At 63.1% G+C, this 56,311-nt stretch carries 57 protein-coding genes and 1 pseudogene; 44 read left to right on the top strand and 14 right to left on the bottom strand.

The window, feature by feature from the left end:
• Positions 1–127: 127 nt before the first annotated feature.
• From rpsK to MRY80_RS13070, 9 genes are all read left to right on the top strand, one after another.
• Entirely contained in the window at positions 128–517 is a 390-nt protein-coding gene (rpsK, locus tag MRY80_RS13110) for a 30S ribosomal protein S11 (RefSeq protein WP_193178157.1), read from the top strand.
• A gap of 92 nt (positions 518–609) precedes the next feature.
• The gene (locus tag MRY80_RS13105) at positions 610–1,620 is read left to right on the top strand and encodes a DNA-directed RNA polymerase subunit alpha (protein ID WP_293291469.1); all 1,011 of its coding nucleotides are present in this window, start codon (positions 610–612) and stop codon (positions 1,618–1,620) included.
• Positions 1,621–1,658: 38 nt separating this feature from the next.
• Entirely contained in the window at positions 1,659–2,087 is a 429-nt protein-coding gene (rplQ, locus tag MRY80_RS13100; protein ID WP_293291468.1) for a 50S ribosomal protein L17, read from the top strand.
• A gap of 94 nt (positions 2,088–2,181) precedes the next feature.
• The gene (locus MRY80_RS13095) at positions 2,182–3,675 is read left to right on the top strand and encodes a DegQ family serine endoprotease (RefSeq protein ID WP_293291467.1); all 1,494 of its coding nucleotides are present in this window, start codon (positions 2,182–2,184) and stop codon (positions 3,673–3,675) included.
• Between the two features lie 6 nt (positions 3,676–3,681).
• Complete coding sequence (locus MRY80_RS13090) at positions 3,682–5,004, top strand: replication-associated recombination protein A (protein WP_293291466.1); 1,323 nt, start codon at positions 3,682–3,684, stop codon at positions 5,002–5,004.
• A gap of 59 nt (positions 5,005–5,063) precedes the next feature.
• Positions 5,064–5,618: a flavodoxin domain-containing protein gene (locus MRY80_RS13085; protein WP_293291465.1), complete on the top strand. Its 555-nt coding sequence runs from the start codon at positions 5,064–5,066 to the stop codon at positions 5,616–5,618.
• A gap of 73 nt (positions 5,619–5,691) precedes the next feature.
• A complete protein-coding gene (gene crcB / locus MRY80_RS13080; RefSeq protein WP_293291494.1) occupies positions 5,692–6,069 on the top strand; it encodes a fluoride efflux transporter CrcB in 378 nt (125 codons plus the stop codon).
• A gap of 13 nt (positions 6,070–6,082) precedes the next feature.
• Positions 6,083–7,078 carry an RluA family pseudouridine synthase gene (locus MRY80_RS13075; protein WP_293291464.1) on the top strand — a complete coding sequence of 332 codons (996 nt, stop codon included), beginning with the start codon at positions 6,083–6,085 and terminating at the stop codon, positions 7,076–7,078.
• A 4-nt stretch (positions 7,079–7,082) separates the two neighbouring features.
• Positions 7,083–7,460 (top strand): GFA family protein, encoded by a 378-nt coding sequence (locus tag MRY80_RS13070; RefSeq protein WP_293291463.1) that lies wholly within the window; start codon positions 7,083–7,085, stop codon positions 7,458–7,460.
• Here the strand turns inward: MRY80_RS13070 and MRY80_RS13065 are convergent.
• The 4 genes from MRY80_RS13065 to MRY80_RS13050 all read right to left on the bottom strand — a co-directional run bounded on the left by MRY80_RS13065 (position 7,455) and on the right by MRY80_RS13050 (position 11,574).
• Positions 7,455–9,032 carry an MBL fold metallo-hydrolase gene (locus tag MRY80_RS13065; protein WP_293291462.1) on the bottom strand — a complete coding sequence of 526 codons (1,578 nt, stop codon included), beginning with the start codon at positions 9,030–9,032 and terminating at the stop codon, positions 7,455–7,457. The genes MRY80_RS13070 and MRY80_RS13065 overlap by 6 nt on opposite strands.
• A 109-nt stretch (positions 9,033–9,141) precedes the next feature.
• Positions 9,142–9,570, bottom strand: coding sequence for a peptidylprolyl isomerase (locus tag MRY80_RS13060; protein WP_293291461.1), 429 nt, complete (start codon positions 9,568–9,570; stop codon positions 9,142–9,144).
• A gap of 194 nt (positions 9,571–9,764) precedes the next feature.
• Entirely contained in the window at positions 9,765–11,171 is a 1,407-nt protein-coding gene (glnA, locus tag MRY80_RS13055; protein WP_293291460.1) for a type I glutamate--ammonia ligase, read from the bottom strand.
• Positions 11,172–11,235: 64 nt separating this feature from the next.
• Positions 11,236–11,574 carry a P-II family nitrogen regulator gene (locus tag MRY80_RS13050; RefSeq protein WP_293291459.1) on the bottom strand — a complete coding sequence of 113 codons (339 nt, stop codon included), beginning with the start codon at positions 11,572–11,574 and terminating at the stop codon, positions 11,236–11,238.
• 215 nt (positions 11,575–11,789) lie between these two features.
• Between MRY80_RS13050 and MRY80_RS13045 the strand changes: the two genes are divergently transcribed.
• Complete coding sequence (locus MRY80_RS13045; RefSeq protein WP_293291458.1) at positions 11,790–13,313, top strand: NAD(P)H-hydrate dehydratase; 1,524 nt, start codon at positions 11,790–11,792, stop codon at positions 13,311–13,313.
• On the opposite strand, the gene MRY80_RS13040 is transcribed toward MRY80_RS13045, so the two are convergent.
• The 4 genes from MRY80_RS13040 to uvrA form a co-directional block, all read right to left on the bottom strand.
• Positions 13,314–14,123: a DUF72 domain-containing protein gene (locus MRY80_RS13040; protein ID WP_293291457.1), complete on the bottom strand. Its 810-nt coding sequence runs from the start codon at positions 14,121–14,123 to the stop codon at positions 13,314–13,316.
• A gap of 85 nt (positions 14,124–14,208) precedes the next feature.
• Positions 14,209–14,343: a hypothetical protein gene (locus MRY80_RS13035; protein ID WP_293291456.1), complete on the bottom strand. Its 135-nt coding sequence runs from the start codon at positions 14,341–14,343 to the stop codon at positions 14,209–14,211.
• Between the two features lie 15 nt (positions 14,344–14,358).
• On the bottom strand, positions 14,359–14,487 hold the full coding sequence (locus MRY80_RS13030; RefSeq protein WP_293291455.1) for a hypothetical protein: 129 nt from the start codon (positions 14,485–14,487) through the stop codon (positions 14,359–14,361).
• Between the two features lie 24 nt (positions 14,488–14,511).
• Positions 14,512–17,430, bottom strand: coding sequence for an excinuclease ABC subunit UvrA (uvrA, locus tag MRY80_RS13025; RefSeq protein WP_293291454.1), 2,919 nt, complete (start codon positions 17,428–17,430; stop codon positions 14,512–14,514).
• Between the two features lie 253 nt (positions 17,431–17,683).
• On the opposite strand from uvrA, the gene ssb reads away from it, so the two are divergent.
• Entirely contained in the window at positions 17,684–18,187 is a 504-nt protein-coding gene (gene ssb / locus MRY80_RS13020; protein ID WP_293291453.1) for a single-stranded DNA-binding protein, read from the top strand.
• Between the two features lie 8 nt (positions 18,188–18,195).
• Positions 18,196–18,603, top strand: coding sequence for a hypothetical protein (locus MRY80_RS13015; RefSeq protein WP_293291452.1), 408 nt, complete (start codon positions 18,196–18,198; stop codon positions 18,601–18,603).
• A gap of 3 nt (positions 18,604–18,606) precedes the next feature.
• Here MRY80_RS13015 and MRY80_RS13010 read toward each other — a convergent pair whose 3' ends face one another.
• A complete protein-coding gene (locus MRY80_RS13010; RefSeq protein WP_293291451.1) occupies positions 18,607–19,233 on the bottom strand; it encodes a MarC family protein in 627 nt (208 codons plus the stop codon).
• Positions 19,234–19,399: 166 nt separating this feature from the next.
• Here MRY80_RS13010 and gyrA point away from each other — a divergent pair, with 166 nt between their 5' ends.
• The 7 genes from gyrA to tgt all read left to right on the top strand — a co-directional run bounded on the left by gyrA (position 19,400) and on the right by tgt (position 27,005).
• Positions 19,400–22,168, top strand: coding sequence for a DNA gyrase subunit A (gene gyrA / locus MRY80_RS13005; protein ID WP_293291450.1), 2,769 nt, complete (start codon positions 19,400–19,402; stop codon positions 22,166–22,168).
• Positions 22,169–22,225: 57 nt separating this feature from the next.
• Positions 22,226–22,852: a LysE family translocator gene (locus tag MRY80_RS13000; protein ID WP_293291449.1), complete on the top strand. Its 627-nt coding sequence runs from the start codon at positions 22,226–22,228 to the stop codon at positions 22,850–22,852.
• A gap of 265 nt (positions 22,853–23,117) precedes the next feature.
• Entirely contained in the window at positions 23,118–23,612 is a 495-nt protein-coding gene (gene coaD / locus MRY80_RS12995; protein WP_293291448.1) for a pantetheine-phosphate adenylyltransferase, read from the top strand.
• An 84-nt stretch (positions 23,613–23,696) separates the two neighbouring features.
• Entirely contained in the window at positions 23,697–24,239 is a 543-nt protein-coding gene (locus MRY80_RS12990; RefSeq protein ID WP_293291447.1) for a peptidylprolyl isomerase, read from the top strand.
• 35 nt (positions 24,240–24,274) lie between these two features.
• Entirely contained in the window at positions 24,275–24,781 is a 507-nt protein-coding gene (locus MRY80_RS12985; RefSeq protein ID WP_293291446.1) for a peptidylprolyl isomerase, read from the top strand.
• A gap of 26 nt (positions 24,782–24,807) precedes the next feature.
• Complete coding sequence (gene queA, locus MRY80_RS12980; RefSeq protein WP_293291445.1) at positions 24,808–25,878, top strand: tRNA preQ1(34) S-adenosylmethionine ribosyltransferase-isomerase QueA; 1,071 nt, start codon at positions 24,808–24,810, stop codon at positions 25,876–25,878.
• Positions 25,875–27,005: a tRNA guanosine(34) transglycosylase Tgt gene (tgt, locus tag MRY80_RS12975; RefSeq protein ID WP_293291444.1), complete on the top strand. Its 1,131-nt coding sequence runs from the start codon at positions 25,875–25,877 to the stop codon at positions 27,003–27,005. Before queA ends, tgt begins: the two co-directional genes overlap by 4 nt.
• On the opposite strand, the gene MRY80_RS12970 is transcribed toward tgt, so the two are convergent.
• Positions 27,002–27,430, bottom strand: a complete 429-nt coding sequence (locus tag MRY80_RS12970) for a DUF4864 domain-containing protein (protein WP_293291443.1) — start codon at positions 27,428–27,430, stop codon at positions 27,002–27,004. The genes tgt and MRY80_RS12970 overlap by 4 nt on opposite strands.
• A gap of 107 nt (positions 27,431–27,537) precedes the next feature.
• Between MRY80_RS12970 and MRY80_RS12965 the strand changes: the two genes are divergently transcribed.
• The 15 genes from MRY80_RS12965 (at position 27,538) to MRY80_RS12895 (ending at position 40,592) form a co-directional block, all read left to right on the top strand.
• Positions 27,538–28,440, top strand: a complete 903-nt coding sequence (locus tag MRY80_RS12965; protein ID WP_293291442.1) for a VOC family protein — start codon at positions 27,538–27,540, stop codon at positions 28,438–28,440.
• A complete protein-coding gene (gene kdsA, locus MRY80_RS12960) occupies positions 28,440–29,273 on the top strand; it encodes a 3-deoxy-8-phosphooctulonate synthase (RefSeq protein WP_293291493.1) in 834 nt (277 codons plus the stop codon). The genes MRY80_RS12965 and kdsA overlap by 1 nt, the downstream gene beginning before the upstream one ends.
• 309 nt (positions 29,274–29,582) lie before the next feature.
• On the top strand, positions 29,583–30,857 hold the full coding sequence (gene eno / locus MRY80_RS12955) for a phosphopyruvate hydratase (protein ID WP_293291441.1): 1,275 nt from the start codon (positions 29,583–29,585) through the stop codon (positions 30,855–30,857).
• A 159-nt stretch (positions 30,858–31,016) separates the two neighbouring features.
• Positions 31,017–31,325 carry a septum formation initiator family protein gene (locus MRY80_RS12950; protein ID WP_293291440.1) on the top strand — a complete coding sequence of 103 codons (309 nt, stop codon included), beginning with the start codon at positions 31,017–31,019 and terminating at the stop codon, positions 31,323–31,325.
• A gap of 145 nt (positions 31,326–31,470) precedes the next feature.
• Positions 31,471–32,511: a pyruvate dehydrogenase (acetyl-transferring) E1 component subunit alpha gene (pdhA, locus tag MRY80_RS12945; RefSeq protein WP_293291439.1), complete on the top strand. Its 1,041-nt coding sequence runs from the start codon at positions 31,471–31,473 to the stop codon at positions 32,509–32,511.
• Between the two features lie 42 nt (positions 32,512–32,553).
• Complete coding sequence (locus MRY80_RS12940) at positions 32,554–32,802, top strand: hypothetical protein (protein ID WP_293291438.1); 249 nt, start codon at positions 32,554–32,556, stop codon at positions 32,800–32,802.
• Positions 32,803–32,831: 29 nt separating this feature from the next.
• Entirely contained in the window at positions 32,832–34,235 is a 1,404-nt protein-coding gene (locus MRY80_RS12935) for a pyruvate dehydrogenase complex E1 component subunit beta (RefSeq protein WP_293291437.1), read from the top strand.
• A 13-nt stretch (positions 34,236–34,248) separates the two neighbouring features.
• Entirely contained in the window at positions 34,249–35,616 is a 1,368-nt protein-coding gene (locus MRY80_RS12930) for a pyruvate dehydrogenase complex dihydrolipoamide acetyltransferase (RefSeq protein WP_293291436.1), read from the top strand.
• A gap of 36 nt (positions 35,617–35,652) precedes the next feature.
• Positions 35,653–36,192, top strand: a complete 540-nt coding sequence (locus MRY80_RS12925; RefSeq protein ID WP_293291435.1) for a DUF308 domain-containing protein — start codon at positions 35,653–35,655, stop codon at positions 36,190–36,192.
• Between the two features lie 15 nt (positions 36,193–36,207).
• On the top strand, positions 36,208–36,846 hold the full coding sequence (locus MRY80_RS12920; protein WP_293291434.1) for an SGNH/GDSL hydrolase family protein: 639 nt from the start codon (positions 36,208–36,210) through the stop codon (positions 36,844–36,846).
• Between the two features lie 75 nt (positions 36,847–36,921).
• Positions 36,922–37,185: a YdcH family protein gene (locus MRY80_RS12915; RefSeq protein WP_293291433.1), complete on the top strand. Its 264-nt coding sequence runs from the start codon at positions 36,922–36,924 to the stop codon at positions 37,183–37,185.
• A gap of 88 nt (positions 37,186–37,273) precedes the next feature.
• Positions 37,274–38,719: a dihydrolipoyl dehydrogenase gene (lpdA, locus tag MRY80_RS12910; RefSeq protein WP_293291432.1), complete on the top strand. Its 1,446-nt coding sequence runs from the start codon at positions 37,274–37,276 to the stop codon at positions 38,717–38,719.
• A 35-nt stretch (positions 38,720–38,754) separates the two neighbouring features.
• Positions 38,755–39,006 carry a GlsB/YeaQ/YmgE family stress response membrane protein gene (locus MRY80_RS12905; RefSeq protein WP_293291431.1) on the top strand — a complete coding sequence of 84 codons (252 nt, stop codon included), beginning with the start codon at positions 38,755–38,757 and terminating at the stop codon, positions 39,004–39,006.
• 91 nt (positions 39,007–39,097) lie between these two features.
• Positions 39,098–40,069, top strand: a complete 972-nt coding sequence (gene lipA, locus MRY80_RS12900) for a lipoyl synthase (RefSeq protein ID WP_293291430.1) — start codon at positions 39,098–39,100, stop codon at positions 40,067–40,069.
• Positions 40,070–40,118: 49 nt separating this feature from the next.
• On the top strand, positions 40,119–40,592 hold the full coding sequence (locus MRY80_RS12895) for a type II toxin-antitoxin system RatA family toxin (RefSeq protein ID WP_293291429.1): 474 nt from the start codon (positions 40,119–40,121) through the stop codon (positions 40,590–40,592).
• On the opposite strand, the gene MRY80_RS12890 is transcribed toward MRY80_RS12895, so the two are convergent.
• On the bottom strand, positions 40,589–41,131 hold the full coding sequence (locus tag MRY80_RS12890) for a CinA family protein (protein WP_293291428.1): 543 nt from the start codon (positions 41,129–41,131) through the stop codon (positions 40,589–40,591). The genes MRY80_RS12895 and MRY80_RS12890 overlap by 4 nt on opposite strands.
• Entirely contained in the window at positions 41,128–42,351 is a 1,224-nt protein-coding gene (locus MRY80_RS12885) for a bifunctional 2-C-methyl-D-erythritol 4-phosphate cytidylyltransferase/2-C-methyl-D-erythritol 2,4-cyclodiphosphate synthase (RefSeq protein WP_293291427.1), read from the bottom strand. Before MRY80_RS12885 ends, MRY80_RS12890 begins: the two co-directional genes overlap by 4 nt.
• 164 nt (positions 42,352–42,515) lie before the next feature.
• Between MRY80_RS12885 and dusB the strand changes: the two genes are divergently transcribed.
• From dusB to hflX, 10 genes are all read left to right on the top strand, one after another.
• Entirely contained in the window at positions 42,516–43,532 is a 1,017-nt protein-coding gene (gene dusB, locus MRY80_RS12880) for a tRNA dihydrouridine synthase DusB (RefSeq protein ID WP_293291426.1), read from the top strand.
• Positions 43,532–44,683, top strand: a complete 1,152-nt coding sequence (locus MRY80_RS12875; RefSeq protein ID WP_293291425.1) for a nitrogen regulation protein NR(II) — start codon at positions 43,532–43,534, stop codon at positions 44,681–44,683. Before dusB ends, MRY80_RS12875 begins: the two co-directional genes overlap by 1 nt.
• Positions 44,680–46,137 (top strand): nitrogen regulation protein NR(I), encoded by a 1,458-nt coding sequence (gene ntrC / locus MRY80_RS12870; protein WP_293291424.1) that lies wholly within the window; start codon positions 44,680–44,682, stop codon positions 46,135–46,137. Before MRY80_RS12875 ends, ntrC begins: the two co-directional genes overlap by 4 nt.
• 159 nt (positions 46,138–46,296) lie before the next feature.
• Positions 46,297–48,621: a PAS domain-containing sensor histidine kinase gene (locus MRY80_RS12865; protein WP_293291492.1), complete on the top strand. Its 2,325-nt coding sequence runs from the start codon at positions 46,297–46,299 to the stop codon at positions 48,619–48,621.
• A complete protein-coding gene (locus MRY80_RS12860; protein WP_293291423.1) occupies positions 48,618–49,979 on the top strand; it encodes a sigma-54 dependent transcriptional regulator in 1,362 nt (453 codons plus the stop codon). Before MRY80_RS12865 ends, MRY80_RS12860 begins: the two co-directional genes overlap by 4 nt.
• Positions 49,980–50,008: 29 nt before the next feature.
• Positions 50,009–51,385, top strand: coding sequence for a Trk system potassium transporter TrkA (gene trkA, locus MRY80_RS12855; RefSeq protein ID WP_293291422.1), 1,377 nt, complete (start codon positions 50,009–50,011; stop codon positions 51,383–51,385).
• 40 nt (positions 51,386–51,425) lie between these two features.
• Complete coding sequence (locus tag MRY80_RS12850) at positions 51,426–52,910, top strand: potassium transporter TrkG (protein WP_293291421.1); 1,485 nt, start codon at positions 51,426–51,428, stop codon at positions 52,908–52,910.
• Between the two features lie 15 nt (positions 52,911–52,925).
• A complete protein-coding gene (locus tag MRY80_RS12845; RefSeq protein WP_293291420.1) occupies positions 52,926–53,789 on the top strand; it encodes a D-amino-acid transaminase in 864 nt (287 codons plus the stop codon).
• A 134-nt stretch (positions 53,790–53,923) separates the two neighbouring features.
• Complete coding sequence (hfq, locus tag MRY80_RS12840; protein ID WP_293291419.1) at positions 53,924–54,175, top strand: RNA chaperone Hfq; 252 nt, start codon at positions 53,924–53,926, stop codon at positions 54,173–54,175.
• 89 nt (positions 54,176–54,264) lie between these two features.
• Complete coding sequence (hflX, locus tag MRY80_RS12835) at positions 54,265–55,527, top strand: GTPase HflX (protein ID WP_293291491.1); 1,263 nt, start codon at positions 54,265–54,267, stop codon at positions 55,525–55,527.
• On the opposite strand, the gene MRY80_RS12830 is transcribed toward hflX, so the two are convergent.
• Both MRY80_RS12830 and MRY80_RS12825 read right to left on the bottom strand, forming a co-directional pair.
• Complete coding sequence (locus tag MRY80_RS12830) at positions 55,524–55,742, bottom strand: alkylphosphonate utilization protein (protein ID WP_293291418.1); 219 nt, start codon at positions 55,740–55,742, stop codon at positions 55,524–55,526. The two genes, hflX and MRY80_RS12830, sit on opposite strands and share 4 nt — an antisense overlap.
• Before the next feature lie 177 nt (positions 55,743–55,919).
• Positions 55,920–56,311 (bottom strand): annotated as a pseudogene (locus MRY80_RS12825) (hypothetical protein); the annotation flags it as partial.

Raw genomic sequence — 56,311 nt, 5'->3', positions numbered from 1 at the left:
CTGGAGTCGGTAGCGGTTAGCCGGTCGTTGGTTATGTACCAGTCGGCCAACTAAGCACTGATCACTGCCGACTTCCCCCAGGTGTAGCCGCTGGAACTACGGCGGTGCAGAGATCGAGAGGACTAAAATGGCAAAAGATGCCGGTCGCGTTCGTCGTCGCGAACGCAAGAACATTTCGTCGGGCGTGGCGCACGTCAACTCGACGTTCAACAACACGATGATCACCATCACCGACGCGCAGGGTAACACCATCGCCTGGTCGTCCGCCGGAATGCAGGGCTTCAAGGGCTCGCGCAAATCGACCCCGTTCGCGGCTCAGGTCGCTGCCGAAGATTGCGCCAAGAAGGCCCAGGAACACGGCATGCGTTCGCTGGAAGTCGAGGTTTGCGGACCTGGCTCCGGCCGTGAGTCGGCACTGCGCGCGCTGCAGGCCGCGGGCTTCACGATCACCTCGATCCGCGACGTGACCCCGATCCCGCACAATGGTTGCCGCCCGCGCAAGAAGCGCCGCGTCTAAACCGCTTTTCAGGGCGACGCCGATCCTGCGTGGCCCTTTTTCAGGTCTGTTGCCACGACTGGATGGTGGCAAGGAAGCTGAGGGAAACTGCCGTGATACACAAAAACTGGCAAGAACTTATCAAGCCGAAGAAGGTCGAGTTCAAGGGCTCCGGCGCTACGAAGGTGACGCTCGTCGCCGAGCCGCTGGAGCGCGGATTTGGCCTGACGCTCGGCAACGCCCTGCGTCGCGTCCTGCTGTCGTCGCTGCGCGGCGCCGCGGTGACTGCCGTGCAGATCGATGGCGTGCTGCATGAATTTTCCTCGATCGCCGGTGTGCGCGAGGACGTGACCGACATCGTTCTGAACATCAAGGAAATCGCCATCCGCATGGAAGGCGACGGTCCGAAACGCATGGTCGTGCGCAAGCAGGGCCCGGGCGTCGTCACCGCCGGTGACATTCAGACGGTGGGCGATGTCGAGATCCTCAATCCGGATCACGTCATCTGCACGCTCGACGAGGGTGCGGAAATCCGCATGGAGTTCACCGTCGACAACGGCAAGGGCTATGTCCCGGCCGAGCGTAACCGCGCCGAAGACGCACCGATCGGCCTGATCCCGGTCGACAGCCTCTACTCGCCGGTCCGCAAGGTGTCCTACAAGGTCGAGAACACCCGCGAAGGTCAGGTTCTCGACTATGACAAGCTGTCGATGACCATCGAGACCAACGGTGCGGTCACCGGTGAGGACGCCGTGGCATTTGCCGCGCGCATCCTTCAGGACCAGCTTGCCGTCTTCGTCAACTTCGAAGAGCCGCAGAAGGAAGTCCAGGAAGAACAGGTCCAGGAACTGGCCTTCAACCCGGCGCTTCTGAAGAAGGTCGACGAACTGGAGTTGTCCGTCCGTTCGGCGAACTGCCTGAAGAACGACAACATCGTCTATATCGGCGACCTGATCCAGAAGACCGAGGGCGAGATGCTGCGCACGCCGAATTTCGGCCGCAAGTCGCTCAACGAGATCAAGGAAGTTCTGGCGTCCATGGGCCTCCATCTCGGCATGGAAGTCCCGGCATGGCCGCCGGAAAACATCGAAGACCTCGCAAAGCGTTACGAGGATCATTACTGATCGCCGGTGTCGCCGGCTAACTTTCAAGGAGAAGGCTCATGCGCCACGGAAAATCGGGCCGCAAGCTGAACCGCACTGCCAGCCACCGCAAGGCGATGTTTGCCAACATGGCAGCTTCGCTGATCGAGCATGAGCAGATTGTGACGACGCTGCCCAAAGCAAAGGAAATTCGCCCGATCGTCGAGAAGCTTGTCACGCTCGGCAAGCGCGGCGACCTGCATGCACGCCGCCAGGCGATCGCCGCGATCCGCGACGAGAACCAGGTGCGTAAGCTGTTCGACACGATCGCGAGCCGCTATGCGGATCGCAACGGCGGTTACATCCGCATCATGAAGGCGGGTTTCCGCCATGGCGACAGTGCGCCGATGGCCGTGGTCGAATTCGTCGACCGTGACGTCGACGCCAAGGGCGCTGCCGATCGAGCACGGCTCGAGGCTGAGGAGCAAGCTGCCGAAGAAGCAGCTTAATCAGGTCCGCGCGGACGATCTGAAAAGGGGCCTTTTGTGGCCCCTTTTTTTCGTTATGGTGGCGCGAATCCCCCGTCAGTTGGAGAACGGAACCATGCATGCACCGCGGATTGTTCGCCTGATCCTGGCGGCCGTTCTCGTCGGCGCGACGACGGTCGCGCATGTCCACGCACAAAGCGTCGAAGACCGTGTCGGCAACATTCTGGAGGAGCTGTTAGGCGGGAAGAATGGCGGTCGCACGCAAGACGAGGCGGGCCAGCGGAGACCGCCGGCCAGTCGCGCGGAGATGCAATTGTCCTTCGCGCCTCTCGTCCGAAGTAGCGCTCCGGCTGTCGTCAATGTCTATGCCGCACGCATCGTGCGCCAACGGTCGCCGTTTGAGGGTGATCCGTTCTTCGAGCATTTCTTCGGGCCCAATTTCGGCGGATCGACGCGGCCACGGATGGAATCTTCGCTGGGTTCCGGCGTGATCGTGGATCCGTCCGGCCTCATCGTCACCAACAACCACGTCATCGGTGAAGCGGATGAGATCAAGGTCGCCTTGTCGGACGGCGAGGAGTTCGAGAGCACGGTCGTTCTGCGCGACGAGCGCTCCGATCTCGCGGTTCTGCGCATCAATGTCGGCCGTGATCTCGAATATCTGGAGCTGGAGGATTCGGACGCTGTCCAGACAGGGGATCTCGTTCTGGCGATCGGCAATCCATTCGGCGTCGGACAGACCGTGACCTCCGGCATCGTGTCGGCGTTGGCCCGCAGCCGCATCGGGGTTTCCGACTTCGGCTTCTTCATCCAGACGGATGCGGCGATCAATCCCGGCAATTCCGGCGGCGCGCTGATCGGGATGTCGGGCAAGCTGATCGGCATCAATTCGGCCATCTTTTCGCGTTCGGGCGGTTCCAACGGGATCGGTTTCGCGATTCCATCCAACATGGTGCGCGCGGTGATCGATCAGGCGCGCGGTGGTGCGGACGCGTTCGAACGGCCCTATCTAGGTGCGGATTTCGAGACCGTCACGCCGGAGATCGCAGACAGTCTGGGCATGCGGCGGCCGGCGGGTGCCATCGTCACGGGCGTGCATCCGGACAGTCCGGCCGAAAATGCGGGTCTCAGGGCAGGGGATGTGGTGCTCGCCGTGGACGGGCACATGATCGAGCATCCCGACGCTCTCGGCTATCGGCTGGCGACAGCCGGACCGGGCCGCACTGTCGAGCTGACGCTTCTGTCGCGGGGCCGCCGCGTCACGCTCGACATTCGGCTTGAAACCGCACCGGAATCTGTTCCGTCGAACCAGACGCTGATCTCAGGATCAAACCCGCTGGCCGGCGCGACTGTCGCCAATATCTCGCCTCGCATCCTTCAGCGCCTGAACATCCGCTTTCGTGGTGAGGGTGTGATCATTGCAGATATTGAGCGGGCTTCGGCCGCGGCCCGGATCGGTTTTCGGCCTGGTGACATTCTGATGAAGGTCAATGGCGTTGATATCCGCACTGTCGAGGACGTGACGGGGACGGTCGCGAAGGCCGGTCGGAACTGGAGCTTCACCATCAATCGTGGCGGAAGAACCATCCGGCAGTTCTTCCGGGGCTGACGTTCCGTGACAGACCTGTTCGCACAGCCGGAGGCCTCCGAGGCAGAGTCGACACGTCGTCCGCTCGCAGACAGGCTCAGGCCTTCGCAACTGGACGATGTGGTCGGACAAGACCATCTCACCGGACCGGACGGTGCGCTGACGCGGATGATCGCTTCCGGCAGTCTCGGCAACGTCATCTTCTGGGGACCGCCGGGCACTGGCAAGACAACGATCGCGCGGCTCCTCGCCGGCGCGACAGGGCTGCATTTCGAACAGATTTCTGCGATCTTCAGCGGCGTGGCGGAATTGAAGAAGGTCTTCGAAGCGGCACGCATGCGGCTACAAAACGGCCGTCAGACGCTTCTGTTCGTCGATGAGATCCACCGCTTCAACCGTGCGCAACAGGACAGCTTTCTCCCCGTGGTGGAGGATGGCACGATCCTTCTTGTCGGTGCGACGACGGAAAACCCGTCCTTCGAGCTCAACGCGGCGCTTTTGTCGCGGGCGCGTGTGCTGACGTTGAAGCGATTGGAGCCGGAGCATCTGCTCCAGTTGCTTTCGCGCGCTGAGCAACTCCTCGGCGAAGCGCTGCCGGTCACATCTTCCGCGCGTGACCTCATCACGGTCATGGCCGATGGCGACGGGCGGGCCGTTTTGACCCTGGCCGAGGAGGTCTGGCGAGCGGCTAGGCCGGGCGAGCAGCTTGATGAAAATGCTGTGCGCGGGATCTTGCAGCGTCGTGCGCCGATCTACGACAAGGGGCAGGATGGCCACTACAACCTGATTTCGGCCCTGCACAAAGCCGTCCGCGGCTCGGACCCGGACGCCGCGCTCTATTATCTCGCGCGCATGTTCGACGCCGGCGAGGATCCCCTTTTTCTCGGACGTCGGTTGGTGCGCATGGCAAGCGAGGATATTGGCCTCGCGGACCCGCAGGCCTTGACGATCGCCCTCGCGGCGAAGGATGCCTATGACTATCTAGGATCGCCGGAAGGCGAGCTGGCGCTTGCGCAAGCCTGCCTCTACCTCGCGACGGCGCCGAAATCGAACGCGGCCTATGTCGCATTCAAGGCGGCGATGCGTTCGGCCAAGGACAACGGGTCTCTGCTGCCGCCGAAACACATCCTGAACGCACCGACCAAGCTGATGTCGCAGGAGGGCTACGGCACGGGCTATCGTTACGATCACGACGAACCGGATGCTTTCTCGGGTCAGGACTATTTCCCTGAGGCGATGGGACGGCAGGTGTTCTATGATCCGGCCGAACGCGGTTTTGAACGCGAGATCCGCAAGCGGCTCGACTATTGGAGCAAGCTGCGCCGGGAGCGGGCAAAACAGACAGATTGATTGATGTCGGCGGATGGGGCATCGCTCGCCGACGCGAAGGGACTTCGAGAGGAGACAAGATGCGCATTCTGCTCGTATTTGCGACGGTCGAGGGGCAAACCCGCAAGATCGCGACCCACATCGCCGAACGGCTCTCTGGGGCGGGACATGACGTCGATCTGGTCGATGCGGCCGACATCAAGGCCGCGCCCGCGGCGGAGTCCTTCGAGGCCGCCATCATAGCCGCTCCGGTGCATATCAGCACCTATCCGGTTCCGCTGCGCCGCTTCGTCAAGAACAATGCCGAGACGCTGATGGCGCGCCCGGGCGCTTTCGTCTCGGTGTCGCTGACCGCAGCGATGGAGGATGACAGCGAGGTTGCCGAACTGGCGGACATCGTCGAGAAATTCAGCCAGGAGACGGGCTGGTGGCCTGTGTCCGTGCATCACGCGGCCGGCGCGCTGAGATATACCGAGTATGACTTCTTCCGCCGTTGGATGCTGAAGCGCATCGCCGAGAAGGAAGGCGGGCCGACGGACACCAGCCGGGATCACGAGTTCACCGACTGGGCCGCGCTGGACGAGTTCATCGATGGATTCGTGGCGCAGGCGCCCGACGTCGCCGGAAAGATCTGAACCCGACGGTTACGGGGCTCCGGCGGGGCTTTCGCCCTCGTCGGGCTTGGAGTAACACGGCTCCATGTCTCTCCTGTCTCACATCCTCCTCGTCGCGCTCGGAGGCGGCCTCGGTGCGTCGGCCCGCTATCTCACCAATCTGGCGGCTCTGCGCGTCGCGGGGCCACATTTTCCGTGGGGAACGATGATCGTGAACATCCTCGGTTCCTTCGCCATGGGCCTGTTGATCGCGGCGCTTGCCCGGCGCACAGGCGCCAGCATGGAAGTGCGGAGCTTTCTGGCGACCGGCTTCCTCGGCGGCTTCACGACGTTCTCGGCGTTTTCACTCGATTTCGCGCTGATGTGGGAGCGCGGCGACCAGTGGCATGGCCTCATCTACCTCATTGCGAGCGTTGTGGTCTCGATCTGCGCATTGTTCGCCGGTCTGGCCCTTGTCCGGGCCGTAGCGTGAAGCGGTGGCGATGATGGCGAGTGTCGAACAAAAACAGGTGGATGACGACGAGGCGGGCATGCGCGTCGATCGCTGGTTCAAGGCGCACTATCCTGACCTGGCCTTCGGCGCCTTGCAGAAATTGCTGCGAAGCGGGCAGGTGCGGGTGGACGGCGGACGGGTGAAGGCCGAGACACGGCTGGAGCCGGGTCAGACGGTGCGCGTTCCGCCCATGGCGGCGCAGGGCAATTCGGCTTCCAAGGGACCGTTGACCGCAAGGACGATGCGCAACCGGTCAGACGACGATGCGCTCAAGGCGATGATCCTGTTCGAGGACCGCAAGGTGATCGTTCTGAACAAGCCGGCCGGGCTGGCCGTGCAGGGCGGTTCAGGGGTCGTCCGGCACGTCGATGGTATGCTCGAAGCGTTTCGAAACACCAAGGGCGAGAAGCCGAGGCTCGTCCACCGCATCGACCGGGATACGTCGGGGATCCTCGTCATCGCGCGTACGCGCGGCGCTGCGCAGAGGCTGACGGCGTCGTTTCGCGAGCGCGACACCAAGAAAACCTATTGGGCGCTCGTCAAGGGCGTGCCGAAGCAGCGCGAAGGGCGCATCTCGACCTGGCTCGTCAAGGAACAGACGCCGGACGGCGACCGGATGCGCATCGCGAAGCATGGCGAGCCGGATTCTGATCACGCGATCTCCGAATACCGTCTCATCGAGTCGGCCGGTCAGCGGATGTCCTGGCTGGAAATGGAGCCCTATACGGGGCGAACCCATCAGCTTCGCGTGCATGCGGCGCATATGGGCTGTCCGATCATCGGCGATCCGAAATACTTCGACGACGATCCCAACTGGGAATTCCCGGGCGGCATCCAGAAGAAGCTTCATCTTCATGCGCGCCGGATCATCATCCCGCATCCTGACGGCGGTCTCATCAACGTCACGGCGCCGCTGCCGCCCCACATGAAGCAGAGCTGGAACCTGCTCGGTTTCGACGAAGCCGACGCCGACAAGGAAGAGGAATGACGCCATGCCGATGCTGAACGGAAGCTGCCATTGCGGCGCGGTGCAATACACCGTCGAGATCGATGGCGAGCCGGAGAACCTGCGCCGCTGCAATTGCTCCCTGTGCCGGCGCAAGGGCGCGCTCATGGCGAGCGTGCCGGAGGACAAGCTCACGATCACGAAAGGTAAGGATGCGCTGACGCTCTATCAGTGGAACCTGAAGATCGCGAGCCACTATTTTTGTTCGACATGTGGCATCTACACCTTCCACCGCCCGCGCAGCGCCCCCGACACCTGGGGAATCAATATTGGCTGTATCGAGGGTCTGGACCCTTTTGCCTACGAAGACGTTCCGGTCCGCGACGGCGCGTCTCTCAGCCTTGCCTCCGACGAAGGCTCATAACGCGGCGCGAAGCGTCGCGATGATCCGACGGCGCTCCGCGTCGTCCTCGGCTTCGTAGAGGCGCTGGGTGAGGGCGGCGACCAAGGCCGCATAGTCATTGTTCCAGTCGGACAGCAATTCGGCCTGCGGAATGCGTTCGGGCAGGCGGCCCTTGGATTTGGCGTCGCCGGCGACGAGTTCGAAGATCTCGTCCATCCGCGGCATGACGATCTTTTCAGGATCGAAGCCGCGCTCGCTGAGCAGTCTGGCCAGTTCCTCGCGGGCATCGTCGTCACCGTGATTGAGGAACAGGCGGCCGGCGACGGGCGTTCGCTCCATGATCCAGTCGAGCAATTCGCCCTGGTCGGCATGGGCGGAATAGTTGCCGAGGCGGCGGATCTCCGCGCGCACGAGATATTCCTTGCTGTGAATGCGGACCATCGGCTCGCCGCTGGTGATGTAATAGCCCAGCGTGCCCGGCGCCTGATAGCCGACGAAGAGGATCGTGGCGTTGGAGCGCCAGATGTTGTTCTTGATGTGATGCTGGATGCGTCCGGCGTCCGCCATGCCGCTGGCCGAAATGATGATCGCGCCGCCCGTGATGCGGTTGATCGCCTTGCTTTCCTCGACATCCTGGACAAGGCGGAAGCGCGGGTCGCGGAAGAGTTGGCTCTCGTCGAGCTCGACGTCATCAAGGCTGCCCGCGTGCTTGATGAACACTTCCGTGACCGCCTTCGCGAGCGGCGAATCGAGGAACACTGTCGTTTCCGGCAACTCGCCCCGGGCCAGCAGCACGCCGATGTCGTGCAGCAGTTCCTGGCTTCGTTCGACCGCAAAGGCCGGGATGACGACATTACCGCCGGCCGACAACCCTCGGACGAGTTCCTTGCGGAGATTGTCGCGGCGCTTTTCGAGCGTGTAGTCGTCGCGCTCGCGGTCGCCATAGGTGCTTTCGCAGACGATGTAGTCGAAGCCGGTCTCCGCGTCGGGTTCCGGATGAAAGACCTTCTCCTCCGGGCCCAGATCGCCGGAAAACAGGATGCGCATCGTGTTGCCGGAGGGATCGTCGGGAAATTTCACTTCCGCCGAAGCAGAACCGAGCATGTGGCCGGCGTTCCAGTACCGCACTTGGATGTCGGCGCCCGGTTCGAACCAGGTCTCGTATCCATGCGGCGTCAGCAGTTCGAGCGTCCTGCGGGCGTGCTCCTCGGTGTAGACGGGTTCGAGCGGCTCCTCGCCCTTGCGCTGCCGCCGGCGGTTCCACCGCTCCGTGTTGGATTGCTGGATCTTGGCCGAATCGAGCAGCATGAAGCTCAAGAGATCAGCGGTTGCGGCCGTACAGTGGATAGGGCCGGAGAAGCCGTGCTTGACCAGTTTGGGCAGCAGGCCGGAATGGTCGATATGGGCGTGGGTGAGAATGAGAAAATCGATGCCGGCTGCTTCGAAGGGGAAATCCTTCTCGTTCAGGGCACGGATTGTCTTGTTGCCCTGGAACATGCCGCAATCGACCAGAAAGCGCTGTTCACCGACTTCCAACATCGAGCAGGAACCGGTGACGGTCCCCGCGGCGCCGTAAAAGGAAAGTGTCGCCATGCCAGAAGTCTCCCGCGCTTGTTCTGCCTCCCGGTGTTGCAAATCGTGGCGGCGGGGGCAAGGGCGGGGCATCAGACGCGGGCAGTTTCACCCGCGCCTGGCAATCGCGTCAGTTGACGGCGACGAGCTGGACGTCGAACACGAGGTCCTGGCCCGCCAGCGGATGGTTCGCATCGAGCGTGACCGTCTCCGTGTCGGCGGCGACCACGGTCAGTTGAATGACATTGCCGTCCTGTGCGGAGGCCTGGAGCCGTGCGCCGGGCTGCGTGTCGACCTCGGGCGGCAGCGTGGAGCGTTCGACCACGTGCACGCCTTCGGGATGGTGCGGGCCATAGGCCTCGTCGACCGGAATGGTCACGGTCTTGCTGTCGCCGACGGCCATGCCACGCATCGCCTTGTCCAGTCCGGGGATGACCTGGCCGGCGCCGAGCTCGAATTGCAGCGGATCGCGGCCTTGAGATGAATCGAAGACAGTCCCGTCAGTGAGCTTGCCCGTATAGTGGATAAGCACCGTGTTGCCGTGCTGGGCTTCGGTCATTGTATGCCTTTCGGGTGGGGTGTTCTGGTGCGGCGGGTTCGCGATGCACCAATGGTTGTCCGCCGATCGTCGATCGCGGCGGGACGCAGAACGCTAACATAAGGACGAGTTGGGCGCTGTAAAGGCCGCGGCCCAAAAGAAAACCGGCGGCGCTTTCGCGCCGCCGGTCCCTTGCCCGTCCCTGACTTCTGCGATCAGCAGGAGTAGTACATGTCGTATTCGACCGGGTGCGGCGTGTGCTCGTAACGGATGTTTTCTTCTTCCTTGAGTTCGAGATAGGCCTCGATCTGGTCGTCGTCGAAAACGCCGCCGGCTTTCAGGTACTCGTTGTCGGCGCGGCAGGCGGCAATGGCCTCACGCAGCGAGCCGCAGACGGTCGGGATTTCCTTCAGCTCTTCCGGCGGCAGATCGTAAAGGTCCTTGTCCATCGGATCGCCCGGGTGGATCTTGTTCTTCACGCCGTCGAGGCCAGCCATCAGCATGGCAGCGAAGGACAGATACGGGTTGGCGACCGGATCTGGGAAGCGGATCTCGACGCGCTTGCCCTTCGGCGAGCCGGAGTGCGGAATGCGGCAGGACGCCGAGCGGTTGCGTGCCGAATAGGCGAGCAGCACCGGTGCCTCGAAGCCCGGGACGAGACGCTTGTAGGAGTTCGTCGACGGGTTGGTGAAGGCGTTCAGCGACTTGGCGTGCTTGATGATGCCGCCGATGTAGTAGAGGCAGGTCTCCGACAGACCGGCATAGCCGTCGCCAGCCATGAGCGGCTTGCCGTCACCCCAGATCGACTGGTGGACGTGCATGCCCGTGCCGTTGTCGCCATAGACCGGCTTCGGCATGAAGGTGACGGACTTGCCATAGGCATGGGCGACGTTGTGGCAGACATATTTGTAGAGCTGCACTTCGTCGGCCTTGAAGGTCAGCGTGTTGAACAGCATCGACAGTTCGTGCTGCGCAGCCGCCACTTCGTGGTGATGCTTCTCGATCTTCACGCCCATCTCGCCGAGGACGGTCAGCATCTCGGAGCGGATGTCCTGGGCCGAATCGATCGGGTTGACCGGGAAGTAGCCACCCTTGACGCGCGGACGGTGACCGAGGTTACCGGTCTCGTATTCGGCGTCGGTGTTGGTCGGCAGCTCAACCGAATCGACCTGGAAGCCGGTCTTGTACATGTCGGTCGAGAACTTGACGTCGTCGAACAGGAAGAATTCCGGCTCCGGGCCGAAATAGGCCGTGTCGCCGAAACCGCCGGACTTCACATAGGCTTCCGCCTTCTTGGCGGTCATGCGCGGGTCGCGGTTGTAGCCTTCGCCGGTCATCGGGTCGAGGATGTCGCAGAAGATGGCCATGGTCGACTGAGCGTAGAACGGGTCCATGTGGGCCGTCTCGGTGTCGGGCATCAGGACCATGTCGGACTCGTTGATGGCCTTCCAACCGGCGATCGAAGAACCGTCGAACATGACGCCGTCGGCGAACATGTCTTCGTCAACGACGGAGGTCTCCATCGTAACATGCTGCAGCTTACCGCGCGGGTCGGTGAAACGCAGGTCGACGAATTTGACTTCGTTGTCCTTGATGTTCTTCAGAATATCATTTGCACTCATTTGTCTTCCCTTTGGTTGAACTCAATATGGTGGGGAATGGGATTGGAATGGATCGGGTCCGAGGTCAGATCGCGTCGGCGCCGGTCTCGCCGGTCCGGATGCGGATGACTTCCTCGATATTGGACACGAAAATCTTGCCGTCGCCAATACGCCCGGTCTGGGCTGCATTGCGGATCGCCTCCATGGCGGCTTCGACGGTCTCGTCAGCGACGACCACCTCGACCTTCACCTTGGGCAGGAAATCCACCACGTATTCGGCGCCGCGGTAAAGTTCCGTGTGGCCTTTCTGGCGACCGAAGCCCTTGGCTTCCGTGACGGTGATGCCCTGGAGGCCGACTTCCTGCAGCGCCTCCTTCACTTCATCGAGTTTGAACGGTTTGATGATCGCTTCGATCTTTTTCATGTACAGGCAAGCCTCCACGGTGGAATCTGGCCGAACACAAGCAGATGGCGTGCCAGATGCGAACTGGGTCTCTTTGTCGTGGACAAACGCGGGGGTGCCCCGCAATCTGGCAGCCGCCGGAGAGGGGCGGAGAGATCGCGGGGCGCGAGCGCACGTCCATGGCGATTAAACATAAGGCAATCTGCTTAAAAAGCGTGCAAATGCCGAAGGAAGATTTGAAACAACGAGGCGTTTCGAAGTTCGGGGACGCGCTTCTGACCTGCGCCGCGATGGGGCGAGCCGACGCTTGGACGATCGACAATGGCTGCGCCACAGGCATCGAATTGATGGAAAGTGCCGGCGCGGCGGTCATGACTGAAGTGCTCCAGCGGTTCGGTGACGCGAAGCGGGTCGCCGTGCTTTGCGGACCCGGCAACAATGGCGGCGACGGCTATGTCGCAGCGCGCCTGCTGCGCGAACGCGGGGTGCAAACGGTCATCCACTCTTTCGGTCCGCCGCGGGAAGGCTCCGACGCCGCAATCGCCGCTTCGCGATGGACCGGGCCGGTCTCGCTGCCTGACAGTTTCGCGCCTGAGACGAACGACCTCGTGATCGACGCGGTGTTTGGAGCGGGCCTGACGCGCAGTCTGCCGGAAGAGGTGCGGGCGGCCTTCGACAGGGCGCGTCAGACGGGTTGCCGGATTGTCGCCATCGACCTCCCGAGCGGTGTCAATGGCGACAGCGGTGTTGATTTGGGCGGTGCGCTGGCAGCGGATGTCACGGTCACCTTCTTTCGCAAGAAGCCCGGGCATCTTCTCTTTCCGGGTCGGGCGCTTTGCGGCGGGCTTGTTGTCGCCGATATCGGCGTCAGCGCCGGTGTCTTCCGTGATGAACAGCCCTTGTTGTTCGAGAACGGGCCGTCGCTCTGGCGCGGCGCGTTGCCGAAACCCGGCACCAATTGGCATAAATATGCGCGCGGCCACGCTGCGGTGTTCTCGGGCGGCCGGCATGCCACAGGCGCGTCGCGCCTGTCAGCGATGGCGGCCCAGCGTGCCGGAGCCGGCGCGGTGACAATTCTCGGTCCTGCCGACGCACTTGATGCTCATGCAGCACATGTGACGTCGATCATGCTGAAGCCCTGCGCGCCGGATGACGCATACGACCGGCTGATCGAGTTGAAGGGGTGCCGCGCCTGCGTCCTAGGGCCGGGGTTCGGCGATTTGCCGGCGGCGCGCAGGATTGCGGTTCCCATATTGGAGGAGAGGGCTGAGACCGGTTTGCGGCTTGTGCTCGACGCAGACGGGATAAGCGCCTTTGCAACCGACCCTCGACTTCTCTTTGATGCGGCGCGTGCTTCGGGCGAAGTTGCGCTCGTGCTGACGCCGCATGAGGGCGAGTTTGCTCGCCTGTTCCCGGACATCCGCGAGAGCGGCGGCATGTCCAAGCTGGACAAAGCGCGCGCGGCCGCCGAACGCGCACATGCCGTCGTGATCTACAAGGGCCCCGACACGGTTGTCGCTGCCCCGGACGGACGGGCGGCGATCAATTCGAACGCGACACCGGCGCTGGCGACAGCCGGATCCGGCGATGTCGTTGCCGGGATCGCTGCCGGCCTTCTGGCGCAGGGCGTACCGCCATTCGAGGCCGCTGCGGCAGCTGTTTGGCTGCACGGCGAAGCGGGCAGGGCGGCGGGACCGCTCGCGATCGCCGAGGACCTCATTGGCGAGGTCGGCCCAGCACTCGCTCGACTGCTCGATTAGTCAGGATTCCGCCACGCGCCGCAGCAGGTCCTGGGCCGCGTGTGGTGCACGGACTTTGCCCTCGTGGATGAAATAGACGAAGACGTCGCGCGGTTTCCTGTCGGATGAATGCTCCGGCGCGGCGAGCGGCAGGTCGTCGGGCATCCCGCCTTCGGCCCAGGTCAATGCGCGATGTGTCCAGGCCGCCATTGCGTTGTCCGCATAGGCCGTCGGAATGGCGTCATCGCCCTGTTGCAGCCGCGCATAGACGAAATCCGCCGTCACATCGGCGATCGCCGGATAGGTCGCATGGTCCGCGAAGACGATCGCCGCTCCATGTTCGGCCGCCAGCGAAACGAACTCCGGATCGACGAAGCTCTCGTGTCGCACCTCCAGCGCGTGACGTAAGCGGACGCCGTCCTCCTCATGCGGCAGGAGCTTCAGGAAAGCCGCGAAATCGGCGGGATCGAATTTCTTCGTCGGCGCGAATTGCCAGAGGATGGGACCCAGCTTGTCGCCGAGGCCCGACAGGCGCTGGGCGAAAAACTTCTCGAGCGACGGCCCGGCCTCGGCCAGCACCTTGCGGTTGGTGACAAAGCGGTTTCCCTTGATCGAAAACACGAAACCGTCCGGCGCCGTTGCGCCCCAACTCGCGATCGTCGCAGGCTTCTGCCCGCCATAATAGGTGGCGTTCACTTCGATCGTGGTGACGTTGCGGCTCGCATATTCAAGCTGGCGTTTCTTGGGCAAGTCGTCGGGATAGAAGACGCCTTGCCACGGCTCGAAATTCCAGCCGCCCATGCCTGATCGGATAGTGCCATGTTCGCTCATGGCACTATCTTGACCGGCTGCATTGCGACGGCAACCCGTTTCTCGCAAGCCGACGCGGTCTCCCGCCGGTTCCTGCCATCGGCCGCTATTTCTCGGTGTCGATCTTGCGTGACGGGGCGACGGCTTCGGCCTTCTTCGGTATGACCACCTTCAGGACGCCCTCAAGCACAGAGAGATCGACCTCCTCCAAGGCAAGCCCGAGGAGTTCCGCCGTGAGCATGATCGAATCGTCGTCTTAGGTGACGTCGATCGCCGGATTGATGACGCCGACCGGCAGGTTCGTCCGAGGCATCGCGGGCCATCCGCGCTCGTCGCCGAAGATGCCGGAATTCAGAACTTCCTCACCTTGACCGCCGTCAATCATCCGATGGCGAGAGCCTGCGGCGGACTATTCGGCCGCCTCGACCCTCTTCTGCGGCCGCCTTTCCAGCAACTCACGCAAGAACTGGCCGGTATAGGAGCGCGGTGCATCGACGACGTCTTCCGGCGTGCCGGTGGCGACGATTTCGCCGCCGCCGTCGCCGCCTTCAGGACCAAGATCGATGATCCAGTCGGCTGTCTTGATGACTTCCAGATTGTGCTCGATCACGACGACCGTGTTGCCGGTCTCGACCAGTTGGTGCAGCACCTCGAGCAGCTTGGCGACGTCGTGGAAATGCAGGCCGGTGGTCGGCTCGTCGAGGATATAGAGAGTCTTGCCGGTCGCCTTGCGCGACAGCTCCTTGGCCAGCTTGACGCGCTGAGCCTCGCCGCCCGACAGGGTGGTCGCCTGCTGGCCCACCTTGATGTAGCCGAGGCCGACGCGGTGCAGCGTTTCAAGCTTGTCGCGCACCGCCGGAACTGCGGAGAAGAATTCGACGCCTTCCTCGACGGTCATGTCCAGCACGTCGGCGATCGACTTGCCCTTGAACTGAACGTCCAGCGTCTCGCGATTGTAGCGTTGGCCGTGGCACACGTCGCAGGTGACATAGACGTCCGGCAGGAAGTGCATCTCGATCTTGATGACGCCGTCGCCCTGGCAGGCCTCGCAGCGTCCGCCCTTGACGTTGAAGGAGAAGCGTCCGGGCGCATAGCCGCGTGCCTTGGCTTCCGGAAGCTGCGCGAACCAGTCGCGGATCGGCGTGAAAGCGCCCGTATAGGTGGCCGGATTGGAGCGCGGTGTCCGCCCGATCGGGGACTGGTCGATGTCGATGACCTTGTCGAGCTGTTCCAGCCCGTCGATGCGGTCATATTCCGCCGGGTTCTCGCGCGCGCCGTTTATCCGCCGCGCCGCCGCCTTGTAGAGCGTCTCGATCAGGAAGGTCGACTTGCCGCCGCCCGACACGCCGGTCACCGCCGTGAACAGACCAAGCGGGATCTCCGCCGTGACGTCCTTCAGATTGTTCCCGCGCGCGCCGGCGACCTTGATGGCCCGGTTCTTCTTCGGCTTGCGCCGTTCCGCCGGCACCGGAATGGCCTTGTCACCCGACAGATACTGCCCCGTCAGGGAGGCCGGATTGGCCATGATCTCGCCTGGCGTGCCCGAGGCGATGACGCGTCCGCCGTGAATGCCGGCCGCCGGGCCGATATCGACGACATGATCCGCGGCGAGGACGGCATCCTCGTCATGTTCGACGACGATCACCGTGTTCCCGAGATCCCGCAAGTGGCGCAACGTGTCGAGCAGGCGGGCGTTGTCGCGTTGGTGGAGACCGATGGAGGGCTCGTCGAGGACGTAGAGCACGCCAGTCAGACCGGAGCCGATCTGCGAGGCGAGCCGGATGCGCTGGCTTTCGCCGCCCGACAACGTTCCCGAATTGCGTGACAGGGTGAGATAGTCGAGACCGACGTCATTGAGAAAACGCAGTCGTTCGCGGATTTCCTTGAGAATGCGATAGGCGATTTCGGCCTGCTTCTCGGTGAAGGTGCCCTCGACCTCGTCGAACCATTTCACCGCGTTGCGGATCGAGAATTCCGTCACCTGCGAGATGTGCAGTCCGCCGATCTTAACCGCCAGCGCCTCAGGCTTGAGCCTGTGGCCGTTGCATGCCGCGCAGGGCGTAGCCGACATGTAGCGCTCGATCTCCTCGCGCGCCCAGGAGGAATCGGTCTCTTTCCAGCGACGCTCCAGATTCGGGATCACACCCTCGAACGTCTTCGATGTCTTGTAGGAGCGCAGACCGTCGTCATAGACGAAGTCGATCTGGCGTTTCCCCGTGCCCTGCAGGATCGCGTCGTGCGCTTCCTTCGGGGAGTCGGACCATTTCTGCGTCAGTTTGAAGCCGTAGGCCTTTCCGAGCGCATCGAGCGTCTGCCGATAATAGGGCGAGGAGGATTTCGCCCAGGGCGCGATCGCTTCGTGCATCTTGGCATCGCGCTCGGGCACCACGAGGTTTGGATCGATCGTCTGCTGCACGCCAAGGCCGTCACAGGCCGGGCAGGCGCCGAACGGATTGTTGAAGGAAAACAGCCTTGGCTCTATTTCGGGGATTGTGAACCCGGAGACCGGGCAGGCGAACTTCTCCGAAAACACTATGCGTTCATGGGTCTCGTTCTTCGACTTGTTCACCGCGTCGGCACCGGTTTCCTCCGGCGGAAGCGGCCGGTCGGCGAATTCCGCCACCGCGAGCCCTTCGGCCAGGCTGAGGCAGGTCTCCAAGCTGTCGGCGAGGCGTGCGGCGATGTCATCACGCACCACTACGCGGTCCACCACTACGTCGATGTCGTGCTTGTATTTCTTGTCCAGAGTCGGTGCGTCGGCGATCTCGTAATAGGTGCCGTCCACCTTTACGCGCTGGAAGCCCTTCTTCATCAGCTCGGCGAACTCTTTGCGGTATTCGCCCTTCCGGCCGCGCACGATGGGCGCGAGAATGTAGAGGCGAGTGCCTTCCTCCAGCGCCATCACACGGTCGACCATCTGACTGACGGTCTGGCTCTCTATCGGAAGGCCGGTCGCTGGCGAGATCGGCACACCTACGCGTGCGAAAAGCAGCCGCATGTAGTCGTAGATCTCGGTGACGGTGCCGACCGTGGAACGGGGATTGCGCGATGTCGTCTTCTGCTCGATGGAGATCGCCGGCGACAGACCGTCGATCTGGTCGACGTCCGGCTTCTGCATCATCTCGAGGAACTGGCGCGCATAGGCCGAGAGACTTTCGACGTAGCGGCGCTGGCCTTCGGCGTAGATGGTGTCGAAGGCCAATGACGACTTGCCCGAACCCGACATGCCCGTCATCACGATCAGCTTGTCGCGGGGCAGGTCGAGATCGACATTCTTCAGATTGTGTTCGCGGGCACCGCGAATGGAGATGGTTTTCTGATCGCTCATGAAAGATGCCTGTCGCGGCGGCGCCGCTCATCCGTCATCATTTAAGCATGCGCACCGACTTGTCGAGGGATGAGGCCGCGCACTGCTGACTTTCCCCGACTCGTCCCGCGGACGCTTGACAGAGGCATCGCGCAATCGCTAGAACATTTCAAGAACAAAAAGACCCTGTGGACATCGCGGGTCGGAGTGGAGCCGCCCCGCGTGCTTCTGTAGGGTGGCGCATGTTTCATGAAATCCCGGGAGTTCAGGCGTCATGGCTGGCAGTGTGAACAAGGTCATTCTGGTTGGTAACCTGGGCGCCGATCCGGATATCCGGCGTCTGAATTCCGGCGAGCCGGTCGTCAACCTCTCGGTCGCCACGTCGGAACAGTGGCGCGACAAGGGGTCCGGCGAGCGCCGCGAGCGCACGGAATGGCACCGGGTCGTCATCTTCAACGAGAATCTCGCCAAGGTGGCGGAGAATTATCTGAAGAAGGGTGCCAAGGTGTATGTCGAGGGCCAGCTGCAGACGCGCAAATGGACCGACCAGAACGGTCAGGACAAATACACCACCGAGATCGTGATCCAGCGCTTCCGCGGCGACCTGCAAATGCTTGACGGCCGTGGCGAGGGCGAGGGTGCCTATGGCGGCGGTGGTGGCGGTGGCCAGCAGCGCGTCAGCGGCGGTTACGGTGGCGGTCAGGACCGTGGCGGTCAGTCGTCTTCATCCGGCGGGAACGACTTCGTTCGCGACATGGACGACGAGATCCCGTTCTGAGAGCAATGATGACGCGGCGGGAAACAAAGACGGACTCAGCGGCGCTCTCGATCGCGCTGGTGACGATTGCCGCCATTCTCGTCTCGTTGACCCAGGTATTCGCCGGCGAGGCCGATGTGGTCGATGCCAAGGCGCGCCGGGAGAGCGCCGGCGAATGGCGTTTCGACGTCACCGTGCGCCATGCCGACGAGGGCTGGGATCACTACGCCGACAAATGGATCGTCGCCGGCACGGACGGCGCGATCTATGGCGAGCGAGTGCTGACCCACCCTCATGTCGATGAACAGCCCTTCACACGCTCGCAGTCGGGCATTGTCGTTCCACGCGATATCGCCGCTGTTGTCATTCGCGCGCATGACAGCGTGCACGGCTTCGGCGGCGCGGAGTTCACGGTCGATCTCGACGCGCTTCGCTAGAGATCAGGCGGCGATCATCGCCTTGATGCCGTCAGCCACAAACTGCACGGCGAGAGCGGACAGGATGACGCCGAGCAGCCGCGTCAGGACGGTGCGGCCGGTAGCGCCGAGCAGCCCTTCTACGCGCTCGGCAATCAGATACACCCCGTAGGTCAGCGCGACGATCCCGAACAGGATGGCGATCAGCGCGACCCGATCGAGCGCGCTCGAGAAATCTCCCGACAGAAGAATCGTCGCTGAAATCGCCCCCGGTCCGGCCATCAACGGAATGGCGAGCGGGAAGACCGCGACGCCGTGGATGTCATCCTGCGTGATCGCCCGCTTGGCGGTGTTCTCGTGACGCTCCTGGCGGCGCTCGAACACCATCTCGAAAGCGATCCAGAACAGCAGGAGCCCGCCGGCCACGCGGAAGGCGGGCAATGTGATGCCGAAAAGCGAAAGGATGAGCGTTCCGGCCAGGGCGAAGACGACGAAGACCACGAAGGCGATGATGCTTGCGCGCAACGCCACCTGGCTGCGCTCGGACCGGTTCATTCCGGCGGTGACGGCCAGAAACAGCGGCGCGAGGCCCGGAGGATCGATCGTGACAAACAGCGTCACGATCGCGTTGATCAGCAGGTCGGTGCTCATGCACTTGCGTAGCAGCAGGGCGGGTGGCGGGGCAAGAGCCGGGCGTCGCCGGTGCGTCGGTGTGACAGGCCGGGAATACACCGGAAAAGACGGTGGAATGTTCGCAATTTTCAGGCGCTTGCGCTAATCTCGAAAGGATGATTCTGAACAGTGAAGTGCAGCCGAGTTGAACGACGAAACACCCATTGACGGCCAGGGCGGCGGGTCCGACATCGAGCCGGTCTCCATTTTGGAGGAAATGCAGCGGTCCTATCTCGATTACGCGATGAGCGTGATCGTGAGTCGGGCGCTTCCCGACGTGCGCGACGGCTTGAAGCCGGTTCACCGCCGCATCCTCTACGCTATGCATGAGGGCGGTTTCCACTGGAACCGCAAATACGTGAAGTCTTCGCGCATCGTCGGCGACGTCATGGGTAAATATCACCCGCATGGCGACGCGGCGATCTACGACGCCATGGTTCGCATGGCCCAGGACTGGTCGCTGCGGGTTCCGCTTGTGGACGGCCAGGGCAATTTCGGCTCCATTGACGGCGATCCGCCTGCCGCGATGCGCTACACCGAGTCCCGGCTCGAGAAGGTCGCGCATGAGCTGCTGGAAGACATCGACAAGGAGACGGTCGACTTCCAGGAGAACTATGACGGGTCGGAGACCGAGCCGAAGGTCCTCCCGGCGCGCTTCCCGAACCTTCTGGTCAATGGTTCGGGCGGTATCGCCGTTGGCATGGCGACGAATATTCCGCCGCACAATCTCTCGGAGGTCGTCGAGGGCTGCGTCGCGCTGATCGACAATCCCGCGATCTCGCTTCATGAGATCATGCAGATCATTCCCGGGCCGGATTTCCCGACCGGAGGCATCGTCCTTGGTCGGTCCGGCATCCTGTCGGCCTATGAGACCGGGCGCGGCTCGATCATCATGCGCGGCAAGGTGGATATCGAGCAGCGTTCCGGCGACCGTGAAGCGATCATCATTTCCGAGGTGCCGTACCAGGTCAACAAGGCCGGCATGATCGAGAAAATGGCCGAGCTGGTCCGCGAGAAACGCATCGAGGGCATCTCCGACATTCGCGACGAGTCCGACCGGCAGGGCTATCGGGTGGTCGTCGAACTGAAGCGCGACGCGGTTGCAGACGTCGTACTGAACCAGCTGTATCGCTACACGCCGCTTCAGACTTCGTTCGGCGCCAACATGGTGGCCCTCAATGGCGGCAAGCCCGAGCAAATGAACCTGCTCGACATGCTGCGCGCTTTCGTGAGCTTCCGCGAGGTCGTCATCAGCCGGCGGACGAAGTACCTGCTGCGCAAGGCGCGCGAACGGGCGCATGTCCTGGTTGGTCTCGCCATCGCCGTCGCCAATATCGACGAGATCATCCACCTGATCCGCAATGCGCCGGACCCGGCGACGGCGCGCGAGCAGTTGATGACGCGGCGCTGGCCCGCAAAGGACGTCGCGCCGCTGATTGCGCTGATCGACGATCCACGCCATGGCATCGACCCCGAGGACAACACCTACATGTTGTCCGAAGAGCAGGCCCGCGCGATTCTGGACCTGCGACTGCAGCGTCTGACGGCGCTCGGCCGCGACGAGATCGCCGACGAGTTGAACAAGATCGGCGCGGAAATTCGCGATTATCTCGACATCCTGTCGTCGCGCGCGCGCATTCAGCAGATCGTCAAGGACGAACTCGGCGCCGTGCGTGACGAATTCGGCACGCCGCGTCGCACCGAACTGGCCGAGGGCGGCCCGGACATGGACGACGAGGACCTGATCGCGCGCGAGGACATGGTGGTCACGTTCAGCCATCAGGGCTACATCAAGCGCGTGCCGCTGCAGACCTATCGTGCGCAGCGCCGCGGCGGCAAAGGGCGGTCCGGAATGGCGACGAAGGACGAGGATTTCGTCACGCGTCTGTTCGTGGCCAACACCCACACGCCGATCCTGTTCTTCTCCTCGCGCGGTATCGTCTACAAGGAGAAGGTCTGGCGATTGCCGATCGGGACGCCGCAGTCACGCGGCAAGTTTCTGCGCAACATGCTGCCGCTCGAACAGGACGAACGCATCACGACAATCATGCCGCTGCCCGAGGACGAGGAGAGCTGGGGCGAACTGGACGTGATATTCTCAACGACCAACGGGACCGTCCGGCGCAACAAATTGTCCGACTTTGTTCAGGTCAATCGCAACGGCAAGATCGCGATGAAGCTGGAAGAGGACGGCGCCGAGATCCTGAATGTCGCGACGTGCTCCGAAATCGACGATGTGGTGCTGACCACGGCACTTGGCCAGTGCATCCGTTTCCCGGTCACGGACATCCGCGTCTTCGCCGGCCGCAACTCCGTCGGCGTGCGCGGCATTTCGCTCGGCAAGGGTGATTCGATCATCTCCATGTCGATTGTGCGGCACGTGGAAGCCGAAGCCTGGGAGCGCGCCGCGTATCTCAAGCGCTCCGTCGCCGAACGCCGCGCAATGAACGGTGAAGAGATCGAGGATGTCGGCCTGGTCGGCGAAGAAGCCGAAGAAGGCGATCTGTCGGATGATCGCTACGAGGCGCTCAGGGCTCAGGAGCAGTTCATCCTGACTGTCAGCGCCTATGGCTACGGCAAGCGTTCATCGTCCTACGACTTCCGGGTCTCCGGGCGTGGCGGCAAGGGCATCCGCGCCACCGACACCTCGAAGACCGGCGAGATCGGCGATCTCGTCGCGGCCTTCCCGGTCGACGATGGCGACCAGATCATGCTGGTTGCCAATTCCGGCCAGGTGATCCGAGTTCCCGTCGATGGCATCCGTTTCGCTTCGCGCGCCACCAAGGGCGTGACGATCTTCAACACCGCGGAAGGCGAACATGTCGTCTCGGTGGAACGGATCCGCGAGCCTGAGGACAGCGGTGAAGAGCCCGACGCCGAGGGCGATGCGGGTGAGGAAGCCCCTGCGGATTGACGTTGATCATCCCGATATGGCTTGGTTTTGCGAGCAAGTCATATCGGGAGCGCCGTCATGTCGGACACGCAGTCATGGTTGGCCTTTGCGATCGCCAGCTTTCTGATCGTCATCGTGCCGGGACCGACCGTCACCATAATCATCGCCAACGCACTTCGCTCCGGCACCCGCGCGGGACTGCTGAACGTCGCCGGAACGCAGGTCGGCGTGCTGACGATGATCGCCATCCTCGCGGTCGGGCTGAAGACAGTGGTCGCGGTCGTGGGGGAGGCCTTCATTTTCCTGAAGGTCGCCGGAGCGCTGTATCTGATCTGGCTCGGAATCAAGCTCTGGCGGGCGAACGGTTCACTGGGTGACGCCGATCCGGCGATGAAGCTGCGATCGACCGCGGGCTATGTCTGGCAGGGCTTCGCGGTGATATGGTCCAACCCCAAAGCGCTATTCCTGTTCGGCGCCTTCATCCCGCAATTCGTTTCCGCGTCCGGAAATCCTGCGGCTCAAACAGTCGGTCTTGGTCTAACGTTCGTGGTCATAGCCACAGTGTGCGACAGTGTCTACGCGTTTGCAGCGGGTCGGACCGGAGGTTGGCTCAACAAGCGTAACATTCGGCTCGTGGAGCGTGTTTCCGGATCATGTCTGATCGGGGGCGGGCTGTGGATGCTGGCCGCCAGGCGATCGTTTTGATCGGATTATCGGGCCGCCTTGGCGGGAAGCAGGGCGGGAACAGCGAAACCGGCGGTGAGGGCCATCATGGCGAGTGCGAAAAGTGCGATCATTGTTTTATCTCCTGTGTTGAAACGCATCAAAACAGATCGGGTTCCGTTGCGATGTGCGTTCACTCACAGGGTGGAAGATGCGGCTCGGCGCCTGAACCTCTGCTGAATGGATTGTTCATCGAATTCCCGCGCCATCTTTCGCAGTGGCCGATTCTGGGTTAGAGCCTCCGGCCATGGCGGAAAAAGTCGCAATCTATGGCGGGTCCTTTGATCCGGTCACCAATGGCCACATCGACGTGTTGAAGGCCACACTCGCGGTCTTTGATCGTGTGATCGTGGCAATTGGCACGCATCCGGGCAAGAAGGGGCTCTTCAGCTTCGACGAACGTGTGAAACTCATCGGTGAATGCCTCGAGGAAGAAGGCATTTCGCCCGTGCGAGTGAGCGTCACGAGCTTCAGCGGCCTGATCATCGACGCCGCGCGGTCCGAAGGGGCGACCGCGCTGGTACGCGGGCTGCGCGACGGCACGGATCTTGACTACGAAATGCAGATGGCCGGCATGAACGAGATGATGGCGCCCGATCTGCAAACGGTGTTTTTTCCGGCCAGCCCTTCGGTGCGCACGATTACCGCCACACTTGTGCGCCAGATCGCGTCGATGGGCGGCGAGACACGCCACTTCGTGCCCGCCGCCGTCGACAGCGCGCTGCGCGCGAAATTCAACTGAGAATTCAATCATTTCGAGGATCCCGCAATGCATTCGACGCGACGTCTCTTCATGGCTGCCTGCCTTTCTCTCGCCGGACTTTGCATGACTGTTCCGTCCGGTGTCGCCCAGGAGGCCGATCCGGAAAATACGATGGTCATCACGTTGAAGGACGGCGACGTCGTCATCCGGTTGCGTCCGGATCTCGCTCCCATCCATGTCGAGCGGATCAAGACACTGGTCCGTGAAGGCCAATACGACAATGTCGCATTCCACCGAGTGATCCCGAATTTCATGGCGCAGACCGGCGACGTGCAGTTCGGCGACCTCGAAGACGGATACAACGGACGCCGCACCGGAACGGGTGGCTCCGCGCTCCCGGACCTGCCGGCAGAGTTCACCAACGAACCTTTCGTGCGCGGCACGGTCGGCATGGCGCGGGCCCAGAACCCCAATTCCGGCAATTCGCAGTTCTTCATCATGTTCGATGAAGGCAGCTTCCTCAACGGCCAATACACCGTCTTCGGTCAGGTCGAGAGCGGGATGGAATTCGTCGACAACATCAAGAAGGGCACGCAGGCCAACAATGGCGTGGTGTCGGAGCCCGATCGGATGATCAAGGTTGTCATCGCGGCTGACGCGCAATAAGTCACGTCACTCACTCAAACACGGAAAGGGCTCAGATGGCCTACAAGGACCCCGAGAACACCCTGGTCATGGAAACGACGGTTGGCTCTGTCGTGATCGAAATGCGTCCGGATCTCGCGCCGAAACACGTCGAGCGCATCAAGGAACTCGCGCGCGGCGGCGAGTATGACGGCGTTGTCTTCCACCGCGTGATCGACGGTTTCATGGCTCAGACGGGCGATGTGCGTTTCGGCAACAAGAACGGCGCGAACTTTGATCCGTCACGTGCGGGCATGGGCGGCTCTTCCAAGCCTGATCTGCCGGCCGAGTTCAACGAAGCCAATCACGGCCGCGGGGTTTGCTCCATGGCCCGTGCGCAGAATCCGAATTCCGCCAATTCGCAGTTCTTCATCGTCTTTGAAGACGCCTCGTTCCTCGATCGCCAGTACACGGTCTGGGGACAGGTCATCGAAGGCATGGAGAATGTGGACAAGATCAAGCGCGGCGAGCCCGTGCGCGACCCCGATTCCATCGTCTCCATGAAGGTCGCTGCCGATCTCTAGGATCGTGCTCCCGGCGAACGAAACCCATGCGCGTTGACGCCTTCGATTTCGACCTGCCGGACACCTCCATCGCCCTGCGACCGGCAGTGCCGCGCGACAGCGCACGCATGCTGGTCGTCAGGCCGGGCGAGGAGCTTCTGGATCGTGGCGTTCTGGACCTGCCGCGGTTCCTGAAAGCGGGCGATGTGCTCGTCTTCAACGACACCAAGGTCATTCCTGCGCAGCTGGAAGGTGAACGCGTGCGGTCTGATGGCGCGCGCGCCCAGGTCGGCGCGACCTTGCACATGCGCACCGGACCGGATCGCTGGAAGGCGTTCGTCCGTGGCGCGAAGAAGCTCAAGGCCGGCGATGCGGTCGATTTCGGGACCGGCGACCATGCGCTCTCTGCCCAGGTGGTAACGAAAGGGCTGGAGGGTGAGGTCGAGTTCCAATTCGACCGGGCCGGCGGCGATCTTGACGCGGCGCTTGCTCTCGTGGGCCATGTGCCGTTGCCGCCCTATATCGCGTCCAAGCGCGACGAGGACGAACGCGATCGGCAGGACTACCAGACGATCTACGCTCGAGAAAAAGGCGCCGTCGCCGCGCCGACGGCGGGACTTCATTTCACCGACCGGCTGTTCGCCGCGCTCGACGAAGCTGGCATTGAAAGGCGCTTCGTGACCTTGCATGTCGGAGCCGGGACGTTCCTGCCGGTCAAGGCCGACGACACGGCCGAGCATCGCATGCATTCCGAGATCGGCCATGTCGATGCGGAGACGGCTGCGTTCCTGAACGATGCGATAGCCAGGGGCGGGCGCGTCGTCGCGGTGGGCACGACGTCATTGCGTCTGCTCGAAAGCGCGGCGAACGAGGACGGAACGATCGAGGCGTGGTCCGGCGCGACGGACATCTTCATCACGCCCGGCTACCGGTTCCGCGCTATTGACGCGCTGATGACCAATTTCCACTTGCCGCGTTCGACGCTGTTCATGCTGGTTTCGGCCTTCAGCGGGCTGGAGACGATGCGCGGGGCCTATGCCCATGCGATCGAGAGCGGCTACCGGTTCTATTCCTACGGGGACGCATGCCTGCTCTTCCCGCAAGGGGCTGACACATGACGACACCCTTTTCCTTCGAACTGCTGGCCACCGACGGCGCCGCGCGACGCGGGGTCGTGCACACGTCACGCGGCGACATCCGCACGCCCGCGTTCATGCCCGTCGGCACGGTCGGGACCGTCAAGGCGATGTACCTCGATCAGGTGCGCGACAGCGGCGCCGACATCATCCTCGGCAACACCTATCACCTGATGCTGCGTCCCGGTGCGGAGCGCGTGGCCCGGCTGGGCGGCCTTCATGAATTCATTCGCTGGCCGCGGCCGATCCTGACCGACTCCGGCGGTTTCCAGGTCATGTCCCTGGCGTCGCTCCGCAAGATGAGCGAACAGGGCGTCACTTTCCAGTCGCATGTCGATGGAAAGCGTTACGAAATGAGCCCGGAGCGCTCCATCGAGATCCAGGGTCTGCTCGGATCAGACATTCAGATGCAACTCGACGAATGCGTCGCCCTGCCTGCGGAGCGCGACGTGATCGCCAAGGCGATGGAACTGTCGCTGCGATGGGCCGAGCGGTGCAAGACGGCCTTCGGCGATCAGCCGGAACGGGCCATGTTCGGCATTGTTCAGGGTGGGGACGACGAGAGATTGCGAGAAGCCTCGGCCAAGGCGCTCACCGATCTGGACCTGAAGGGCTATTCCATCGGCGGCCTGGCCGTAGGCGAGCCGCAGGACGTGATGCTGGCCATGCTCGACGCCACATGCCCTATTCTGCCCGCCAACAAGCCGCGCTACCTGATGGGAGTGGGAACACCGCAGGACATGCTGCGCTCTGTCGCTCATGGCGTGGACATGTTTGATTGCGTGATGCCGACGCGCTCTGGCCGGCACGGGCTGGCCTTCACTCGTCGCGGGCGGGTCAATCTGAAGAACGCACGACACGCCGAGGACCATCGGCCGCTCGACGAGGAATCGAATTGCCCTGCGGCGCGGGACTATTCGCGGGCCTATCTCCATCACCTGATCCGATCGGGTGAAACGCTGGGCGCGATGCTGCTGTCCTGGGTCAATATCCACTATTATCAGGAACTGATGCAGGGTATTCGCGATGCGATCGAAGGCGGCCGGTATGCCGATTTCTGCGCCGAGACGGAAGCCAATTGGGAGCGTGGCGACATCGCCGCTCTCTAGATCATGCCAGGCGCGCCCTTGCGCATGGTGACGGCGTCCACCTTCCAGGTACCGTCGGCCTGTTGCTCCATGAAATAGGCGGCGGTGTAATCGGAGCCGTCAGGAGCGGCGATGAGCACGTCCCAGACGATGCGTCCATCGGCCAGGCGCTCCATCTGTCCGAATGCGTAATTGCCAGGCCGAAGCACGGGCAGATAGCCATTGCGAACCATGGACATGAAACGATCGAGTGTCGGAAAGATCTGCCTGATGTCCGGCGAGGCGTAGGAATAGGCCTGTACGAAGTCGCCGGCCAGGAACGCCTCGAGTTGTCGCGTGACAATGTCCTGGGCCTGTCGCCCGTCACTTGATTGAGCATTCGCCGATGCCGCCGCAAGGCCGACAACAAGCGCAATGGCGCTGAAGAGTTTGAACCGATATCGCATTGCCGCCTCCCATGGTGTCATGCGCTTTCGGTAAGCAACTAGGGGCCGATTGCGGGCCGGCAATAAGCGCTTGAACGGACCGGTCAAATCGTGCACTTCTCGCGGCCATGGCGAAAGCGATCAAAACCCCGCGCGCGGCCCGCGCCATCGACCATGCGGTTCTGCCGGTCGAAGACCTGGCTACCGCACGCAACCGTCTGTCGGCGCTCGGTTTTTCAGTTGCGCCCGATGGCGTTCATCCCTTCGGAACTGAGAACTGCTGCGTCTATTTTTCCGATGGCACCTTCATCGAACCGCTTGCGATCGCACAGCGCGAGACCTGCGAAGAGACGGCTCTGAAGGGCAACGTCTTCACGGCGCGGGATCAGGCCTATCGCTTCCGCTGTGGCGAGAACGGTTTCTCGGCCCTGGCATTCTTGACAGAAGACGCGAAACGGGATCACAAGGCCTTTCGCAAGACGGGTTTTTCGGCCGGCAAGAAGCTGACTTTCGCGCGGAAATTCATCGGCGCCAAAGGCAAGGCCGGCAAGGCGGCGTTCCTGCTTGCGTTCGGCGCCGACTCGCGCGCACCGGACGCGCTCTTCTTCACCTGCGAGCCGGTGACGAAACCGAAGGTGGATCGCTCCGCCTTGCAGGAGCACGAGAACGGCGTGACCGGAATTCGCGAGGTCGTCCTGTCGGAAGTCAATCCGACAGATTTCCAGTACGTGCTGCAGGAAGTCGTCAACAATCGGGACGACGAGGCGCACTCCTTCGGTTTGGAGATCGCTGCCGCAAACGGTATTCTCAACGCCATGACGCCGGAAGGCCTTGCTGCCTATTTTGGTGTCGCCGCTTCCGGCCAGGGACGCGGCTTGCGGCTTGAGGGCCTGGTATTCGCTGTGAGATCCATTTCCGGAGTTCGGCGGGCGCTGGATCATCATGGTGTGGAGCATCGCGAGATCCACAACCGCGTGATCGTCGATGCTGCGGCCGGACAAGGCTGCTTCTTCGCGTTCGAGGAAGCGTGATCGTGAAGCCCAACTCCAAAGTCATGGCGGGCAATGTCGGCTTCGCGAACAACGCGCCGATTTCGCTGATCGCCGGCCCCTGTCAGATGGAAAGCCGCCAACATGCCTTCGACATGGCCGGCGCGTTGAAGGAAATGTGCCACGCTGCGCGCATCGGGCTCGTCTACAAATCGTCCTTCGACAAGGCGAACAGAACCTCGCTTTCCGGCAAGCGCGGCCTCGGGCTGGAGAAGTCCCTGCCGGTCTTCGCCGACCTGAAGGCCGAGTTCGATCTGCCTGTCCTGACCGACGTCCATTCGGAAGCCCAGTGCGCCGAGTTGGCTGAAGTCGTCGACATCCTGCAAATTCCCGCGTTTCTCTGCCGCCAGACAGACTTGCTGCTTGCAGCAGCGGCGACCGGACGCGTGGTCAACGTGAAGAAGGGGCAGTTCCTGGCGCCGTGGGACATGAAGAACGTGCTCGCCAAGGTGGTCGGCGGCGGGAATCCGAATGTCCTGCTCACGGAGCGCGGAGCCTCCTTCGGTTACAACACGCTTGTTTCCGACATGCGGTCTTTGCCGATCATGGCCGAAACGGGAGCGCCGGTGGTGTTTGACGCGACACATTCCGTACAGCAGCCGGGCGGGCAGGGTGGATCCACGGGTGGCGAGCGCCGCTTTGTCGAGACGCTGGCGCGCGCCGCGGTCGCCGTCGGGGTTGCAGGCGTATTCGTCGAAACCCATCAGGACCCAGACAATGCACCGTCGGATGGGCCAAACATGGTGCCGCTTGCCGACATGCCGCGGCTGATCGACACGTTGATGGCTTTCGACCGGGTCGCGAAATCGCACTGAACCCGGGTAGGGTATCACTCTTCTGGCAGTTGAATCGATGTCTCTCGTCCGACGGGACTGGAGCCGAAGTCGACCGATGTGATCAGTCTGAGGGCCATGAAGGTGAAGGTCAATAGGCCGGCAAGCTGCGTCATCATGCTCTCCTTGCGGTGCCCAGCCCGCTACTATCGAGCGATACAAATCCGGCCATCCCGTGAATTTGTCGGGAAATTCTTCTTGCAGCGCGTTTGACTTTGTGAGTGGCTTGGCTATTCCAGCACCCTTGAGGGCATGACCCCTCTCGTGTTTCCAGGCAAAGGGACGTTTCGCATGAGCGCTATCGTGGACATTATCGGCCGGCAGATTTTCGACAGCCGGGGCAACCCCACCGTGGAAGTCGACGTCGTGCTCGAGGACGGCACGCTTGGTCGTGCTGCGGTGCCGTCGGGCGCGTCGACTGGCGCGCATGAAGCGGTGGAATTGCGCGACGGCGGCGATCGCTACAAGGGCAAGGGTGTCACCAAGGCCGTAGGTGCTGTGAACGGCGCGATCTTCGATGCGATCGGCGGCATGGACGCAACGCAGCAGGCCAAGATCGACGCGACGATGATCGAGCTCGATGGCACTCCCAACAAGGGCAAGCTGGGCGCAAACGCGATCCTCGGCGTCTCGCTCGCCGTGGCCAAGGCTGCCGCGATCTACTCCGGCATGCCGCTCTACCGCTATGTCGGTGGCACGAATGCCCACATCCTGCCGGTCCCGATGATGAACATCATCAATGGCGGCGCCCATGCCGACAATCCGATCGACATCCAGGAATTCATGATCATGCCGGTCGGCGCGGAGAGCATTGCTGACGCCGTGCGCATGGGAACGGAGATCTTCCACACGCTGAAATCGGCTTTGAACAAGGCGGGTCACAACACCAGCGTTGGCGACGAAGGCGGCTTTGCGCCGAACCTGCGCTCGACTGCCGAAGCCCTCGACTTCATCATGTCGGCGATTTCCTCGGCCGGTTATACGCCGGGCGACGATGTGCGCCTCGCACTCGATTGCGCCGCGTCGGAATATTACAAGGACGGCAAGTATGAACTGGCGGGTGAAGGCAAGTCGCTCAGCTCTGAGGAAAACGCCGTCTATCTGGACAATCTCGTGTCGAACTACCCGATCATCTCGATCGAGGATGGAATGCACGAGGATGACTGGGAAGGCTGGAAGGTGATGACAGACGCCATCGGCGGCAAGTGCCAGCTCGTCGGCGACGATCTCTTCGTCACCAACAGCGTACGCCTGCGCGACGGCATCAAGATGGGTGTCGCGAACTCGATCCTCGTGAAGGTCAACCAGATCGGCTCGCTGACGGAAACGCTCGATGCGGTCGAGACGGCTCACAAGGCCGGCTACACGGCCGTCATGTCGCACCGCTCTGGCGAAACCGAGGACGCGACTATCGCCGACCTCGCCGTCGCCACCAATTGCGGGCAGATCAAGACCGGCTCGCTTGCGCGCTCGGATCGGCTCGCCAAGTACAACCAGCTCATCCGCATCGAGGAAGAGCTGGGCGCGCAGGCCGTCTATGCAGGACGGTCGATCCTGCGTTCGTAACGCGCCTGCTCCTATCTCTGGATATGCGCCGTTGGCCACCTGCCGGCGGCGCATTGTCGTTCTGCGCCCCGGCACGGCATCGATCGCGTCAGCGGCGCGTTTAGGGGCGCTTAACCAAAACGGCCTACAGTTCGAAGCCTGTCTCAGGGGCTTTGTATCATGTGGACCCGTCAGCGCCGCCGCTCACCGCTTCGTCATTTCATCCTGCCCGTTCTGGCGAGCGGCGTGCTCGCCTATTTCGGGCATCACGCCTTGTCGGGCTCGCTCGGGTTGGCATCCAAGCAGCGCTACGAAACACAGATCGCCTCGCTGGAGGCGGAACTCACCTCGCTGGAACAGCGCCGGCTCGCTCTCGACAAGAAGACCTCGATGCTGCGCGACGGCTCGCTCGAACACGACATGATCGACGAGCAGGCGCGGCGAATGCTCGGCCTGTCGCGAGCGAACGAGATCGTCATTCTGCACTGATATCCGATTAACCGAATTTCAGTTAATATCGGTTTTTCAAAGCCTTTTGAAATGCTTACGGCATGTCAGCCATGCAGTTTTAGGCATTGCCAAGTCGCGCCATTACGTTACCTTATGTCGCAGAAAAAATCGAGGGAGTGAGCGCATGGCAACGCGTGCCAGGAAAGCCTCCGCCAGTTCGGCGAAGGCTAAATCCGCAACATCTTTCAAAGCCCCGCCGCCGGCCAAATTCAGCAAGGACGATGAGCTTTACGCGTATCGCGAGATGCTGCTGATTCGCCGCTTCGAGGAGAAGGCCGGCCAGCTTTACGGCATGGGCTTCATCGGTGGGTTTTGCCATCTCTACATCGGTCAGGAAGCAGTCGTCACCGGCATGCAGATGGCGATGAAGGATGGCGACCAGTTCATCACCGGGTACCGCGATCACGGCCACATGCTGGCGACCGGCATGGAGTCGCGCGGTGTGATGGCGGAGCTGACCGGCCGACGTGGAGGATACTCCAAGGGCAAGGGCGGCTCGATGCACATGTTCTCCAAGGAAAAGAACTTCTACGGGGGACACGGGATCGTCGGCGCGCAGGTGTCGCTCGGCACGGGCCTCGCCTTCGGCAACAAGTACCAGGAGAATGGCGCGGTCGCGATGACCTTCTTCGGGGACGGCGCTGCGAACCAGGGCCAGGTGTATGAGAGCTTCAACATGGCGGCTCTGTGGAAGCTTCCGGTCATCTACGTGATCGAGAACAACCGCTACGCCATGGGAACCTCCGTCAGCCGCGCCTCGGCGCAGACGGACTTCTCGCAGCGCGGCGCGTCCTTCTCCATTCCCGGTTTCCAGGTCGACGGCATGGATGTGCGTGCGGTCAAGTCGGCGTCGGAATTCGCGCTCGACCATGCCCGGACCGGCGAGGGGCCGATCATCCTTGAAATGCAGACCTATCGCTATCGCGGACACTCCATGTCCGATCCGGCGAAGTATCGGTCAAAGGACGAAGTCCAGAAAATGCGCTCCGAGCATGATCCGATCGAACAGGTCAAGGCGCGCTTGCTGGAACTCGGCCATGCCGACGAGGCGGCGCTGAAGGCGATCGACAAGGAAGTGCGCGACGTCGTCAGCGACGCGGCGGATTTCGCGCAGAACGATCCCGAGCCGGATCCGTCCGAGCTCTACACCGACATCCTGCTCTGATCGGTCAGGGCGATGCGGGGCTGGCCGGAAATCTGGACTTACATGCTCGCAGCGGGCGTCATCGCTCTCTTCGTCATGTTCTTCTGGCATGTCGCCAAGTCTTATGTCGGCTCTGCCCGACGGATCGTGGATTATCTCGACAACAGCTCGCAGCGCCGTCGTGCGGCGCTCGAGCATGAGGCCAAATTCGGCAAGGCTCCATTGTGGTTGCGCGCCCTGCGCGGCGCGCTCGTCGCTTCGGCGGTCGGTCTGATGGCAGTCGCGTTTTGGAACAAGTTCCGGCTCCAATAGGACCGGTCATAAAAACAGGTGAGGAAAACATGCCCGTAGAGATTCTGATGCCTGCGCTTTCCCCGACGATGGAGGAGGGGAATCTCGCCAAGTGGCTCAAGAAGGAAGGCGACGAAGTCGTCTCCGGCGACGTGATCGCCGAGATCGAAACCGACAAGGCGACGATGGAAGTCGAGGCCGTTGACGAGGGCGTCATCGGCAAGATTCTGATCGCCGAGGGGTCTGAAGGGGTGAAGGTCAACACGCCGATCGCCGTGCTTCTGCAAGAGGGCGAGAGCGCCGACGATATCGGCAAGGCCTCCGCTCCTGCCGCTGCCGAGAGCGCGGCGTCCGGCAGCGACGCCGTTGCCGACATGGACGCGCGCAGCGTGCCGGCCGAGGGCAAGGTGCATCCCGAGCCGAAGGCGCCGGACGTCAGCGCCGATCCGGACATTCCGGACGGGACGGAGATGGTCTCGACCACGGTGCGCGAAGCGCTGCGCGACGCAATGGCTGAAGAGATGCGCAATGACGAGGGGGTCTTCGTCATGGGCGAGGAAGTCGCCGAGTATCAGGGCGCCTACAAGGTCACGCAGGGCCTTCTGGACGAGTTCGGGCCGAAACGCGTCGTCGACACGCCGATCACGGAGCACGGCTTCGCCGGCATCGGCGTCGGCGCGGCGATGAGCGGATTACGCCCCATCGTGGAATTCATGACGTTCAACTTCGCCATGCAGGCGATCGACCAGATCATCAACTCGGCGGCCAAGACGCTCTACATGTCGGGTGGCCAGATGGGAGCGCCGATGGTGTTCCGCGGGCCGAACGGCGCTGCAGCCCGCGTCGCCGCCCAGCACAGCCAGGATTATGCTGCGTGGTACAGCCACGTTCCGGGTCTGAAAGTGGTCCAGCCGTATACTGCGGCCGACGCCAAGGGCCTCCTGAAGGCCGCCATCCGCGACCCGAACCCGGTGATCTTCCTGGAAAACGAGATCCTTTACGGCCAGAGCTTCGACGTACCGAAGCTGGATGATTTCGTCCTGCCTATCGGCAAGGCCCGGATTCACAAGTCCGGCAATGACGTGACGATCGTGTCCTTCGGTATCGGCATGACCTACGCGATCAAAGCCGCCGAAGAGCTCGCAGGTCTGGGAATCGACGCCGAGGTGATCGACCTGCGTACGATCCGCCCGATGGATCTGCCCACGGTGATCGAGAGCGTCAAGAAGACCGGGCGTCTTGTCACCGTCGAGGAAGGATACCCGCAAAGTTCCGTCGGTGATTTCATCGCCAACCGCGTGCAGCGCGAGGCGTTCGACTGGCTCGATGCGCCGGTAATCACGATCGCCGGCAAGGACGTGCCGATGCCTTATGCGGCCAATCTCGAGAAATTGGCTCTGCCGAATGTCGGCGAGGTCGTCGACGCGGTCAAAGCCGTCACCTACACGGCCTGAGGGAGACAGGACCATGCCGATCAACATCACCATGCCCGCGCTCTCCCCGACGATGGAAGAGGGCAATCTCGCCAAGTGGCTCGTCAAGGAAGGTGACACCGTTTCGTCCGGAGACGTCATCGCCGAGATCGAGACCGACAAGGCGACCATGGAAGTCGAAGCAGTCGACGAGGGAACCGTGGCCAAGATCCTGGTGCCGGAAGGCTCCGAGGGCGTAAAGGTCAACGCCGTGATCGCGATCCTCGCCGAAGAGGGCGAGGATGCAAGCGAGGCTGCTGCTTCCGGCGGTAGCGCCGCTCCGTCGCCTGCGAAGGAAGAGGCGAAACCGGAACAGAAGGCCGAAGCCGCGCCGGCTCCGGCAAAGGATGCTCCGAAATCGGCTCCGCAGAAGGCTGCGATTTCCGATGACGTGAAGGCCGGCCCTGTTCCGGTGAAGGATGGCGAGAAGGTTTTCGCCTCGCCGTTGGCCCGCCGGATCGCGAAGGCCGAAGGCGTCGACATCACGGCGGTTTCCGGTTCCGGTCCGCGTGGCCGTGTCGTCAAGCGCGATGTGGAAGCCGCTGTCGCGGGCGGAGCCAAGGCGCCGGCTGCGCCGGATCAGTCGCCTGTCACTCCGGCGCCTGCTGCTGCGATGCCGTCCGGTCCTTCGACCGATGCCGTGCTGAAGCTGTTCGACGAAGGCTCCTACGAGCTGGTCAAGCATGACGGGATGCGCAAGACGATCGCGAAGCGTCTGCAGGAATCCAAGCAGACGATCCCGCATTTCTACGTCTCGGTTGATTGCCAACTCGACGCCCTGTTGAAGCTGCGTGGTGAATTGAACTCGGCGGCGCCGCGCAAGGACGACCGTCCGGCCTACAAGCTGTCGGTCAACGACATGGTGATCAAGGCTCTGGCCCTGGCGCTGCGCGATGTGCCGGACGCCAACGTCTCCTGGACCGACGAGGCCATGGTCAAACACAAGCATGCCGATGTCGGCGTGGCCGTCTCCATCCCGGGCGGTTTGATCACGCCGATCGTCCGCCAGGCCGAAATGAAGCCCCTGTCGGTGATTTCCAACGAGATGCGCGACCTGGGCAAGCGGGCGAAGGAACGCAAGCTGCAGCCGCAGGAGTACCAGGGCGGTACCACGGCGGTCTCCAACATGGGCATGATGGGCGTGAAGGACTTCGCGGCCGTGGTGAACCCGCCGCACGCCACGATCCTCGCGGTCGGCGCTGGCGAGCAGCGCCCGGTGGTCAAGGACGGCGCACTGGCGATTGCCCAGGTGATGACCGTGACGCTTTCGACGGATCATCGCTGCGTCGACGGCGCGCTCGGAGCGGAACTGCTGGCGGCCTTCAAGGGCTACATCGAAAACCCGATGAGCATGCTGGTCTAGGGATCGGCACGCGAGCCGGAGGGCACGGATATGTCAATGGGAGACATGCGCGGCGTCACTAGGGGATCGACATGGATATGGATGGCCGTTCTTGCGGCCCTCTCCATTCTGGGCGGTCTGCTTGCGCTGCTGAACCCGTTCGTCGCGACGATGGCCACGGTCGTTCTGCTTGGCTGGATGTTCGCGGTTCTCGGTGTCGTGCAGATCGTGCATGCCTTCGCCGACCGGGCGTGGGGCGGCTTTTTCTGGGCTTTGCTCTTCGGCGCCGTGACATTGCTGCTCGGCCTGTCACTGATCTTCGATCCGCTGGCAGGGATGGTCTCTTTGACGTTTCTGCTCGGCGTGCTGCTCGTGTTGGCGGGCATCGCAAAGATGGTGTTGGGCATGGCGGTACGGCCGATCCCTGGATGGGGCGGCATAGTCTTCTCGGGCGCCATTTCGGTTCTGCTCGCAGTGATGATCTTCGCCAATTTCCCCTGGTCGGCCGCCGCCGTTCTCGGGATCCTGCTGGCAGTCGAGCTACTGTCAAACGGCGTGCTGTTCCTCTTCGTCGCCCTTGGGCTGCGGCGGATGTGAGGTTCGGAGGGCAAGATGAAGACCGTACTGGCTTTCGGTGATTCTCTGACCTGGGGTTACAACCCCGCAACGGTATCGCGTCACGAGCGCGAGAACCGCTGGCCCGTGGCCCTGGCCGAGGCGCTTGGCGGCCGGGCCGACGTCGTCGCCGAGGGTCTGAACGGCCGCACGACGGCTTTCGACGACCATCTGGCCGATTGCGACCGCAATGGCGCGCGCGTGCTGCCGACGCTGCTGGACAGCCACAAGCCGCTCGATCTCGTCATCATCATGCTCGGCACGAACGACTTGAAGCCCGCCGTGCATGGCCAGGCGATCGCCGCGAAGCAAGGCATCGAGAGGCTGGTCGGTCTCGTGCGTCATCATGCGTGGTCTTCGCAGGGCAAGCCGCCCGATGTTCTGATCGTTGCGCCACCTCCGTTCTGCGAAACCGCCCACACGGATTTTGGCGCGGTCTTCGGTCGCAGCATCGAGGAATCACACATGCTCGGATCGATGTACGCCGATCTGGCCGACGAATTGGAATGCGGATTCTTCGACGCTGCAACGGTCGCGAAAACGAGCCCGCTCGACGGAATTCATCTTGGCGCGGAGGAGACAAAAGCCTTGGGAAAGGCGCTTGCGCCAGTGGTTTCGTTGATGCTCGGGCTTTGAGTTGACAAGGATCAAGGAGGGACTGGCCTTCAGACTTAGGGTCGGATACATCACAGCCAAACTGGAGGTATCGCAATGACCCACACACCGCACGAACTGGCGGAAGAATTCCCGGAACTGGTCGCTGAAATTCACCATATGCGAGAAACGGACGGCCATTTTCACCGGATCTCGAACGAGTATCACGAGCTGAACCGGGCCATTCACCGCGCGGAAACGAACATCGAGCCATGCGACGATTTTCGCATGGAGGAGATGCGCAAGCAGCGCCTCGCGCTGAAGGATGAGATTTACGGGATGCTGGTGAAGCCGGAACCCACCGCCGAAGACCCCGCATAAGGGAGACGGCGACAGGCGGCACCACTCCCAAACAAGGACGCGGCGGCATCGACAGCCGCCGCGGCAGGACATCAGGAGTGGAACGCCCATGTCGAATGCCTACGACGTCATCATCATCGGATCGGGTCCCGGCGGCTATGTCGCAGCAATCCGGTCCGCGCAGCTCGGCCTCAAGACAGCCATCGTCGAGCGCGAACATCTCGGCGGCATTTGCCTGAACTGGGGCTGTATCCCGACAAAGGCCTTGCTGCGCTCAGCCGAAGTCATGGACTTCGCCTCCCACGCCAAGAATTACGGACTGACCATCGACGGCACCGTGAGCGCCGACGTCAAGGCCGTGGTCGACCGTTCTCGCGGCGTCTCGGCGCGCCTTAACGGCGGCGTCGGCATGCTGATGAAAAAGAACAAGATCGACGTCATCTGGGGCGAGGCCAAGCTGGCGGGCAAGGGCAAGATCACCGTCGGCAAACCGTCCAAAAAGGCGATGGAGCCGCAGCATCCGGCACCCAAAGGCGTCAAGGGCGAGGGTGATTACACCGCGAAACACATCATCGTGGCGACGGGTGCCCGCCCGCGCGCTCTTCCGGGCATCGAGCCGGACGGCAAACTGATCTGGACCTATTTCGAGGCGATGGTGCCGCAGGAAATGCCGAAGAAGCTGGTGGTCATGGGCTCCGGCGCGATCGGCATCGAATTCGCCTCGTTCTACAATTCCATGGGCGTGGATGTGACCGTCGTCGAGCTGATGCCTCAGATCATGCCTGTGGAAGATGCCGAGATTTCGGGCATCGCGCGCAAGCAGCTTCAGAAGCACGGGCTCAAGATCATCACCGAAGCCAAGGTCACGAAGGTCGACAAGAAAGCGAATTCAGTGGTCGCGCATGTCGAGACCAAGGACGGCAAGACCGAGGCCATCGAGGCCGACCGGCTGATCTCCGCGGTCGGCGTGCAGGGCAATATCGAGAATATCGGCCTTGAGGCGCTGGGCGTGAAGACCGATCGCGGCTGTGTCGTGATCGACGGCTACGGACGCACCAATGTCGAAGGCCTCTACGCGATCGGCGACGTTGCCGGCCCGCCCATGCTGGCCCACAAGGCCGAGCATGAGGGCGTCATCTGCGTGGAGAAGATCGCCGGCGTGCCGGGCGTCCATCCGATGGACCGGTCCATGATTCCCGGGTGCACTTACTGCCACCCGCAGGTCGCATCTGTCGGATTGACGGAAGCGAAGGCGAAGGATGCCGGTTACGACATCCGGGTCGGTCGCTTCCCGTTCGTGGCCAATGGCAAGGCGATCGCGCTGGGCGAAGACCAGGGTCTCATCAAGACCATCTTCGACAAGAAGACCGGACAACTCCTCGGCGCGCATATGGTCGGCGCCGAAGTGACCGAACTCATACAGGGCTTTGTCGTCGCGATGAACCTGGAGACGACGGAGGAAGAGTTGATGCACACGATCTTCCCGCATCCCACGCTTTCGGAGATGATGAAGGAAAGCGTCCTGGACGCCTATGGACGGGTGCTCAACGCCTGATGCCGCAACAGTCCTCGCACAAGGGAGATTGAGCGATGAACGGAGTTGGTTGGCTCGCAGCGATCATCATCGGCGGTTTCGCCGGATGGCTGGCCGAGAAGTTCATGAAGAGCGACATGGGCCTGATGATGAACATCGTGCTCGGCATCGTCGGCGCGGTCGTTCTCAATGCGATCCTGGGTTTTCTGGGACTGGGGACGCTCGGCGTCGGTTGGATCGCCTATCTGATCACCGGCTTCATCGGCGCGTGTCTGCTCATCTATGCGGGACGCCTGCTGCGCAAGTAGGCGGCCGGCGGCTGGAAGAAAGACACTTCGGTGTTACGTATAGCGATCAATGCCAATTGGCGCTGGCAGCAGGCCAGCGCGGAGAAATGACGTGGTAACAGTTCTCGACAAGACCGGCGATCCGAAGGCTCGGGTCCGTCATCCTGAAAAGGCCCATCGGCCGGACCAGCCGGTGCATATGCGCAAACCGGAGTGGATTCGCGTCAAGGCGCCGACATCGCGCGGCTATTCCGAGACGCAGCAGATCGTCAAATCGCACAATCTCGTGACCGTGTGCGAAGAGGCAGGTTGTCCGAACATCGGCGAGTGCTGGGACAAGAAGCACGCCACCTTCATGATCATGGGCGAGATCTGCACGCGCGCCTGCGCCTTCTGCAACGTCGCCACCGGCAAGCCCGCCGCGCTCGACCGCCAGGAGCCGGGCAATGTCGCGCATGCGGTCAAGACGATGGGTCTGACCCACGTGGTCATCACCTCCGTCGATCGCGACGATCTGGACGACGGCGGCGCGCAGCATTTCGTCGAAGTCATCCAGGCGATCCGCGAGCAGGCGCCGGGCACCACGATCGAAATTCTGACGCCGGATTTCCTGCGCAAGGAGAAGGCGCTGGAGAAGGTGGTCGCGGCCAAGCCGGACGTGTTCAATCACAATCTGGAAACCGTGCCGTCCAACTACCTCACGGTGCGGCCGGGCGCGCGCTACTTCCATTCGGTGCGGCTTTTGCAGCAGGTGAAGGAAATCGATCCGACCGTGTTCACCAAGTCCGGCATCATGGTCGGCTTGGGCGAGGAGCGGAACGAGGTTCTGCAGCTGATGGACGACCTCAGGAGCGCCGACGTCGACTTCCTGACCATCGGCCAGTATCTTCAGCCGACGAAGAAGCACCATCCGGTCATCCGCTTCGTGCCGCCGGATGAGTTCAAGTCGTTCGAAACCGTGGCTTACGCCAAGGGCTTCCTGATGGTTTCGGCGAGCCCGCTGACGCGCTCTTCGCACCATGCGGGCGACGATTTTGCGAGGCTGCGGGAGAACCGCGCGAAGAGGCTTGCGGCAGCCGGCTGAGGCCGGTCCGCCACTTGCGATGCTCGCCGGGGAGACCTAGCTGTCGGCCATGCCCAAGTTCCAGGACACCACGCCCGTTCCTCACAGCGCCGAACAGATGTTCAATCTGGTCGCTGATGTCGAGCGCTATCCCGAATTTCTGCCGATGTGCGAGGCGCTCACCGTCAAGGACCGGCGCGAGCGGGACGGCAAGACGCTGCTCGTCGCCGACATGACCGTGGGCTACAAGCTGATCCGCGAGACCTTCACCAGCCGGGTGCTTCTGAAGCCGGCCGAAAGCGCGATCGACGTGTCCTATCTGGAAGGGCCGTTTCGCTATCTCGACAACACCTGGCGATTCGACCCGCGAGCCGACGGCGGGTGCGACGTGCGCTTCTGCATCGACTACGAGTTCAAGAGCCGCACGCTCGGGCTGCTGATGGGCGCCATGTTCGACAAGGCGTTCCACATGTTCTCGCAGGCATTCCAGAAGCGCGCTGTGGAAGTCTACGGTGAAGCCGGCCGCAGAAGCGCCGCCGGCTAGCTCTCCGGCTGCGGGTCCGGCGCCAGCTTGACCGTCTCTGTCAATATCTCGATCGCCATCATCACCGACGCCTGCCGCACAAACGCCCGCCCATGATCCGGAAATACGGTCTTGTGGACGAATGTCGGGGCCCAACTCGCCGCACAGCCGAACCAGACGAGACCCACCGGCTTCAGGTCTGTTCCGCCATCCGGTCCCGCGATTCCCGTAACCGCGATGGACACGTCGGCATCGGCCCGGGCAAGGGCACCCTCCGCCATCGCGCCGGCGACTTCGCTGGACACCGCGCCATTGCGCTCGATGATGTCCTCTGCGACGCCCAGCAGATCCGTCTTCGCCGAGTTCGAATAGGTGACAAAGCCACGATCGAGCATCGCCGACGAGCCGGCAACCTCCGTGAGCGTGCCTGCGATCAGGCCGCCGGTGCAGGATTCCGCTGTGACCAGCTTGATGTTCTTCTGCTTGCAGAGGTCGAGCAGTGCGCCCACACGCTCGGTGACCTCGTCGCCATCGGTGCCGAAATCATCATTGTCGTTCATTGGGCTTCTCCTTCAAAGGGAAAGACAGCGGTCGCGGTCGCCATCGCGACGATGCCTTCCTCGCGACCGATGAAACCGATGCGCTCATTCGTCGTCGCCTTGACCGAAACACGTTCCACACCGATGCCGACGACACTTGCGATGGAGGCGCGCATGGCGTCGCGGTGCGGTCCTATTTTCGGTGCCTCGCAAATCAGCGTGACGTCGCAATGGGTGATGCGACCGCCGGCGTCGCGCACGAGTTTCGCGGCATGGGAAAGGAAGATGTGGGAAGCTGCGCCTTTCCACTGCGGGTCGCTTGGCGGGAAATGGCTTCCGATATCGCCTTCGCCGACGGTCGCCAGAAGCGCATCTGTCAGAGCGTGAAAACCGACATCGGCGTCGGAGTGGCCCGACAGGCGGCGGTCGTGAGCGATCTCGACACCGCAAAGGGTGACATGGTCACCGGGCACGAGCTGGTGCGTGTCATAACCGTGGCCGACGCGCACGTCGGGCAGCGTGGGTTTCTGGTCCGACGCCAGCATGCGCTCAGCCTCCTCGAAATCTCCGGGCCATGTCAGTTTGATGTTGGCTGCGTCACCGGGCACGATCCTCACCGGCATGCCTGCCCACTCATAGAGCGATGCGTCGTCCGTGAATTCAGTTCCGGCTTCTGCGGCGGCGCGGCGATGCACCTCGAGAATGTCTTCCAGCGCAAAGGCCTGCGGTGTCTGCGCCCGGTAAAGGCCGGCGCGGGGCACCGTTGCCGTGATGTGACCGGCTGGGTCCGCGGATTTGATGGTCTCCGCGACAGGCAGCGCCGGAATGACGCCCGCATCGGACTGCTCCTCAAGCGCTGCCGAGATCGCGTCGAGCAGTCCATTCGTCACGAACGGCCGGGCGGCGTCGTGAATGAGTGCGAATTGCGGAGGGGTTTCCAGTCGGTGCAGCGCCTCAAGGCCGCGGAGAACCGATTCCTGCCGCGTGGCCCCGCCGGTGACGACAAGTACGCCGTTGGCTTCTTCCGCGAGCGCTTCGCGCAGAAGGGTCTCGTCATCGGCATGACGAACGACGACAATCGGGATTTCAGAGCGCCATGCACGAAACGCGTCGAGGGTTCTGGCGATGACCGCACGGCCGCCAAGGTGCCGGTATTGCTTTGGCCCCATGCCGGGGCCGGACGCCCGTTCACCCCTGCCGGCTGCGACGATAATCACGCCGTGGTTGCGTGCTGACTGCAAGTTCCGATACATCTTCCGAGCTTGAACGCGGGAAATTCCGCCGTGGTTGCGAAAAAAAGCCGCTTTCGCCCGCTTTAGCATATCGCGCCGATTGCACAACCGATGCAACATGTCTACTATTTAGGCATCGAGCAGTCATGCCTAACATTCAATCAGAAAAACCCATGTATGGCCTTGAGAAGCCGCTGAAGGTCGGTCCCGTCGAGTTGCGCAATCGCGTGTTCCTGGCGCCCATGTCGGGGGTCACCGATCTACCGTTCCGTCGGCGCGCCTATCGCCACGGTGCGGGGCTCGTGGTTTCCGAGATGATAGCCAGCGAGGAGTATTGCAAGGCCCGTCGCGAAAGCCGCAAGCGTGCGAGCGGTGACGGACTTGCCGTGCGCATGCTGCAATTGGCGGGTCGCGAGGGGCGTTGGATGGCCGAGGCGGCTCGGATCGCCGAGGGCGAGGGTGCCGACATCATCGACATCAACATGGGATGCCCCGCCAAGAAGGTGACCGGCGGCTATTCCGGTTCGGCCCTGATGCGCGATCTCGATCACGCGATGACGCTGATCGATGCCACGGTCGGGGCCGTCAACGTGCCCGTCACATTGAAGATGCGGCTCGGCTGGGACGAGCACACAGTGAACGCGCCGGTACTCGCGAGGCGCGCCGAGGATGCCGGGGTGCAGATGATCACGGTTCATGGCCGAACGCGCGCGCAGCTTTACGACGGCCGCGCCGACTGGAGCCGTGTGGCGGATGTCCGTTCGGCGATCACGGTGCCCCTCGTCGTCAATGGTGACATCCAGTCTCACAGTGAGGCCCGGGAGGCTATGGCCGCTTCCGGTGCGGACGCGGTGATGGTCGGGCGCGGCAGCTACGGCCGGCCGTGGCTGGCCGGGGAGATCGCGCGCGCGGCTGGATACTGTGACCGATCGGAGGCGGCGCCTGTCGCGAGCGCGCTCGGCGATTATGTCATATCCCATTACGAGGACATGTTGTCCTACTACGGCGCGCAGACAGGATTGCGCCACGCACGCAAGCATCTCGGCTGGTATCTCGACCGGCATGCCACGGAGGCTTCCGAGACCGGGGCCGTTCGCAGGCAAATTCTCAGGACCAATCAACCCGAAGAGGTGATCCGATTGATATCGCAGATTCTGGCCGCCGCTCCGGTCAAGGCGGAAGCGGCGTGATGGCATTCAATTTGCGCAAGAAGCAATCCGCTCCCGATCCGGCACGCGCGCTCAAGGTGCTCGATACCCTGCGCGATCCGGTCGTGCTGATCGACGCCAACGATATGATCGCGTTCTCGAACCTGGAAGCGGAGTATTTCTTCTCCTCGTCACAGGGGCAATTGGCCAAATCCCGGATCCAGGATTTCGTCTCGTTTTCAAGTCCCTTGCTCGCACTCATTCAACAGGTGCGCGAGCACGAATCCCCGGTCAACGAATACCGCATCGACCTGTCGTCGCCGCGGCTTGGCGCCGATCGCATCGTGGACGTGCATGTGACGCCGGTGCCGGACGAGCCAGGGGCGATGGTGATCGTGTTCCGCGAGCGGTCGATGGCCGAGAAGTTCGATCGCCAGATGACGCATCGCGGCGCGGCACGTTCGGTGACGGGCCTGGCATCGATGCTCGGCCACGAGATCAAGAACCCGCTGTCGGGTATCCGCGGCGCCGCTCAATTGCTGGAAGCCGTCGTCAGTGACGAAGATCGGGCGCTGACCGGCCTCATCCGCGAGGAAACGGATCGCATCGTTTCGCTTGTCGATCGGATGGAGGTTTTCTCCGACGAGCGGCCGATCGAACGCGAACCGGTCAACATCCACGTCGTGCTTGATCGTGTTCATCAGATCGCGGTGTCTGGCTTTGCGCGCGACGTCGACTTCGTCAAGCAATACGACCCGTCGCTGCCGATGGTGCTGGGCAACAAGGACCAATTGATTCAGGTCTTTCTCAACCTCGTGAAGAACGCGGCCGAGGCATGCGAGAGCCGGGAGCATGCGCAGATCAGGCTTCGGACGGCATTCCGGCCGGGCGTTCGCCTTTCGATTCCCGGCGCCAACGAGCGCGTGGCGCTGCCGTTGGAATTCAGCGTGGAGGACAATGGCACGGGTGTGCCGGAAGATATCCAGATGCACATGTTCGATCCCTTCATCACGACAAAGCCGAATGGGTCAGGCCTCGGGCTGGCGCTGGTCGCGAAGATCGTCGGCGACCACGGTGGCGTCATCGAATGCGACTCGCATGCCGGCAAGACCGTCTTCCGGATCCTGATGCCGGCCGCGCCGCCCATGCCGATCGAATTTGCCAAGACCGAGAGCGGAGACGTTCAACAATGAAGGGAACCGTACTTGTCGCCGATGACGACGCGGCCATCCGCACGGTTGTCAGCCAGGCCCTGTCGCGGGCCGGCTATGACGTCCGACTGACATCGAACGCATCGACGCTGTGGCGCTGGGTCACGGCTGGCGAGGGCGATGTCGTGGTCAGCGACGTCGTCATGCCGGACGAGAACCTGTTCGACCTGCTGCCGCGCATGCGCAAGGTGCGCCCGGAACTGCCGGTCATCGTCATGAGTGCGCAGAACACCTTCATGACGGCTATCCGCGCCTCGGAGAAGGGCGCCTACGAATATCTGCCGAAGCCGTTCGACCTCGTCGAACTGACGGCGATCGTCGGGCGGGCGCTGGCCGAATCGCGACGCAAGAACGGCGACGAGCAGTCGTCGGCTGCCGCGCACAAGGAAAGCGAGGGCATGCCGCTGGTCGGACGGTCTGCAGCGATGCAAGACATCTACCGCGTGCTTGCCCGCATGATGCAGTCGGACCTTACCGTACTGATCAACGGCGAGTCGGGCACAGGCAAGGAGCTGGTTGCCCGCGCGCTGCACGAATATGGCAAGCGCAAGAACGGGCCGTTCGTCGCGATCAACATGGCCGCCATTCCGCGCGACCTGATCGAATCGGAGTTGTTCGGCCATGAGAAGGGTGCGTTCACTGGCGCGCAGGCCCGCTCGACCGGACGTTTCGAGCAGGCGGAGAACGGCACGCTGTTCCTGGACGAAATCGGCGACATGCCGATGGACGCGCAGACGCGGCTGCTGCGCGTCCTGCAGCAGGGCGAATACATGACGGTCGGCGGGCGCACCCCGATCAAGACCAATGTCCGTATCGTCGCGGCGACCAACAAGGATCTGCGCTCGCTGATCAATCAGGGCCTTTTCCGCGAAGACCTCTATTACCGATTGAACGTCGTGCCGCTGCGCATGCCGCCGCTGCGCGAGCGGCTGGAAGATATCGGCGACCTCGTCACTCACTTCCTGACCAAGGTGCAGGGCGAGGGGCTGGAAGCGAAGCGTATCCTGCCGGAAGCGCTGCAATTGATGACGCGCTATCACTGGCCGGGCAACGTGCGTGAGCTTGAAAACCTGATTAGGCGTCTGTGCGCGCTCTATCCGCAGGAAGAGATCACGCCGGAGATCGTGGCGGCCGAGCTCGATGCGGGCGAGGGTGGGGAACCGGCGCCTGCAGGGCTGCTCACCGGTGACGTCACCATTTCCCAGGCGGTCGAGCACAACATGCAGGACTATTTCCGCTCCTTCGGCGACAGCCTGCCGCCGCCGGGTCTCTATCAGCGGGTGCTCGCCGAACTCGAGCAGCCGCTGATCCTGGCAACGCTCGCGGCAACACGAGGAAACCAGATCCGGGCGGCGGAAGTTCTCGGGCTCAATCGCAACACGCTTCGAAAGAAAATCAAGGAGCACGGGCTGAGCGTCTTCAAGGGCGGCGCATAATTCGCGCCGCGGTTGCCGGCATGTTGTAAAGCTGCCACATTCTGTTGCATATTCGGCACTCCGATTTGTCGGATAGCAGCAGACCCACGCATGTCACCTCACCAACGCGCCAAGGGCTTACCCGATTTCGGTCTGCACGACCGATCGAGCGCCCGCAGGATGCAAATCCGCGGCATCGCAGTCATCGTCGGAGCGCTGCTGACGGCAGGCGCTTCCTTCGCGATTCTGATCGGTCTGACGCCGATACAGCCCGACGACACGGTCACGCTTTCCGCGATCGCGATCAACAGCTTCTTCGTTTTCGCGCTGCTCTGGCTGATCGGCATGGAGTTGCGACGCGTCTTCCAGGCCCGCAGGGCAGGAAAGGCGGCCTCGCGGCTGCATGTGCGCCTTGTCGGGCTGTTTTCGCTGATCGCGGCAATACCGGCGATCGCCATCGCGGTGGTCGCCAGCATCACGCTCGATCTCGGGCTGGATCGCTGGTTCGAGATCCGCACGAAAACGATCGTCGAATCGTCGCTGCAGGTGGCGGAATCCTACATCAAGGAAAACGCCGTCAACCTGCGCGACGCGACCATCAACATGGCGTTTGCGCTCGACAGCCAGCGTCGCCTCTACAGTCTCGACCAGAACGGCTTCCGGCAGTACCTGACCCAGCAAGCCAAGGGGCGCGGCATGCTCGGCGCGTCCGTGATCCGTCCCGACGGGCGGGTGATCCACAGCGCCGACATCCAGGTGGAAAGGCCCCTGCCATTGCCGCCACCGGATGCGCTGGAAGCGGCCGGTGACGGTGCTCCGGTCATCATTCCGCCGGGCGTGACCAATCTTGTCGGCGCGATCATCAAGTTGCGCGAGATACCGGACGCCTATGTCTACACGATCCGGACCGTTGATTCGCAGGTGCTGGAGGCGGTTCAGCTGATGCAGCAGAACCGGGCGGAATATACCGGGCTCGCGGCCAATCGTACCAATGTTCAGCTCGCCTTCGCGATCCTCTATTTCGGCCTGACGCTGATCATGATCCTTTCGGCGATGTGGACGGGCATCGCCGTGGCCAACCGTCTGGTGCGTCCGATCCGCCAGTTGATCAATGCCGCCGAAGAAGTCTCGGGCGGAAATCTCGACATCCGCGTTCCTGTGCGGACGTCCGACGGGGACGTGGGCTATCTCGGGCACACGTTCAACGGCATGCTCGGCCAGTTGAAGGAGCAGCGCGACGAGATCCTTCACGCGACCGACCTCATCGACCAGCGGCGCCGCTTCTCCGAGGCCGTCTTGTCCGGGGTCTCGGCGGGCGTCATGGGCGTGGATGACGACGGCGTGATCACCGTCGCCAACCGTTCGGCAGCACTCATCCTCGGTACGGGCGAAGCGATCGAGGCGGGCACGAAGCTTGAAGACTTGTCGCCGCATATCGCCGACGCGCTCGAAGAGGTGCGCAAGAGCGAACGTTCCGACGCGCGCAAGCAGGTCAATTTCATGGACAGGACGGGCCGCGAGCGCGTGCTGAACGTTCAGGTCACCGTGGATCGCGAGGTTCGGTCCACCCACGACGTCGAGCAGGGACAGGAGATCGATCCAGACCTGCCGGCCGAGCACACCCATGTCGTGACCATCGACGACATTTCGGACCTGATGGAGGCGCAACGCTCGACCGCCTGGGCCGACGTGGCGCGTCGCATCGCGCATGAGATCAAGAACCCGCTGACGCCGATCCAGCTCTCGGCCGAACGTTTGAAGCGGCGTTACGGCAAGGTCGTCGACGAGCAGGATCGTGCTGTCTTCGACCAGTGCACGGACACGATCATCCGCCAGGTCGGCGATATCGGTCGCATGGTGGACGAGTTCTCCTCCTTCGCCCGCATGCCGAAGCCGGTCATGGATCGCAAGGACCTGCGCGACGCGCTGCGGGAAGCCACGTTCCTGGTCGAGGTGAGCCGCAACGACATCTCGTTCGGGCGGGATTTCGAGGACGAGGCCCTGATCTGCAATTTCGACGAGAGGCTGGTCGGGCAGGCGATCGGCAACATCGTCAAGAACGCCTCCGAGGCGGTCGAAGCCCGCCAGGCCGCAGATGTGGACGGGCGCTCGGACGGGGAAATTCTCGTGCGGGCCTATCATCTGGGCTCGGACGAGATTTCGGTCGACGTGATCGACAATGGCAAGGGGCTGCCTCGCCACAACAGGGCCAAACTGCTCGAGCCCTATATGACGACGCGCGAAAAGGGCACCGGGCTCGGCCTCGCGATCGTCAAGAAGATCATGGAAGACCACGGCGGCAGGCTCGAACTGCATGACGCGCCGACGGATTTTCATGGCGGGCGCGGCGCCATGGTGCGGCTGATCTTCCCGGCAGCGGGCGAGGCCGGTACAGCGCCCGGATTGGTTCAGGCAGACGGGCAAGACGACGAGCAGGCAAGCGGGCAGCAAAACGGAACTGATACGCAGGCGGACCAGCCGCCGCCAGCCGAGAGGACAGCATGAAAGCGGATATTCTGATTGTCGATGATGAGTTGGACATTCGCGAGATCGTCGCCGGCATTCTCGAGGACGAAGGGCATGAGACACGCACCGCCCATGACAGCGACAGCGCGCTCGCTGCCCTGACGGATCGTGCGCCGCGCTTGGTGTTCCTAGACATCTGGATGCAAGGCTCCAAACTCGACGGCCTTGCCCTGCTCGACGAAATCCAGACGCTGCATCCCGGCCTGCCGGTCGTGATGATCTCCGGCCATGGCAACATCGAGACGGCCGTGTCCGCGATCAAGCGTGGGGCCTACGACTATATCGAGAAGCCTTTCAAGGCCGATCGCCTCGTGCTCGTCGCCGAGCGGGCGCTGGAAACCTCCTCCCTGAAGATGCAGGTCCGGGACCTGAAGCGGCGCAGCAACGAGACGACGGATCTCGTTGGCAATTCGGCCGCGATCAACGCCCTGCGGCAGACGATCAACCGCGTCGCGCCGACCAACAGCCGTGTTCTGATCACCGGACCTTCGGGATCGGGCAAGGAACTCGTCGCCCGCTCCATACACGCGCAGTCGAGCCGGGCTAAGGGACCATTCGTCGTCATCAACGCGGCCGCGATCACGCCGAGCCGGATGGAGACCGAGCTGTTCGGGACCGAGCCGAATGGCGGAGAGCGAAAAGTTGGCGCGCTGGAGCAGGCGCATGGCGGCATTCTCTATATCGACGAGATCGCCGACATGCCGCTGGAGACCCAGACAAAGATCCTGCGCGTGCTCGTGGACCAGGAGTTCGAGCGGGTTGGCGGCGTCCGCCGGGTGAAGGTGGATGTGCGCATCATCTCGTCGACGGCCTTCAACCTGGAAGAACTGATCGCATCGAAGCGCTTCCGCCGGGATCTGATGAACCGGCTGGCGGTCGTGCCGATCGAGGTGCCGTCGCTTGCCAATCGGCGCGAGGACATCCCGCTGCTCGTCCAGACCTTCATGAAGCAGATCGGCGAGAACACCGGCATCCGGCCGAAATTCATCGGCGACGACGCGATGGCCGTGCTGCAGGCGCATGACTGGCCGGGCAACATCCGCCAGCTTCGCAACAACATCGAGCGCCTGATGATCCTGACGCGCGACGAGGCAGAGGACACGGTGATCGGCGTCGACATGCTGCCGGCCGAGATCGGCGAGAACCTGCCGAAGGCGCCGACGGCGGACGACGCGCATATCATGGCGCTGCCTCTGCGCGAGGCGCGGGAGCGTTTCGAGCGCGATTACCTGCTCGCCCAGATATCGCGTTTCGGCGGAAACATCTCGCGCACCGCGGAATTCGTTGGTATGGAGCGGTCCGCACTGCACCGCAAGCTGAAGTCGCTCGGCGTCTGAGAGCTGCCTAGAACCGGACGGGGAACCGAATGCGGGTCATTATTTGCGGCGCCGGACAGGTCGGATACGGCATTGCCGAGCGTCTCGCCGCCGAAGCCAACGATGTGTCCGTGATCGACATGTCCGCGACGCTGGTCCAGCGGATCCGCGACACGCTGGACGTGCGCGGCTTCGTCGGCCACGGGAGCCATCCCGACATTCTGGCAGCGGCCGGCGCGGACCAGGCCGACATGATCATCGCGGTCACGCTCTATGACGAAGTGAACATGACCGCCTGCCAGGTGGCGCATTCGCTGTTCGACGTCCCGACCAAGATCGCCCGCATCCGCTCGCAGAGTTATCTGCAGGCGCATTACAACAATCTCTTCTCGCGCGATCATCTGCCGATCGACGTGATCATCTCGCCGGAACGCGAGGTGGGCGACGTCGTGCTGCGGCGGATCGCGTCGCCTGGTGCGACCGACATCGTGCAGTTCGCGGAAGGCAAGGTCGCCATGATGGCGATCGAGTGCCGCGAGGATTGCCCGGTCATCAACACGCCGCTCAGCCAACTGACCGAGCTTTTTCCCGATCTTTCGGCCACCGTGGTGGGCGTGTGGCGCAATGAGAGGCTGTTCGTGCCGCATTCGGCCGACCAGTTGCTGGCCCACGATCTGGTCTATGTCATCGCCAACAAGCAGCAGGCGAAGCGGACGCTGAGCCTGTTCGGCCATGACGAGGCCGAAGCCCGCCGGATCATCATCGCGGGCGGCGGCAATATCGGGCTCTACGTCGCCTCGCAGATGGAAGCGCGGGAATCGCGCGCCAAGGTGAAGATCATCGAGGCCGATCACGGCCGCGCCGTGCGGGTTGCCGACCAGCTCAGGCGGACCGTCGTGCTGCATGGCAGCGCGCTCGACCAGCAGATCCTCGTCGAAGCCGACATCGAGGACAGCGAACTCATGGTGTCGCTGACCAATGACGATCAGGTCAACATCCTGTCTTCGGTCATGGCGAAGCGGCTTGGCTGCCAGTCGACGCTCGCGCTGATCAACGACCCGGCCTATCAGGGCTTTACCGACACGCTGGGCATCGACGCGCATATCAACCCGCGCGCTGTGACGATCTCGCGCGTGTTGCAGCATGTGCGCCGCGGGCGCATTCGGCAGGTCCACAGCGTTCAGAAGGGGTCGGCCGAAGTGATCGAGGCCGAGGCGCTGGAAACTTCGCCGCTGGTCGGCGCTCCGCTGAAGGACCTGGACCTGCCCGAGAACATCCGCATCGGGGCGATCTACCGGGACGGCGAGATCATCAAGCCGGACGGGTCCACGCGGATCAAGGCGAAGGACCGGGTCGTGATCTTTGCACGCTCGGAGGCGGTTCGCCGCGTGGAGCAGATGTTCCGGGTCAGCCTCGAATTCTTCTGATGTTTGGGCCGCAGAACGATCGGCCGGGCGAGGGGCTGTCGTGAGGACCGTCATCTTCCTGCTCGCCTTCGCCACCGCGACATTTCTCGCCTCACTGGCCGTGCCCATTCTCGTCGGCCTCGCCCATGGCGAAACCGAGCGGGTGGCGCGGCTTGCCGTGCTGGCCGCGACGGGAGCCTTCGTCAGCGTGGTCACCATGGCCGCCTCGTTCGGCTATCGGCATGTGTTGACGCCCGACCGGCTGATCCTGTCGATGGTGTTCGTTTGGCTGGTCCTTTCGCTCATCGGGTCTGTGCCGTTCATGCTGGTGGCGGGGCTGCCTTTCGACGCGGCGCTCTTCGAGAGCGTCTCCGGCCTCACGACCACCGGCGCGACGACTTTCGGGCTGCGCGAGGCACTGCCGCAATCGGTCATCTTCTGGCGGCTGCAGCTGGAATGGATCGGCGGCTTCCTGACGCTGGCCTCGCTGTTCCTCGTCCTTTCGCCGCTTGCCATCGGCGGTTTGCCGCGCCGGGCCATGGCGGCGGAATTCAACCTCGACAAGAACGGGGCGCGCGACGCGGGCATCGAGCACCTTTGGCGCTATCTGCCGTTGCTCGCCTATTACCTCGCGGCCTCGGTCGTGGTGTTCTTCCTGTTCGTGGCCAGCGGCGCGGACAGTCTGGGTGCCGCGCAACTGACGATGACCAGCATCTCGACCGGCGGGTTCAATCCCTACGACACCGACCTTGGGGCACGGCATGGCCTGCCGACGCTTCTGGTGATGGGGTCGGTCCTGATGATCTCGGCGACCAGCCTGTTCTGGCAGCGCTACGACCTGTTCAACCCGCTGCGGGTGGTCTGGCAGAACCGGGAGGCGCGCTGGGTGGTTCTCGTCGTCGCGGTCATGACGGCACTCTATGTTCTGGCGTTTCGCAATGTCGGCGCCGGGAGCGGGACGGGCGGCATCGGCGCGGTGCTGGTCGATTCCTACTTCGCGGCGGCCTCCGTGGTCGCGACCTCGGGGCATGAGACGCGGCCGGGCGTCATCGCGCTCCTGCCGGAGATCTTCGTCTTTTCCGTCGCGCTGGTCGGGGCGGCCGTCTTTTCCACCGCGTCCGGCCTGAAGGTGCACCGGCTGGGCGCGATGCTGATCCAGTCGTTCCGCGAGCTCAGCCTCCTGATCTATCCGAGTTCGGTCATCCCGATGCGCATCGCCAAGGCGGAATATGACGAGCGCTCGATCGTGGAATCCTGGCCGGTCATGCTTCTCCTGCTGATGGTCACGGCCGTTTCCGTTTTCATGCTGGCGAGCGGGCAGGGCAGTTTCGAGGCGGCGCTTCTCTCCGGGGTTGCGCTGATGATCAATGCAGGGCCGCTCTACGAGGCCTATGTTCCCGCGGTGGCGGATCCGGAATTGTGGCCCGGATTTCGCGATTTCAGCGGATTTGAACGCCTGGCGGCTTGCATCGTCATGCTGCTGGGGCGATTGGAGTTCGTCGCGGTGTTCGCGATCCTGAATTTCAAATACTGGTTGAGTCGCTGAGGGTCGGAGGCGCATTTGGCACGCATCGCTTATGTCAACGGACGCTATGAACGGCATGGCGAGGCCATGGTCCATATCGAGGACCGCGGCTACCAGTTCGCCGACGGCGTCTACGAGGTGTGCGAGGTCGCGCGCGGCAACATCATCGACATGACCCGCCATCTCGACCGGCTCGGGCGGTCGCTGGGCGAATTGCAGATCGCATGGCCGGTCGAACGGGCCGCCCTGTCTGCGATCATGCGCGAAGTCGCGCGGCGCAACCGGGTCCATGACGGCATGGTCTATATCCAGGTGACGCGCGGCGTCGCCAGGCGCGACCACGTGTTTCCCAAACAGGGCACGCGACCCTCTCTGGTCGTCACCGCACGGTCGAGCGACCCGCAGGCGGCGCGTGCCAAGGCGGGCGAGGGGATTTCGGTGATCACCGTGCCGGAAAACCGCTGGGACCGGGTGGACATCAAGACCGTCGGCCTGTTGCCGAACGTGCTCGCCCGGCAGAAGGCCAAGGAAGTCGGCGCGGCCGAGGCCTGGTTCGTCGATGCCGAGGGTACGGTGAAGGAAGGGGCGGCGACCAACGCCTGGATCGTGACCGCCGACGGCGTGCTCGTGACCCGGCCGGCCGATTTCGGCATCCTGCGCGGGGTGACGCGGGCGACCGTGATGGATGTCGCCGCCAGGCAGAGGCTGGTCGTGGAGGAGCGCGGATTCACGGTCGAAGAGGCGCAACAGGCACGCGAAGCGTTCATCACGGCGGCGACGACACTCGTCATGCCTGTGGTGCGCATCGACGACACGCCGGTCGCCAACGGGCATCCGGGCACGGTTGCCCTAGCGTTACGGGAAAGTTTCTTCGAGACAGCGGAAAAAACACCCTTTTGAACGCATGTCGCGAAGCCGTGAACAACAGAGATTTTTTTACCCATTGAAAAAATCCGTGAGATTTTTACCATAATTGCATTGCCGCCGCATCATCGCGCGATTAATGGATTGACTAGACCACAAACGGAAAACACATGGCCGAGCGCTCGCAAAACCTTCAAGATCAATTTCTGAATGCCGTCCGCAAGCAAAAGATCCCGCTGACCATTTTCCTCGTTAACGGTGTCAAGTTGACGGGCGTTGTGACGTCTTTCGACAATTTCTGCGTGTTGCTGCGGCGCGACGGTCATGCTCAACTTGTCTACAAGCATGCGATCTCCACGATCATGCCGGGCCAGCCCGTGAACTTGTATGACAATGAAGACGCAGCGGCGAAATCTGATTGACGGAACACTCCGAAAGTAATCGACAGGCCCGCGCACGGCGCGACAGCAAGGGTGAAGACCGGCAGCGGCCGCCGACAGTGGCGGTTGTGCTGGAGCCGGACATCCGCACGCGCGAAACGGACCAGGGCGCAGGACGCAGCGCGGCCGACCGGCTGATCGAGGCCGAGGGGCTTGCGCGCGCGATCGACCTGCAGATCGCCCACAGCGTGATCGTGCCGGTCGGAAAGCCGCAGCCCGCGACCCTGCTCGGAAGCGGCAAGGTTGAAGAGATCGCCGGGATCGTGACGGCGACCGAAGCCGGGCTCGTGATCGTCGATCACGCGCTGACGCCGGTGCAGCAGCGCAATCTCGAAAAGGCATGGAACGCCAAGGTGCTGGACCGCACCGGGCTGATCCTGGAAATCTTCGGCGAGCGCGCGCAGACCAAGGAAGGTTCGCTGCAGGTCGAACTGGCGCATCTGAACTATCAGCGCGGCCGGCTGGTGCGGTCGTGGACCCACCTGGAACGCCAGCGCGGCGGCGCGGGCTTCCTCGGCGGCCCCGGCGAAACCCAGATCGAGGCCGACCGGCGCATCCTGCAGGACAAGATCAAGAAGCTCGAGCGCGAGCTGGAAGGCGTTCGCCGGACGCGGACGCTGCATCGCTCCAAGCGCAAGAAGGTGCCGCTGCCGATCGTCTCGCTGGTGGGCTACACCAATGCCGGGAAATCGACGCTGTTCAACCGGCTGACCGGCGCCGGCGTGACGGCGGAAAACATGCTGTTCGCCACGCTCGACCCGACGCTTCGCCGCGTGCGGCTGCCGGGCGGCACGTGGATCATCCTGTCCGACACGGTGGGCTTCATCTCCGACCTGCCGACCCATCTGGTCGCCGCGTTCCGCGCGACGCTGGAAGAGGTGCAGGAGGCGGACGTGGTGCTGCATGTGCGCGACATTTCGAGCGACGCCTCGCGCGACGAGGCCGCCGACGTCGCCCAGATCCTGCGCGATCTCGATGTCGATCCCGAGGACGAGAAACACGTGATCGAGGTCTGGAACAAGGTCGACGCCATCGCGCCGGAAGCGCGCGAGGATCTGGTGGCGCGGGCCGAAGGCACCTCGGAAGGCCCGGCGATCGTCGCGGTCTCGGCGATCACCGGCGAGGGGATCGACCGTCTCCTCAACGAGATCGAGGACCGCATCGCCGGCGCGCTCGTCGCACGGCGGTTCACCATCGCGCCGGAGCGCTATGGCGATCTCGCCTGGCTCTACGATCACGGCCAGGTGCGCAGCCGCGAGACCGCCGAGGACGGCAGCGTCACGGTCGATGTCGACATGACGGCCGAGAACGCGGCGGCGTTCGAGCGGCGTTAAGCCTTCTTCAGAAACTCGGTGCGCAGCACCAGGCCCTTGATCTTGTCCACCCGGCACTCGATTTCGTCGGGGTTGCCGGTCAGTCGGATGCCCTTGACGAGCGTGCCGCGCTTGATGGTCGAGGAGGTGCCCTTGACCTTCAGATCCTTGATGACGGTGACATTGTCGCCATCCGCCAGGACCGTGCCGTTCGTGTCGCGTGTTTCGTCGCTCATTGTCGCTGCCCCCTGGTGCGTGTCGCCGCCTGTGTAGCGGCCGCCGGCGGTGACCGGAAGGGTGCGGAGCGCGGTGGGAGACCCAAACCGTTGCTGCGGCGACAGAATGTCGCGCGCGGTCGCATCCGGCGCGCGCGACGCCGGGGTGCATTGTACGGAAATCGACGGCCTGGCCGCTCACGAGGTGTCCGGCGGCCGGAGCGCCTGGAGCGCGAGGCCGTGGCATTCGGCGAGCACGTGATCGACAGCGCGCGCGGCGCGCTTGTCGTGGCCGGGCGGGAGACCGGGACGCAGCGGCGAGCGGCGTGCGGCGCGGGGCATCTGCGCGCGCCGCGCCTGCCGGCGGGCAAAGCGCCGTGCATGGCCGTCGAGATCGTCGAGCGCGCGCTTCAGCGCCTCGATGCGGCGGCAGAGCGCTCCGGCGCTGACCTCCTCGTCCGGATCGGCCTGCGTGAAACCGGTGTCGGGAAACGGGCGCCAGCCGTCCCAGCCCTTCGGGTCGAAGCGGCGCGGCGGATCGGTCAGGCGGAAGGCGGGCACGCGCGGTGTCGCGGCCGGCGGGACTTCGG

This window comes from Oricola sp., assembly GCF_022763245.1.
GTDB lineage: Bacteria > Pseudomonadota > Alphaproteobacteria > Rhizobiales > Rhizobiaceae > Oricola.
Note: the sequence above shows the minus strand (reverse complement) of the source record. Positions and strands in the feature narration are given on the sequence as shown.

Bases quoted from the DNA above. Each gene is read 5' to 3' on its own strand.
- rpsK (WP_193178157.1), top strand. From the start codon at position 128: ATGGCAAAAGATGCCGGTCGCGTTCGTCGTCGCGAACGCAAGAACATT.
- rplQ (WP_293291468.1), top strand. From the start codon at position 1,659: ATGCGCCACGGAAAATCGGGCCGCAAGCTGAACCGCACTGCCAGCCAC.
- MRY80_RS13095 (WP_293291467.1), top strand. From the start codon at position 2,182: ATGCATGCACCGCGGATTGTTCGCCTGATCCTGGCGGCCGTTCTCGTC.
- MRY80_RS13085 (WP_293291465.1), top strand. From the start codon at position 5,064: ATGCGCATTCTGCTCGTATTTGCGACGGTCGAGGGGCAAACCCGCAAG.
- MRY80_RS13075 (WP_293291464.1), top strand. From the start codon at position 6,083: ATGGCGAGTGTCGAACAAAAACAGGTGGATGACGACGAGGCGGGCATG.
- MRY80_RS13070 (WP_293291463.1), top strand. From the start codon at position 7,083: ATGCCGATGCTGAACGGAAGCTGCCATTGCGGCGCGGTGCAATACACC.
- MRY80_RS13065 (WP_293291462.1), bottom strand. From the start codon at position 9,032: ATGGCGACACTTTCCTTTTACGGCGCCGCGGGGACCGTCACCGGTTCC.
- MRY80_RS13060 (WP_293291461.1), bottom strand. From the start codon at position 9,570: ATGACCGAAGCCCAGCACGGCAACACGGTGCTTATCCACTATACGGGC.
- glnA (WP_293291460.1), bottom strand. From the start codon at position 11,171: ATGAGTGCAAATGATATTCTGAAGAACATCAAGGACAACGAAGTCAAA.
- MRY80_RS13050 (WP_293291459.1), bottom strand. From the start codon at position 11,574: ATGAAAAAGATCGAAGCGATCATCAAACCGTTCAAACTCGATGAAGTG.
- MRY80_RS13040 (WP_293291457.1), bottom strand. From the start codon at position 14,123: ATGAGCGAACATGGCACTATCCGATCAGGCATGGGCGGCTGGAATTTC.
- MRY80_RS13035 (WP_293291456.1), bottom strand. From the start codon at position 14,343: ATGCTCACGGCGGAACTCCTCGGGCTTGCCTTGGAGGAGGTCGATCTC.
- MRY80_RS13030 (WP_293291455.1), bottom strand. From the start codon at position 14,487: ATGATTGACGGCGGTCAAGGTGAGGAAGTTCTGAATTCCGGCATCTTC.
- uvrA (WP_293291454.1), bottom strand. From the start codon at position 17,430: ATGAGCGATCAGAAAACCATCTCCATTCGCGGTGCCCGCGAACACAAT.
- ssb (WP_293291453.1), top strand. From the start codon at position 17,684: ATGGCTGGCAGTGTGAACAAGGTCATTCTGGTTGGTAACCTGGGCGCC.
- MRY80_RS13015 (WP_293291452.1), top strand. From the start codon at position 18,196: ATGACGCGGCGGGAAACAAAGACGGACTCAGCGGCGCTCTCGATCGCG.
- MRY80_RS13010 (WP_293291451.1), bottom strand. From the start codon at position 19,233: ATGAGCACCGACCTGCTGATCAACGCGATCGTGACGCTGTTTGTCACG.
- MRY80_RS13000 (WP_293291449.1), top strand. From the start codon at position 22,226: ATGTCGGACACGCAGTCATGGTTGGCCTTTGCGATCGCCAGCTTTCTG.
- coaD (WP_293291448.1), top strand. From the start codon at position 23,118: ATGGCGGAAAAAGTCGCAATCTATGGCGGGTCCTTTGATCCGGTCACC.
- MRY80_RS12990 (WP_293291447.1), top strand. From the start codon at position 23,697: ATGACTGTTCCGTCCGGTGTCGCCCAGGAGGCCGATCCGGAAAATACG.
- MRY80_RS12985 (WP_293291446.1), top strand. From the start codon at position 24,275: ATGGCCTACAAGGACCCCGAGAACACCCTGGTCATGGAAACGACGGTT.
- queA (WP_293291445.1), top strand. From the start codon at position 24,808: ATGCGCGTTGACGCCTTCGATTTCGACCTGCCGGACACCTCCATCGCC.
- tgt (WP_293291444.1), top strand. From the start codon at position 25,875: ATGACGACACCCTTTTCCTTCGAACTGCTGGCCACCGACGGCGCCGCG.
- MRY80_RS12970 (WP_293291443.1), bottom strand. From the start codon at position 27,430: ATGCGATATCGGTTCAAACTCTTCAGCGCCATTGCGCTTGTTGTCGGC.
- MRY80_RS12965 (WP_293291442.1), top strand. From the start codon at position 27,538: ATGGCGAAAGCGATCAAAACCCCGCGCGCGGCCCGCGCCATCGACCAT.
- eno (WP_293291441.1), top strand. From the start codon at position 29,583: ATGAGCGCTATCGTGGACATTATCGGCCGGCAGATTTTCGACAGCCGG.
- MRY80_RS12950 (WP_293291440.1), top strand. From the start codon at position 31,017: ATGTGGACCCGTCAGCGCCGCCGCTCACCGCTTCGTCATTTCATCCTG.
- pdhA (WP_293291439.1), top strand. From the start codon at position 31,471: ATGGCAACGCGTGCCAGGAAAGCCTCCGCCAGTTCGGCGAAGGCTAAA.
- MRY80_RS12940 (WP_293291438.1), top strand. From the start codon at position 32,554: ATGCTCGCAGCGGGCGTCATCGCTCTCTTCGTCATGTTCTTCTGGCAT.
- MRY80_RS12935 (WP_293291437.1), top strand. From the start codon at position 32,832: ATGCCCGTAGAGATTCTGATGCCTGCGCTTTCCCCGACGATGGAGGAG.
- MRY80_RS12930 (WP_293291436.1), top strand. From the start codon at position 34,249: ATGCCGATCAACATCACCATGCCCGCGCTCTCCCCGACGATGGAAGAG.
- MRY80_RS12925 (WP_293291435.1), top strand. From the start codon at position 35,653: ATGGGAGACATGCGCGGCGTCACTAGGGGATCGACATGGATATGGATG.
- MRY80_RS12920 (WP_293291434.1), top strand. From the start codon at position 36,208: ATGAAGACCGTACTGGCTTTCGGTGATTCTCTGACCTGGGGTTACAAC.
- MRY80_RS12915 (WP_293291433.1), top strand. From the start codon at position 36,922: ATGACCCACACACCGCACGAACTGGCGGAAGAATTCCCGGAACTGGTC.
- lpdA (WP_293291432.1), top strand. From the start codon at position 37,274: ATGTCGAATGCCTACGACGTCATCATCATCGGATCGGGTCCCGGCGGC.
- MRY80_RS12905 (WP_293291431.1), top strand. From the start codon at position 38,755: ATGAACGGAGTTGGTTGGCTCGCAGCGATCATCATCGGCGGTTTCGCC.
- MRY80_RS12895 (WP_293291429.1), top strand. From the start codon at position 40,119: ATGCCCAAGTTCCAGGACACCACGCCCGTTCCTCACAGCGCCGAACAG.
- MRY80_RS12890 (WP_293291428.1), bottom strand. From the start codon at position 41,131: ATGAACGACAATGATGATTTCGGCACCGATGGCGACGAGGTCACCGAG.
- dusB (WP_293291426.1), top strand. From the start codon at position 42,516: ATGTATGGCCTTGAGAAGCCGCTGAAGGTCGGTCCCGTCGAGTTGCGC.
- MRY80_RS12875 (WP_293291425.1), top strand. From the start codon at position 43,532: ATGGCATTCAATTTGCGCAAGAAGCAATCCGCTCCCGATCCGGCACGC.
- ntrC (WP_293291424.1), top strand. From the start codon at position 44,680: ATGAAGGGAACCGTACTTGTCGCCGATGACGACGCGGCCATCCGCACG.
- MRY80_RS12865 (WP_293291492.1), top strand. From the start codon at position 46,297: ATGCAAATCCGCGGCATCGCAGTCATCGTCGGAGCGCTGCTGACGGCA.
- MRY80_RS12860 (WP_293291423.1), top strand. From the start codon at position 48,618: ATGAAAGCGGATATTCTGATTGTCGATGATGAGTTGGACATTCGCGAG.
- trkA (WP_293291422.1), top strand. From the start codon at position 50,009: ATGCGGGTCATTATTTGCGGCGCCGGACAGGTCGGATACGGCATTGCC.
- hfq (WP_293291419.1), top strand. From the start codon at position 53,924: ATGGCCGAGCGCTCGCAAAACCTTCAAGATCAATTTCTGAATGCCGTC.
- MRY80_RS12830 (WP_293291418.1), bottom strand. From the start codon at position 55,742: ATGAGCGACGAAACACGCGACACGAACGGCACGGTCCTGGCGGATGGC.